Here is a 57,098-nt window from a genome sequence, read left to right as displayed (position 1 = left end):
GCGCGGGCTGCAGCACGTTCAGGCCCTCGACGATCAGGATGTCGGGGCGGCGCACGGTCAGCCGCTCGCCCGGCACGATGTCGTAGATCAGGTGCGAGTAGACGGGAGCCGTCACCTCGTCCTTGCCGGCCTTGATGTCGGCGACGAACCGGGTCAGCGCCCGCCGGTCGTAGGACTCGGGGAACCCCTTCCGCGACATCAGCCCTCGTGCTTCGAGCTCCTTCATCGGCAGCAGGAACCCGTCGGTCGTCACCAGCTCCACCCGGGGATGCTCCGGCCAGCGCGCCAGCAGGGCCTGGAGGATGCGGGCGGTGGTGGACTTGCCGACGGCGACACTGCCGGCGACCCCTATGACGAAGGGGGTGCCACGCTGCTCGCCGTGCCCGTTGCCCGCGTCGCCCAGGAAGGTGTTCAGGGCGCCGCGCAGGCCGGAGGTCTTCTGGACGTAGAGGTTGAGCAGCCGTGAGAGCGGCAGATAGACGTCCCGGACCTCGTCGAGGTCGATGACGTCGCCGAGCCCTCTCAGCTTCTCGACCTCCTCGGCGGTGAGCGGCAGCGGCGTCTTGTCACGCAGGGCGCTCCACTCCGCCCGGGTCAGGTCGACGTAGGGCGTCGGCGCGTGCTCGGTGCGGCGGGGGCTCCGTGCGGACGAGGTGATCACGTACTCATTGTTGCGGGAGTTCGAACGGAGTGGGGGGTGGGGTCGGTCACGTGGGGGACGCGGTGCGGGACGGAGCGGCCCCGCGGCGGGGTGGTGGACCCACGACGGCGGCACTTTCCGGGGCAGTGGATCTTTGTAAGAGGCATGTAACAGGGATCAGCCATTCATTGATCATGAATAGCCGCTGTGATGTCCTGCAGTGGAGCCGAGGAAATACATCGGACACGGACGCGTGGCCGATGAATGCAGTGCCCCGGCCGGTACCCGGTAAGGGAACAGTGCTGGGCGGCGAGCGACAGGGCCCGCCGTTTCCGGTCCCCCACTTCCGGAGCCGTGGACATACGAAGCCGCACGCTCCCCAAAGCGGGCGGTGGACCGTACAGAGGAGAAGTGCATGCGTAGGAAGCTCGCGAAGGCAGCTGTCGTGATGGCCGGAATCGCGGCCGTCGCCGGGGGGACCGTCGGGACCGCCCAGGCGGCCGACGGCGCACCGGTCAAGGTCGCCAGCTTCGAGCAGTGCGTCCTGTGGGGCAAGGCCATGGAGGACGCGGGCAAGATCAAGGGCTATCACTGCGACAACATGAACGACGCCCAGCAGTGGTATCTCACGCCCGTCCACTAAAGCCCCAGGGCCCCGCCGAAGGGCCGGATCGCACCACTGGGGCATGAAGGGCCGGACCCTCGCCGGGTCCGGCCCTTCGCCGTGCATTCCGCTTGCGGCCGGGATGACCCGTGCTCATTGCGCGGAACGATAAATCCGTGCAATTCCGCGATCCTGGCGGGGGTATTGCTCATGACGGAATTCGGGTCCGCTGAACGACCACCGCCTGATTTCCCGCCATGAGTGCGCGTGCGCCCACGGATCGGCAGACCCGGACCACGGGCGGTGCCGCTGTGGTGAAGATCGCGCGCGCGTGGCGGGGCGGCGGGGCCGGCCATGGACCCGCCCCGCGCGGCGCGGCCCTACGGGCCGTCGAGCTCCGCCCGGAGCGCACGGGCGATGCCGTCCGCCCGCCCTGCTGTCACCTGCTGCCCCTCCGGCGCCCGCAGCAGCCCGAAGACGCCCGGCCCGCGGTACTCCGGTGCCAGATCGCCGTCGCGCGGCACGATGTGGAAGTGCACGTGGGAGAAGCCCTCGGCCTCGGCGAACTGGACGACGTAGGTCTTGTCGCAGCCCGTGACCGCGCGCAGCGCCCTGGAGATCCGGACCTGCCAGGTCCCCAGTACGGCCGCCTCGGCGTCGGTGAGGTCGTGCACGGCCGTGACGTGGCGTCGGGGCAGCAGCACCAGCCAGCCGGGCAGTGAGGTCCCGGTCGCGTGGGCCACCCGCCAGTGCCGGTCGAACGCGATGCGCTCGCGTGGCGGCAGCGAGTCGAACTCCGCTTCCATGCCGCAGGTGTAGCAATCGGAAGTCGTCATGGACCGAGAGCGTAGAAGCGCCCGGCCGGGAGCGCACCGGTCTCCGCCGACACGGCTCGGAGAACCGCCTCGTCCGCCTCGGGGAGTGTCCCCTGCCGTGGCCTTGCCGTACGGGGTCCGGGAGTCGGGGCCGTACCGGACCTCGGCCCGGTCGGTCGGTGTGGCACCCGTTGTCATCCGCAGCCGCCGGAAGAGTCCACCGTCGGCCGGTGGTCGCCGGCCGGTGTCCGTACGCGGACACGGAGAGGGACTCGTATGGCTCAGCGGCAGGCGCTCCGGCGCCGCCCCGGCCGGTGACAGCGGCCTTATGGTGGCGATATGTGCGGAATCGTGGGTTACGTCGGGGCGCAGTCGGCGCAGGATGTCGTTGTCGCGGGGCTCAAGCGGCTGGAGTACCGGGGGTACGACTCCGCCGGGGTCGCCGTCCTCGCGGACGGAGGGCTGGCCGCGGCGAAGAAGGCGGGCAAGCTCCTCAATCTGGAGAAGGAGCTCAAGGACCGGCCGCTGCCGGCCGGGAACGCCGGGATCGGGCACACCCGTTGGGCCACCCATGGCGGGCCCACCGACAGCAACGCCCATCCGCATCTCGACAACGCCGGCCGGGTCGCCGTCGTGCACAACGGGATCATCGAGAACTTCGCCTCGCTCCGCGAGGAGTTGGCCGGGCGGGGGCACGACCTCACCTCCGAGACCGACACCGAGGTGGTGGCCCATCTGCTCGCCGAGGCGTACTCGTCGGGCGGCGACCTGGCCGACGGCATGCGTCAGGTGTGCCGGAGGCTGGAGGGCGCGTTCACCCTGGTCGCCGTGCACGCGGACGAGCCCGACACCGTGGTCGGGGCCCGGCGGAACTCGCCGCTCGTCGTGGGCGTGGGCGAGGGGGAGATGTTCCTGGCCTCCGACGTGTCCGCCTTCATCGCGCACACCCGGTCGGCGGTCGAGCTGGGCCAGGACCAGGTCGTCGAGCTGCGCCGGGAGGGGGTGACGGTCACCGGTTTCGACGGCCGGCCCGCCGATGTGCGCGAATACCACGTGGACTGGGACGCGTCGGCCGCGGAGAAGGGCGGCTACGCCTCCTTCATGCTCAAGGAGATCGCCGACCAGCCCAAGGCGGTCGCCGACACGCTGCTCGGACGGATCGACGGCTCGGGCACGCTCCACCTCGACGAGGTGCGCATCGCGCAGACCGCGCTCCGCGAGGTCGACAAGGTCGTCGTCATCGCCTGCGGGACCGCCTTCCACGCCGGGATGATCGCCAAGTACGCCATCGAGCACTGGACCAGGCTGCCCTGCGAGACCGAGCTCGCCAGCGAGTTCCGCTACCGCGACCCGATCCTGGACCAGCGCACCCTCGTCGTCGCCATCTCGCAGTCGGGCGAGACGATGGACACCCTGATGGCCGTCCGGCACGCGCGTGAGCAGGGGGCCAAGGTCCTCGCCATCTGCAACACCAACGGCTCGACGATCCCCAGGGAGTCGGACGCCGTCCTCTACACGCACGCCGGGCCCGAGGTCGCCGTGGCCTCCACCAAGGCGTTCCTGACACAGCTCGTCGCCTGCTACCTCGTCGCGCTCTACCTGGGGCAGGTGCGCGGCACCAAGTGGGGCGACGAGATCCGCACCGTCGTGCGCCAGCTCTCCGAGATGTCCGGCGCGGTCGAACGCGTCCTCGGGACAATGGAGCCGGTACGCGAGCTGGCCCGCTCGCTGGCCACCCACGACACCGTGCTCTTCGTGGGCCGGCACGTGGGCTACCCGGTGGCCATGGAGGGGGCGTTGAAGCTCAAGGAGCTCGCCTACATGCACGCCGAGGGGTTCGCCGCCGGGGAGCTCAAGCACGGACCCATCGCGCTGATCGAGGAGGGCCTGCCGGTCGTCGTGATCGTGCCGTCGCCGCGGGGCCGCTCCGTGCTGCACGACAAGATCGTGTCGAACATCCAGGAGATCAGGGCCCGGGGCGCCCGTACCGTGGTCATCGCGGAGGAGGGCGACGAGGAGGTCGTCCCGTACGCCGACCACCTCATCAGGATCCCGGCTACGCCTACGCTGCTTCAGCCGCTGGTCGCCACGGTGCCGTTGCAGGTCTTCGCCTGCGAGCTGGCGACCGCGCGGGGCAACGAGGTGGACCAGCCGCGCAACCTGGCGAAGTCCGTGACAGTCGAGTGAGTGAGTGAGCGCGTGATCATTGGGGTCGGGATCGATGTGGCGGAGATCGAACGCTTCGGCGCCGCGCTGGAGCGCACGCCCCAGCTGGCCGATCGGCTCTTCCTGGAGCGCGAGTTGCTGCTGCCGGGCGGGGAGCGACGGGGAACCGCGTCGCTGGCGGCCAGGTTCGCAGCCAAGGAGGCACTGGCCAAGGCGCTCGGCGCGCCGGGCGGACTGCTCTGGACCGACGCCGAGGTCTGCGTCGAGGAGAGCGGCCGGCCCCGGCTGGAGGTGCGCGGCACCGTCGCGGCACGGGCGGCCGAGCTCGGCGTGCGCAGCTGGCACGTCTCGCTCAGCCACGACGCGGGGGTGGCGTCGGCCGTGGTGATCGCGGAGGGTTGAACACATGCGACATGCCTACAGCGTCGAGACCGTACGGGCCGCCGAGAAGGCGCTCATGGAACGGCTGCCCGAGGGGGCGCTGATGCAGCGCGCCGCCGCCGGCCTCGCGGTGGCCTGCGGTGACCTGCTCCGGCGCAACGGGCGGGTCTACGGCTCCCGGGTGCTGCTCCTGGTGGGCAGCGGTGACAACGGCGGGGACACCCTGTACGCGGGAGCCCGGCTGGCCCGGCGCGGGGCCGGAGTCCGCGCCCTGCTCACCTCGCCGGACAAGGTCCACCGGCCGGCGCTGGCCGCTCTCCTGGCCGCGGGCGGACAGGTACTCGGCGGCCCGGCGCTCGGCGCCTTCGGCCCCGTCGACCTCGTCGTCGACGGCATCACCGGGATCGGGGGCCGCGGCGGACTGCGGCCCGAGGCGGCGGAGCTGGTGCGCGCGGTCACCGCAGGCCACGCGCCCGTGCTCGCCGTGGACCTGCCGAGCGGCGTGGAGGCGGACACCGGCCAGGTGCTCGGCGAGGCCGTACGGGCCGACGCGACGGTCACCTTCGGCACGTACAAGCCGGGGCTGCTCGTCGACCCGGCCGCCGGACACGCGGGCGCGCTCCGGCTCGTCGACATCGGCCTCGCGGGGGAGCTCCCCGCCCGGCCGGACCTGGAGGCCCTCCAGTACGCCGATGTGGCCGCCCTGCTGCCCGTGCCCGACGCCGAGAGCGACAAGTACCGGCGCGGGGTCGTCGGGGTGGCCGCCGGCTCCGAGCGCTACCCCGGAGCGGCCGTGCTCGCGGTCGCGGGCGCGCTCCGCGGCGGCGCGGGCGCCGTGCGCTACGCGGGCCCCGGGGCCGACGCGGTGATCGCCCGCTTCCCGGAGACGCTGGTGCACCCCGGCCGGCCGTCGAAGGCCGGACGGGTCCAGGCCTGGGTCGCCGGCCCGGGACTCGGCGACTCCTCGGCGTCGGCGGAGGCCGTGGCGGACGTGCTGGCCGCGGACGTCCCGGTGCTGGTCGACGCGGACGGGCTGCGGCTGATGGACGCCGGGGCCGTGCGCGGGAGGACCGCCGCCACCGTCCTCACCCCGCACGCCGGTGAGGCCGCCGCGCTGCTCGGCGTGGGGCGCGAGGAGGTCGAGGCGGGACGGCTCGCCGCCGTACGGGAGCTGGCCGCCCGCTACCGGGCCACGGTGCTCCTGAAGGGTTCGACGACGCTCGTGGCGGGCCCCGGGGACGCACCCGTGCGGGTCAACCCGACGGGGACGTCCTGGCTGGCCACCGCGGGCAGCGGCGATGTGCTGTCCGGGCTGACGGGCTCGCTGCTCGCCGCGGGCCTCGCACCGCGCGACGCCGCCTCCGTGGGCGCCTACCTGCACGGACTCGCGGCACGCCGGGCGGCGGACGGGGCGCCGGTCGCCGCGCAGGATGTGGCCGACGCCGTACCCGCGGCGTGGCGGGACGTCCTCGCCTGATCCACGCTGGAGAGCGGAGGCCGGAGCGAGGCCGGAGCGACGGGAACGGGCGGTGATCGGTCATGGGCAGCGGCAGCGGCATTCGCGTACGCAGGGTGTACGACCCGCCGGAGGAGGACGACGGCACCCGTGTGCTGGTGGACAGGCTCTGGCCGCGCGGGATCTCCAAGGAGCACGCGGCGGTCGACATGTGGGCCAAGGACGTGACGCCGTCGAAGGAACTCCGCACCTGGTACCACGAGGACCGCTCGGGCGGAAGGTACGACGACTTCGTGGACCGCTACCGCACCGAGCTCGGCGACCCCGCCCACACCGAGGCCGTCCAGGCCCTGCTCGCACTCCTGCGCCGGGGCGGCCCCGTCACCCTCGTCACGTCCGTGAAGGACGTCCCGGCCAGCCACGTACCGGTCCTCGTCGACCATCTGGAACATGCCCTCGACCACCGGTGACCGCCTCACCGGGCACAGGAGGTCGAGGGCACAGGCGTACGGCTCTGAGACACTGGGCGCGATGAACGAGACAGCGACCCTGAGAGCCCGTGCCGAGATCGACCTCGCCGCGCTGCGCGCCAATGTGCGCGCCCTGCGCGCGCGGGCGTCCGGGGCACAGCTCATGGCCGTGGTGAAGTCCGACGCCTACGGGCACGGAGCGGTGCCCTGCGCCAGGGCGGCGCAGGAGGCCGGTGCGGCCTGGCTGGGCACGGCCACCCCGCAGGAGGCGCTGGCGCTGCGTGCGGCAGGCATCCGGGGCCGGGTGATGTGCTGGCTGTGGACGCCGGGCGGCCCCTGGCGCGAGGCGGTCGAGGCCGACATCGATGTCTCGGTGAGCGGGATGTGGGCGCTCGACGAGGTTGTCGCCGCCGCCACGGAGGCAGGGATTCCGGCGCGGGTCCAGCTCAAGGCGGACACGGGTCTGGGGCGCAACGGCTGCCAGCCCGCCGACTGGCCCGCGCTCGTGTCGGCCGCCCGTGCCGCCGAGGAGGCGGGCGTCCTGCGCGTCACCGGCCTCTGGTCGCACTTCGCCTGCGCGGACGAGCCCGGTCACCCGTCGATCGCCGCCCAGCTGAACGTCTTCCGCGACATGGTGGCGTACGCGGAGAAGGAGGGCGTCCGGCCCGAGGTGCGGCACATCGCCAACTCCCCGGCGACGCTCACGGTGCCCGAGTCGCACTTCGACCTCGTGCGCACCGGCATCGCGATGTACGGCATCTCGCCCAGCCCCGAGCTGGGAACGTCCGCGGACTTCGGGCTGCGGCCGGTCATGACGCTGGCCGCCTCCGTCGCCCTGGTCAAGCAGGTTCCCCCGGGCCACGGCATCAGCTACGGGCACCACTACACGACCGCTGCCGAGACGACGCTGGCCCTGGTGCCGGTCGGCTACGCGGACGGCATCCCGCGCCATGCCTCGGGCCGGGGCCCGGTCCTGGTCGGAGGCGCCGTCCGCAGGATCGCGGGCCGGGTCGCGATGGACCAGTTCGTGGTGGACCTCGGGGGAGAAGCCCTGGAGGCGGGCGCGGAAGCGGTGCTGTTCGGGCCGGGGGACCGGGGCGAGCCGAGCGCGGAGGACTGGGCGCAGGCGGCGGACACCATCGCGTACGAGATCGTCACACGCATCGGTGCGCGCGTCCCGCGCGTCCATCTCCACGAGGACTCCGGCAGGGACTGAACACCCCGGCCGGAGCGGATCACGGTCCGGCGACGACAACCACGACGAAGGAGCACGGCACGGTGAGCGAGACCAGCGCGGAGGACGTGGTGGCGACGGCGGCCGTCGCGGCGGCCGGCTGGCGCCGGGCGGGCATCGCCGGGGCGGCGATAGGCGTCATCGCCGCGGGCGCGGCCGCGGGTGTGGCCGTGGAACGGCTCACCGTGGGCCGGGGCATGCGCAAGAAGGCCCGGCTCGCGCTGGACGCCTCCGGCCCGTACGGCTCCCTGCGGGGACGGCCCGGCCGGGCGGTCGCGGACGACGGCACCGAGCTCTACTACGAGGTCGACGAGATCGAACCGGACAGCGGTACGAGCCGTGCGGGCGGACGCCCCGGGGCGGGGGCCCCCGCGGGCACCGGTCCGCGGCGGCGCAGGCTCTTCGGCAGCAAGGACCCCGCGCCGCTGACCGTCGTCTTCAGCCACGGCTACTGCCTCGGCCAGGACTCCTGGCACTTCCAGCGCGCCGCGCTGCGCGGCCTGGTCCGCACGGTCCACTGGGACCAGCGCAGCCACGGGCGTTCCGAGCGGGGCAGGGCGCAGGCCGAGGGCGTGCCGGTGGGCATCGACCAGCTCGGCCGCGACCTCAGGGCGGTCATCGACGCGGCGGCCCCCGAGGGACCCCTGGTGCTGGTGGGGCACTCCATGGGCGGCATGACGATGATGGCGCTCGCCGACCGGTACCCGGAGCTGATCCGTGACCGGGTCGCCGCTGTCGCGTTCGTCGGGACGTCGAGCGGCAAGCTCGGCGAGGTGAACTTCGGTCTGCCGGTGGCCGGCGTGAACGCGGTGCGCCGGGTGCTGCCCGGGGTGCTCAAGGCGCTCGGCTCGCAGACGGAGCTGGTGGAGCGCGGACGGCGGGCGACCGCCGACCTGTTCGCGGGGCTGATCAAGCGGTACTCGTTCGGATCGCGGGACGTGGACCCGGCGGTCGCACGGTTCGCGGAGCGGCTCATCGAGTCCACCCCGATCGACGTCGTCGCGGAGTTCTACCCGGCCTTCACCGAGCACGACAAGAGCGGCGCCCTGCCCGCCTTCCGTGAGATCCCGGTGCTGATCCTGGCCGGTGACAAGGATCTCGTGACGCCCAGTTCGCACAGCGAGGCCATCGCGGACGAGCTTCCGGACGCGGAGCTGGTCATCGTGCCGGACGCGGGGCACCTGGTGATGCTGGAGCACCCGGAGACGGTGACCGACCGGCTCGCGGACCTGCTGGTGCGGATCGGAGCCGTTCCGGCCGAGGCGCGCTGATCCTCTACCGTTGGTCGGCATGGAAGCAGCGCACAACGGCCCGGTGGCCGACACCGTCGCACCGGGCACCGTCACCCTGGACGTCGCCGTCGAGTCCCCCGAAGAGATGAAGGAGCTGGGCCGCCGGATCGCCGGTGTGCTGGCGCCCGGAGACCTGGTGATGCTCACCGGCGAGCTCGGCGCGGGCAAGACCACGCTGACCCGGGGGCTCGGCGAGGGCCTCGGCGTACGCGGCGCCGTCACCTCGCCGACCTTCGTGATCGCCCGGGTCCATCCGCCGCTGGGCGAGGGCCCCGCCCTGGTCCACGTCGACGCGTACCGCCTGGGCGGCGGGCTCGACGAGATGGAGGACCTGGACCTCGACGTGTCGCTGCCGGAGTCGGTGATCGTCGTGGAGTGGGGCGACGGCAAGGTCGAGGAGCTGTCCGAGGACCGGCTGCGCGTGGTGATCGACCGGGCGGTCGGCGACACCGACGACGAGCGCCGCACGGTGACGCTGGTGGGGATCGGCGCGCGCTGGGCGGGACTGGGCGCCGAGCTCACGGTCCTCCGGTAGCCGGCCCGGTGCGGTGACGTCCGTACCCCGTGTTCCCGACGCGTCGCTTTCCGACAGGACGTCGGTAAAATGTTGCGCCGGGGAGCCCCGTCGTGGTCACATGGGGTAGAGGGACTGGTTAGGTCTACCTAACCACGCCTCTCACCGAAGCCCGAGGAGGCATCCATGCCGGCACCCGAGCGTGAAGTGCAGCCGCAGTCGTCCCAGGTGGAGCCGCCGGCGGTGTCGGCTGTGTCCATGAAGGACCTGCTGGCCTCCTGCGCCGCCGCGACAGCGGTGTCGACGCCGCCCCGCGACGAACACACGGACGTGGACGACACCGACGAAGCACCGCCCGCCGCGGGGCGCGACGCGGCCTGACCCGGTCCGGGGCCCGGCCGCGGACGCGAGGTGTCTCAGGGGACGACGACGACCCGCACGCCGACCGTGGCGAAGGTCCACAGCACGTCGCCGTCGGCCCGCTTCATCCGGACGCCACCGGTCTTCATCGTGGGGTCGGGGCTCTTCATCGAGCCGTCCTGGGCCGCACTGAAGCCCACGGACACGTCGTCGACGTTCGCGAAGCGCACCACGTGTTCGATCAGCACACCGTCGGAACCCTTGATGGTGCCGGAGCGCGAGGACACGGTGTAGACACCGGGCAGCGGGCTCACGGAGCTCGGCATGACGGTGAACGTCCGGAGGGTCTCCTCCTTGTCGTCCACGATCCAGACCCGGCGGTCCTTCAACGCGTACACGACGCGGGCCCCGGTGTCGGAGTCCTCGGGGACCGCCAGCGGTTCCTTCGTCGGCTCCGGCTTCGCGGACGGTTCCACCGGCGAGCTGGAGGGCCCTGCCGAGGGGACGGCGACGGAGTCGGGCGCGTTCGCCGACGCCTGGTAGGCGAGGAAACAGACCGCGGCCACCGCCGCGGCAGTGAGCCCGGCCACGATTCCCGAGCTGCCCCTTGCCACCGTGAGTTCCCCTTTCACATGCATTCGTCGCATGTCGTACAAGCATTTACGTCGTACACGCGTATACCCGGCGACGGTACCAGCAGCGGAAGGGGAGACCGGGACGCCGTACGGGCTGCCGTGACCGAGTCGGCGGAGCCGTAGGCTGTTTGTGTGCTGCTGCTCGCCATGGATACCGCCACCCCCGCCGTCACCGTCGCCCTTCACGACGGGACCTCCGTCGTCGCCGAGACCGGCCAGGTCGACGCCCGGAGGCACGGGGAGCTGCTCCTGCCCGCCGTCGACCGGGTCCTCGCGGAGGCCGGGGTGAAGCTCGACGCCGTGACCGACGTGGCCGTCGGCGTCGGCCCCGGCCCGTACACCGGGCTGCGCGTCGGCCTGGTCACCGCCGCGACCTTCGGGTCCGCGCTCTCCGTGCCGGTGCACGGAGTGTGCACGCTCGACGCCCTCGCGTACGCCGCCGGCCTGGACGGCCTCGAAGGCCCCTTCGTCGTCGCGACCGACGCGCGCCGCAAGGAGGTCTACTGGGCGCGGTACGAGGACTTCCGCACCCGGGACGGCGAACCCTCCGTCGACCGGCCCGCCGACATCGCGGAGCGGCTCGCCGGGCTGCCCGTCGCCGGTGCCGGCGCGCTGCTCTACCCCGGGGCATTCCCGGACGCCCGCGGCCCGGAACACGTCTCCGCCGCCGCGCTCGCCGCCCTCGCCGCCGAGCAGCTGGCCGCCGGCGCCGCACTGCTGCCGCCCCAGCCGCTCTACCTCCGCAGGCCCGACGCCCAGGTCCCGAAGAACTACAAGGTGGTCACCCCCAAGTGACCACCGCGACCGCTGTGCTCCGCGAGATGCGCTGGTGGGACATCGAGCCGGTGCTGGAGCTGGAACACGAACTGTTCCCCGACGACGCCTGGTCGGCCGGCATGTTCTGGTCCGAGCTGGCGCGCACCCGCGGACCCGGGGCCACCCACCGCTACGTCGTCGCCGAGGACCCCGCCGACGGCCGGATCGTCGGGTACGCGGGACTGGCCTCGGCCGGCGACCTCGCCGACGTCCAGACGATCGCGGTCGGCCGGCACCGGTGGGGCGGCGGCCTCGGCTCCGAACTGCTGACCGACCTGCTCCGGCACGCCACCGCACTCGAATGCGCCGCGGTGCTCCTGGAGGTCCGCGTCGACAACACCCGCGCCCAGAAGCTGTACGAACGCTTCGGCTTCGAACCCATCGGCTTCCGGCGGGGCTACTACCAGCCGGGCAACATCGACGCACTCGTCATGCGCCTGACCGTACAAGGAACAGAGACAGACTGATGGCTGACGAACCGCTCGTACTGGGCATCGAGACCTCCTGCGACGAGACCGGTGTCGGCATCGTGCGCGGGACGACGCTCCTCGCCGACGCCGTCGCTTCCAGCGTCGACACCCACGCCCGCTTCGGCGGTGTCGTACCCGAGATCGCCTCCCGCGCCCACCTGGAGTCGATGGTCCCCACCATCGAGCGCGCCCTCAAGGACGCCGGGATCAGCGCGCGTGACCTCGACGGCATCGCGGTCACGGCCGGACCCGGGCTCGCCGGGGCCCTGCTCGTCGGCGTCTCGGCCGCCAAGGCGTACGCGTACGCCCTGAACAAGCCGCTGTACGGGGTGAACCACCTCGCCTCGCACATCTGCGTCGACCAGCTGGAGCACGGCCCGCTGCCCGAGCCGACGATGGCGCTGCTGGTGAGCGGCGGGCACTCCTCGCTGCTGCTGGCCCCTGACATCACGAACGACGTACGGCCGCTCGGCGCGACCATCGACGACGCGGCGGGCGAGGCCTTCGACAAGATCGCCCGGGTGCTGGACCTCGGCTTCCCCGGCGGCCCGGTCATCGACCGGCTGGCCAGGGAGGGCGACCCGAAGGCGATCGCCTTCCCGCGCGGACTGAGCGGCTCGCGCGATCCCGCCTACGACTTCTCCTTCTCCGGGCTCAAGACGTCCGTGGCGCGCTGGATCGAGGCGAAGCGCGCGGCGGGCGAGGACGTCCCCGTGCGGGACTTGGCGGCGTCCTTCCAGGAGGCCGTCGTGGACGTCCTCACCCGCAAGGCCGTCCGGGCCTGCAAGGACGAGGGCGTGGACCACCTGATGATCGGCGGCGGCGTCGCGGCCAACTCGCGGCTCCGGGCACTCGCCCAGGAGCGGTGCGAGAAGGCCGGGATCAGGCTGCGGGTCCCCCGGCCGGGACTCTGCACGGACAACGGGGCGATGGTCGCCGCCCTCGGCGCGGAGATGGTGGCGCGCAACCGCCCCGTGTCCGACCTCGGCCTCTCGGCGGACTCCTCCCTGCCGGTCACGGAGACCCATGTGCCCGGTGCGCACAGCCACGACCACGGCCACGACCACGTGCACGAGATCAGCAAGGACAACCTCTACTCATGACCGTCGCCCTGATGTGGGAGGCCCGCGCCGCGCAGGGCAGGGGCGCGGAGCTGCTGGAGTGGGCCGGGGCGAGGGCGGCCGAGCTGTCGCGGAAGCCGCTGCGCGGCGAACTGCTGCGCGCCCCCGAGGACCGGGTGCTCGTGCTGACCTGGTGGGACGCGGCGTACGACGACGAGCTGCCGGAGCTGCCGGAGCCGGACGCCGGGCTCGTCACCCGCGCCGTCCACCGGTGGCGCTTCGAGTCCCTCGGCCCGGCGGGCGGCTGATCCGGGGGCGGGAGCGCGGGACCGGGTGCCTGCCGGAGAAGAATCCTGAAAAAATCTTCCCGCACGTGTCGATCCGGGCCCCTCCCGTTCGACGCATGGGTGAGAGGCGGGGAACAGCCCCGCTTCCCGAGTCCGAGGAGACACCATGCCGCGCTACCTGACGATGGTCCGCATCGACGAGAAGAACGCCCCCGCGGAGGGCCCCAGCGAGGCGCTGATGGAGCGTATGGGGGCGCTCATCGAGGAGATGACGAAGGCCGGCGTCCTCCTGGACACCGCGGGACTCACCCCGACCTCCGAAGGCACCAGGGTCACCTGGTCGAACGGCGAGTTCACCGTCACCGACGGGCCGTTCACCGAGACCAAGGAGGTCATCGGCGGCTACGCCCTCATCCAGGCCAAGGACAAGGCGGAGATCCTGGAGTGGACCAAGCGTTTCCTCGCCGTCCACGAGCCGTACTGGACGATCACCTCCGAGATCCGCGAGATCGCCGAAGGCTGACGGGCACGGCCGGCAGAACGGGGCGGGCGGACGATCCTTGCCGCGCCCGCCCCCGGCTGCTCTGATATGTGCTCGTGACAGCAACGAGCAGCGCCGTCGAGGCCGTGTACCGCATCGAGTCGGCCAGGATCATCGCCGGCACGGCGCGCATCGTGCGGGACGTGGGCATCGCCGAGGAGATCGCGCAGGACGCACTCGTCGCCGCGCTGGAGCAGTGGCCCGAGGACGGCGTCCCGGACCGCCCCGGGGCCTGGCTCATGGCCACCGCCAAGCACCGGGCGATCGATCTCGTACGCCGCAGGGAGACCTACGCCCGCAAGCTCGCCGAGGCCGGCAGGGCGCTGGAGGACGTGCCGCCGCCCGAACCGGCCGACCCGGACGGCATCGACGACGACCTGCTCCGGCTGATCTTCACCTCGTGCCATCCGGTGCTCTCCACCGAGGCGCGCGTCGCACTCACCCTCCGGCTGCTCGGCGGCCTGAGCACGGACGAGATCGCCCGCGCGTTCCTGGTCCGGGAGTCCGCCGTCGCCCAGCGCATCGTCCGCGCCAAACGGACCCTCGGACGTGCGGGCGTGGCCTTCGAGGTGCCGTCGGGCCCGGAGCGCTCCGCCCGGCTGGGCTCGGTGCTCGACGTGATCTACCTGATCTTCAACGAGGGGTACGCGGCCACCGTCGGCGACGACCTGCTGCGCCCCGCGCTCTGCGAGGACGCGCTGCGGCTCGCGCGTCAGCTGGCGGGGCTGATGGACCGGGAACCGGAGGTCCACGGGCTGGTCGCCCTCCTGGAACTGCAGGCGTCCCGGATCCGCGCCAGGACGGGCGCCGACGGCACACCGCTCCTGCTGGCGGAGCAGAACCGCGCCCGGTGGGACCAGCTGCTGATCCGGCGGGGCTTCGTGGCCCTTGAACGGGCGCACGCGCTGGGAAGCGCCCCGGGGCCGTACTCCCTCCAGGCCGCGATCGCCGCCTGTCACGCCCGCGCCGTGCGCTGGTCCGACACCGACTGGCCGGTGATCGCCGCCCTCTACGGCCGGCTGGAGGTGGTCGCCCCGTCGCCGGTGGTGGAGCTGAACCGGGCGGTGGCAGTCTCGATGGCCGAAGGACCGGAGGCCGGCCTCGCCCTGACCGACGCGCTCCTGGACGACCCGGCCCTCTCCGGGTACCACCTGCTGCCGAGTGTGCGGGGCGACCTGCTGGAACGGCTGGGGCGAGGCGAGGAGGCGCGAGCCGCGTTCGTACGCGCGTCCGAGCTGACGCGCAACGCGCGGGAACGGGAGCTGCTGCTCGCCCGCGCCGAGGGTGTGCCCCGATGAGTTCCGCGTCCCGTGACGGTCCACCCTGCACAGCGTTCCGCGGAGCGGAGCGGCGAGTGGAGGAGAGAGACCATGCAGAAGATCAGGCCCTGTCTGTGGTTCGACGGCCAGGCGGAGGAAGCGGCCACGTTCTACGTCTCGGTGTTCGGCGGTGACTCCCGTATCGAGAAGGTCACCGGCCGGCCCGAGGGGACGGAGTCGGCCGGATCGGTGCTGACCGTCGAATTCGTGCTCGCGGGCCAGGAGTACCTCGGCCTCGACGGCGGCCCCCAGTTCCACTTCGGCGAGGCCGTCTCGCTGAGCGTGGACTGCGTGGACCAGGAGGAGGTCGACAGGCTGTGGGCGAAGCTCACCGAGGGCGGTGAGGAGAGCATGTGCGGCTGGCTGAAGGACAGGTACGGCCTGTCCTGGCAGATCGTCCCGCGTGCGCTGCCCGAGCTGCTCGGAGGTCCCGACCGGGCCAGGGCGGGGCGGGCGATGAAGGTGATGACGGGCATGCGGAAGCTGGATGTCCAGGCCCTTCTGGACGCCTGAGGCACAGGCCGCACGCAGTGCGGGGGCGGGACGACGGGCGCACCCTGGAAACAGGAGACCCCGGGAGGTGACGGTCATGATGGAGACCGCCGTCGGATGGCATGTCGAGCTGGAATTCGAGGAGGACACCCACCGGACCCGCGCGGCCGCGATGGTGCGGCTGAGCGACGGGACCGAGGTACGGGCCCACGGTTACGCCAGCCGTCATCCGTCCGACTCGCAACAGCCACGGGTGGGCGAGGAGATCGCCGGCGCCCGCGCGCTCAACGAACTGGCGATGAAACTGCTCACCAAGGCGCACGACGAGATCGACGAGGCGTCGGGCCGGGCGTCGTACCCGCTGACCTGACCTGACCGGCCGAGGCGTTCCAGCGGTGCAGGGCGGCGCGCGGACTCGGTAACCTCTGGGCCATGCCCAGTCGTTCACCTCTTCCGCCCTCGCCCCCGCCCGTGGAGATGCGCGCATGGCCCGACCGGGAAGCCCTGTTGAGGGACCGGGCTGCCGTCCTCGGTGAGCTGGTGAAGATGTTCATCGGGCCCGCGCGGCTCGGGATCCTCTGGATGTGGGCGGGTGTCGCCGCCCTGGGCTGGGCGCTCGTGGGGGCGGCACTCCTCATGTTCGAGGACGCCTACGACGCCCTCGGCGTGGTCCCGGGCGTCGTCTGCCTCGCGGGCGGTGCGGCCGTGACGGTCCCCGGGCTGGTCCTCCTCGTCGTCGGTGTGTCCAGGGACCTGCGGGTCCACCGGCTCCTCGTGGAGTGGGGCGGCCTGGACCGGGATCCAACGGAGGACGCGCGGTTGCGCATGCCGCGGGTGAGCCTCTTGTGGCTGCTGATGTCGTTCGCGCTCTGCGCCGTCGGCCTGTTCGCCTGCGTCGTCGTCCCGGCGACCGCCAGGGCCGGCGAGGAGACGTACGGTCTGGTCACCCTGCTCATGGGGCTCGGGTTCCTCGCGTGGCTGACCGGACTGACCGGGCTCGTCAAGGCTTTCGCCCATCGGCGCTGGGTACTCCGGGTGCTCGTCGGGGTGCCTGCGGACCCGCTCATCACGGTGGAGGGCTGACCGGAGCCGCGAGGGGACGTCCGGTCGAGAGGCTGCTCGGGGCGGGGCCCGCCGACCGGCCGCCCGGTCGAGAGGCTCGTCGGGTCGGCACCGGCAGGCAGGCCGGGAGGCTCGTCAGGGCCGCTTCACCGGCTGTCCGATCAGCATCGTCGGCGCCCCGGCAACCCGGGTCAGGAAGACCGTCGCCGCGTGCGGCCCCTGGAGTTTCATCTTCCGTCGCAGCTCCTCCGGTTCGACCGCCGAGCCACGCTTCTTGACGGTCAGGACACCGACCTGGCGTTCCCTCAGCAGCGCCTTCAGCTTCTTCATGTTGAAGGGCAGCTGATCGGTGATCTCGTACGCGGCGGTGGCGTCGGACTCGTACGGCACGTCGCTCGTGACATAGGCGATCGTCTCGTCGATCAGCCGGCCCTCGCACGCCTCCACGATCCGGGCCACCAGATGGGCTCGGATGACGGCGCCGTCCGGCTCGTACAGGTACCGGCCGACGGGGCCGACGGGCGGTGCGGGCAGCGGGCCGTGGGAGACGAGGGTCGTGCGGGACGGGAGCAGCGTGGCCCGGAACGCCCCGGGGGTGAAGCCCTCGCCGAACCAGAGCACGGCCTCCTTCACATCGCCGCCGTCCGAGATCCACTCGGCCTCGGCCTGCGGTCCGATCGCCTCGTGGGGGACGCCGGGGGCGATCTTCAGCGCGGCACGGGGCGCCTTCAGCGCGGCTCCGGTCGCCCAGGAGAGCGGCGGCGAATAGGCCTCGGGGTCGAAGATTCTGCCCCGCCCGCCGCGCCGCGCCGGGTCGACGAAGACGGCGTCGTAGGGGGCGGTGTCGATCTCGGTGACGTCGGCGCACCGCACCTCGACGAGGTCCTGGAGTCCCAGCGCCTCGGCGTTGGCACGGGCCACCTGGGCGGTGAGCGGATCCCGGTCCACGGCCAGGACCGAGATGCCCGCCCGGGCCAGGGCGATCGCGTCGCCGCCGATCCCGCAGCACAGGTCGGCCACGCTCCGTACGCCGAGCCCCGCGAACCGCTCGGCGCGGTGGCCGGCGACCGAGGTGCGGGTCGCCTGCTCCACGCCGTTCGGGGTGAAGAACATGCGGTACGCGTCCCGCGCCCCGAACTTCGCCACCGCGCGCTGCCGCAGCCGCGCCTGGCCGAGTGCCGCCGACACCAGGGCGGCGGGGTGCGAACGGCGCAGCCGGGTCGCGGTCGCCAGCTCCCGGGCGGGGTCGTGGTCGCGCAGCTCGTCCAGGAGCGCGGCGCCCTCGGGGGTGCGCAGGGCGGCGAATGCGACGAGCGGATCGGCCGGGTCGGTGGGGGGAATGGCGTTCACGGACCCATTGTGAGCCAGCCGGGGGACGTGCCGGGTCCGCCGGAGGTGTCGCGGCGGGAGGCCGATGCCCCGGTGGCAGGATGCGGCGCCATGCAGCTAGTAAGACAAAAAGAAAAATTCCCCGTAAAGCGCCGGAGAACGGTCTGTGCGGTCCTGGCCGCCCTGATGGTCGGCGCGGTCGCCTCCGGGTGCGCCGACGGTGCGGACGAAGGGGCGGGCGGCCCTCGGGAGCCCGTCGCCGGTCAGCCGGGAGCCGCCGCCCAGAAGGGCGCCGCCGCCGAGGCCAAGGCCCAGCGGCTGAAGCGGGAACAGGCCGCCCGGGTCGCCGCCGCGAGGAAGTGGGGGCTGGCGAAGATGCCGCTCGCCGCTCCCGCGCCACCCGCCGTGAAGCCGCGCATCACGACCCGTGAGGGCTTCGAGGTGGAGGGCGGGGAGACGCTGCCGCCGGTCTTCACCACCGTGCCCACCAAGGAGCGGATCGTCTTCCTGACGATGGACGACGGGGCGGAGAAGGACCCCGAACTGCTGCGGATGATGACCGAGCTGAAGATCCCGTACAGCGCCTTCCTCAGCGACTACGTGGTGAGCGACGACTACGGCTACTTCAAGGACATGCAGGCCCGCGGTGTCACCCTCAACAACCACACGCTCAACCACCGTTACCTGCCGGGGCTTTCGAAGGAGGACCAGCGGCGGGAGATCTGCGGCGAGCAGGACAAGCTCGAGAAGTACTTCGGGAAGCGGCCCACGCTCTTCCGGCCGCCCTACGGCAACTACAACGGCGACACCCTGCGCGTCGCGCAGTCCTGCGGCATCAAGGCCGTGCCCCTGTGGGCGGCCGAGGCGTTCCCCGACCACATGGAGTGGCGCGAGTGGGACCAGGACCTGCACCCCGGCGACATCATCCTCACCCACTTCAGGGGCGAGGAGGACTGGAAGGGGTCCATGGCCGACATGATCCGCCGCGTCATGAGGACGGTCACGGACAAGGGGTACGCCGTGGCCAGGCTGGAGGACTACGTCTGACGGATCCGCGGCCGGCGCGGGTACGGACCTCATGACGGGGCGTCCGTCCTCCCGCGCCATCCGTCCTCCCCGTGATCTCCGCCGTGCGCACCCCGGAACACCGCGGCCCCTTCCCGCGTTGTCCGGGCGTACGGCGGTCCCCGCGACGCCACGCGAGGGTGGTGAATTGGCACTCCGCTTGACCGAGTGCTAATCGCGGTCATAGTCTCAGTGCTGGCACTCCCCGATGGAGAGTGCCAGCACAACTGCGCGACAGGGCAGGTCCGGCACCCGCGACGACGGATCGACCTGGTCGCCACCCACAGACTGTTAAACCCCGTGAGATCTCCGAAGGGGGAGACCGGATCGTGTCGACCACCAGCTCCAAGGTTGCGATCAAGCCGCTCGAGGACCGCATTGTGGTCCAGCCGCTCGACGCCGAGCAGACCACGGCTTCCGGCCTGGTCATTCCGGACACCGCCAAGGAGAAGCCCCAGGAGGGCGTCGTCCTGGCCGTGGGCCCGGGCCGCTTCGAGAACGGCGAGCGCCTTCCGCTCGACGTCAAGACCGGCGATGTCGTGCTGTACAGCAAGTACGGCGGCACCGAGGTGAAGTACAACGGCGAGGAGTACCTCGTCCTCTCGGCGCGCGACGTTCTCGCGATCGTCGAGAAGTAGTTCACCCACGTTTGCTTCTGTTCTGCGCCCCTGGCCCCCTGCGAAATAACTAGCCGGGCGGCGAGGGGCGCAGTTCGTTTGAGAGGACAGCTCAGCCCATGGCGAAGATTCTGAAGTTCGACGAGGACGCCCGTCGCGCCCTTGAGCGCGGCGTCAACAAGCTTGCCGACACGGTGAAGGTGACGATCGGTCCGAAGGGCCGCAACGTCGTCATCGACAAGAAGTTCGGCGCCCCCACCATCACCAACGACGGTGTCACCATCGCGCGCGAGGTCGAGCTCGACGACCCGTACGAGAACCTCGGTGCCCAGCTGGTGAAGGAGGTGGCGACCAAGACCAACGACGTAGCGGGTGACGGCACCACCACCGCCACCGTGCTCGCCCAGGCCCTCGTCCGCGAAGGCCTGCGCAACGTCGCCGCGGGCGCGTCCCCGGCAGCCCTGAAGAAGGGCATCGACGCCGCCGTGAAGGCCGTGTCCGAGGACCTCCTCGCGACCGCCCGCCCGATCGACGACAAGGCCGACATCGCCGCCGTGGCCGCGCTCTCCGCGCAGGACCCGCAGGTCGGCGAGCTCATCGCGGACGCGATGGACAAGGTCGGCAAGGACGGTGTCATCACCGTCGAGGAGTCCAACACCTTCGGTCTGGACCTCGAGTTCACCGAGGGCATGGCCTTCGACAAGGGTTACCTGTCCCCGTACATGGTGACCGACCAGGAGCGTATGGAGGCCGTCCTCGACGACCCGTACATCCTGATCCACCAGGGCAAGATCGGCTCCATCCAGGAGCTGCTCCCGCTCCTGGAGAAGGTCATCCAGGCCGGCGCCTCGAAGCCGCTGCTGATCATCGCCGAGGACGTCGAGGGCGAGGCGCTCTCCACCCTCGTCGTCAACAAGATCCGTGGCACCTTCAACGCCGTCGCGGTGAAGGCCCCCGGTTTCGGTGACCGCCGCAAGGCCATGCTCGGCGACATCGCCACCCTCACCGGTGCGACCGTCATCGCCGAGGAGGTCGGCCTCAAGCTCGACCAGGCCGGTCTGGACGTGCTGGGCACCGCCCGCCGCGTCACCGTCTCCAAGGACGACACGACCATCGTCGACGGCGGCGGCGACTCCGCCGACGTCAAGGGCCGCGTCAACCAGATCAAGGCCGAGATCGAGTCCACGGACTCCGACTGGGACCGCGAGAAGCTCCAGGAGCGCCTCGCGAAGCTGGCCGGTGGCGTGTGCGTGATCCGCGTCGGTGCCGCCACCGAGGTGGAGCTCAAGGAGAAGAAGCACCGTCTGGAGGACGCCATCTCCGCGACCCGCGCCGCGGTCGAGGAGGGCATCGTCTCCGGTGGTGGCTCCGCTCTGGTCCACGCCGTCAAGGTCCTCGAGGGCAACCTCGGCAAGACCGGCGACGAGGCCACGGGTGTCGCGGTCGTGCACCGTGCCGCCGTCGAGCCGCTCCGCTGGATCGCCGAGAACGCGGGCCTCGAGGGCTACGTCATCACCTCGAAGGTCGCCGAGCTCGACAAGGGTCAGGGCTTCAACGCCGCGACCGGTGAGTACGGCGACCTGGTGAAGGCCGGCGTCATCGACCCGGTCAAGGTCACCCGCTCCGCCCTGGAGAACGCCGCGTCCATCGCGTCGCTGCTCCTCACGACCGAGACCCTGGTCGTCGAGAAGCCGGCCGAGGAAGAGGCCGACGCCGGTCACGGCGGCCACGGCCACTCCCACTAGTACGGCTCCGTACGACACCGAGGCCCGGTACCCCCGTCGCGGGGGCACCGGGCCTCGGTGTCGGTGCGGGGCTACTCGGGGCCGTACGTCCGGCCCGCGCGGGAGGTGACTCCGCCCAGGAGGCTGCGGGGCGTCAGCTTCACCAGGCCCATCAGCGCCTTGTAGCGCGGGTCCGGGATCGACACGGACCTGCCCCGGGCCAGGTCCTCCAGGGCCGCGGCCACCAGCTTGTCCGCGTCGAGCCACATCCAGTCCGGGATGTTGCCCGTCCCCATTCCGGCCCGCTCGTGGAACTCGGTCCGTACGAATCCGGGGCACAGCGCCATCAGCCGCACCCCAGTACCCGCCAGGTCCTTCGCCGCACCCTGGGTGAACTGCACGACCCACGCCTTCGACGCCCCGTACGTCCCCCGCGGCAGGAAGGCCGCGACCGAGGCCACGTTGACCACGCCGCCGCGACCGCGTTCCCGCATCGAGCCCGCCGCTGCCGAGGTCAGCCGCAGCACGGCCTCGCAGTGGACCTTCAGCATCGTCAGCTCGTCGGCGACGGACACGTCCAGATAGCGGCCCTTGTTGCCGAAGCCGGCGTTGTTGACCAGCAGGTCGACCGGGCTCACACGGTCCGTCAGCCGCGCGGCGACCGCTTCGATGCCGGCATCCGTGGACAGGTCCGCCGTCAGCACCTCGGCCTCGATGCCGTGCCGGTCGTGCAGCTCCGTGGCCTGGACCCGCAGCCGCTCCGTGTCACGGGCCACCAGCACCAGATTGTGCCCGTCACCCGCGAGCCGCCGTGCGAAGGCGGCCCCGATCCCCGCCGTCGCGCCCGTAATCAGTGCAGTCGTCATAAGCGGCACGTTAGCCTCCGCCTGACAGGGGTCCCGACCCGCCTTCTCCTCCAGGCCGGAGCCACCGGGGACCGGGGGCCCGCCGCGGCCCGTCGGACCGTGTGCGCCGGACTCCGCGTCGGCGACCGCCCGCGGCGCGACCGCTCCGGGCGGAACCTCCTAGGAGGCGGGGCTCTGCTTCGCGATGTACGCCCGCGCCGCCCGGAGCGTCTCCGTGTGCAGCGCGTCCCCGGCGTCGAGCAGACGGGGCAGGAGCTCCCGCTCCGTGGTCGTGGCCCTGAACTCCAGCGCGGCGGTGATGTCGTGGTCGGGCACGTGCACCACCTCGACAGGGTCTCCGGAACGGATCGTGCCCGGCTCGACCACGCGGAGGTAAGCACCCGTGGCCCCCTCACGCGTGAACCGCTTCACCCAGCCCCGCTCGCCCAGATGGCCCGCGAACGTGCGGCACGGGATGCGGCCCGAGGTCACCTCGAGGACCAGCTCGTCGCCGATCCTCCAGCGCTCACCGATCCGCGCGTGGCTCACCGAGAGGCCGAGGGTCGTGAGGTTCTCGCCGAACGCGCCGTTGGGCAGGGGGCGGCCGAGCTGCTTCTCCCAGGCGTCGAGCTCCTCACGGGCGTACGCGTACACCGCCTGGTCGGTCCCGCCGTGGTGCCGGAGGTCGCACACCGCGTCACCGGCCAGGCCGCTGCCCCCGCTGCCCTTGGGGCCGGGGTCGGTCACCCTCACCGGGACGTCGGACGGCTGCTTGCCGATCCCGGTGAGGCCGTCGGTCGCGTCGGAGTGCGCGGAGGGAGTGGGACGGCCGAGATTCACGGTGAGCACCTTCATAACCCGACAGGTTAGCCGTGAGGCCCTCAAAGTCGCTGACGATAAATCGACTGATTCTGCAAGAGTCCCTTATGGTTGAAGGGTGATCGAAGCCCGTCATCTCCGTGTCCTGCGCGCCGTCGCCACCACCGGCTCGTTCTCCGCCGCCGCGCGGGAGCTGGGCTGCACCCAGCCTGCCGTCAGCCAGCAGATGAAGGCCCTGGAGACCTCCGCGGGCACGCCGCTGCTGATCCGCACGGGGCGCGAGATGCGTCTCACCCAGGCCGGTGAGGCGCTGGTGCGCCATGCCTCCGGCATCCTCGCCGGGCTGACCGCCGCCGAGGAGGAGGTCGCCGCGATCGCCGGACTGCGGGCCGGCCGGGTCCGGCTCGTGTCGTTCCCCAGCGGAAGCTCCACCCTGGTCCCCGGCGCCCTCGCCGCCCTGCGCGCCGCGCATCCCGGCACCCAGGTCTCGCTCGTCGAGGCGGAGCCGCCCCGCTCGGTGGAGATGCTGCGCGACGGTGACTGCGACATCGCGCTCGCGTTCCGCTACGGCACGGCCACCGGTGAATGGGACGACCTGGTCGTGCGTCCGCTGCTCAAGGACCGGCTGATCGGCCTGGTGCCGGAAGGGCACCGGCTCGCGGGGGCGGACGCGGTGGGCATCGGCGAGCTCGCCGACGAGCCGTGGATCGCCGGATGCCCGCGTTGCAGGCGCCAGCTGGTGGAGGTCTGCGAGACCTCCGGCTTCACCCCCAGGATCGACTTCGCCACCGACGACTACCCGGCGGTGATCGGCCTCGTCGGGGCGGGTCTCGGAGTCGCCGTCCTGCCCGGGCTCGCCCTGGAGTCGGTACGGCCCAAGGGGGCACGGAGCGTGACGGTGGAGCCTGCCGTGGAGCGGGAGATCGTCGCCCTCACCCTGCCCGACCTCGCCCGTGTGCCGGCGGTGGCGGCGACCCTGGACCAGCTGTCCCTGGCGGCGGCACGCTGACCGGCCCGGTCCGCCGCACCCGGTCCAGCGGGTCCGACGGCGGGCGCGCCCGGTCGGGCGGCGGGCGCCCAGCCGGAGGAAACGTTTCTGCGTTCGATGGTCCGTGCGGTGTGTCAGGTGCGGCCGGGCTCCGGCGGCGGACCTGAGTGGGCGGAGATCAGCCTGTTGCGGGCGCGGCCCATGAGCTCCTCGCGCTCGTCCTCGGTCAGACCGCCCCAGACGCCGTAGGGCTCGCGCACCGCGAGTGCGTGCGCAGCGCACTCGGCGCGCACCGGGCAGCGCATGCAGACCTCCTTCGCCGAGGTCTCACGGGCGCTCCTGGCCGCTCCACGTTCTCCTTCGGGGTGGAAGAACAGCGAACTGTCGACCCCGCGGCAGGCGGCCAGCAGCTGCCAGTCCCACAAGTCCGCGTTGGGTCCTGGAAGGCGGGAGAAATCTGCCATTGCGTGTCCCCTCGAAACCTTGCTGGTTCGGAAACGGCGTCCTCGACCGTTGTCGCTCGTCTCTTGCTCGACGGTGACCGGAGTCCCGACGGTACATCTACGGTCTTAGTAGATGTAAATATGACTGATTGCGAATCTAGCCATAGACGCCAGCAAAAGGGAAGAAAACCCGCTAAATGGGGCAGGTCGCCGGGTGGAAGATCGATTGACGGGTGAATGACTCCGTGTCGCTCTCCTCCGTGTGCGACCCCTCACTTAGAGTGCCGAACCGGATGCTTTGGCCCGTAACTCTTTCGAGTGACCGTCGTTGATGAGGGGGAGGCGGTTGACGGAGAACGAGCTCGGGCACATGTCCGAGGGGGTCAACCGCACAGGTGACGACTTGTACCAGCCTGGAGGCTCAAGGTGACGCGCATCAGCTGCGGAGGACGGTCATGACATCCGTCCTCGTCTGCGACGACTCCCCGCTTGCCCGAGAAGCGCTCCGCCGCGCGGTTGCGACCGTGCCCGGCGTCGAGCGTGTGACCACAGCGGCGAACGGGGAGGAAGTCCTCCGCCGCTGGGGAGCCGATCGTTCGGATCTGATTCTGATGGACGTACGCATGCCCGGTCTCGGGGGTGTGGAGACGGTCCGGCGGCTGCTCTCGGCGGACCCCGGGGCCAGGATCATCATGCTGACCGTCGCCGAGGATCTCGACGGTGTCGCACTCGCGGTCGCCGCCGGAGCCCGCGGCTACCTGCACAAGGACGCCTCGCGTGCCGAACTGCGCGCGACCGTGACCCAGGCGCTCGCCGATCCGACCTGGCGGCTCGCCCCGCGCCGGCTGCGGTCCGCGGAGATGGGCGCGGCGCCGACGCTCACGGCCCGGGAGATCCAGGTGCTCGAAGGCATGAGCCACGGCCGGTCCAACGCGGAGATCGGACGCGAGCTGTTCCTCTCCGAGGACACGGTGAAGACGCACGCGCGGCGGCTGTTCAAGAAGCTCGGTGCCTCGGACCGCGCGCACGCCGTCGCGCTCGGATTCCGCTGGGGCCTGGTCCGCTGATGCCGCGGCGTGGCCGGTGACCGTGTGATCCCGTCCGCGCGTCGGCGGACGGGGCGACGGTGGTGGCGGACCTGCGGCCGGGCCGTTCCCACCAGCGCTGTGTGACGCTTTCCGGCCGATGCCGCATCCTTGGGGTTGTGGAGTTCCTAGGGGAACATTCGGTCGAGCGGAAGGGGAGGGCGCAGGACATGACATCCGGCGCACCCGCTCAGAACGCTGGAGCACTCACTCACCACGCCGAGGACGAACCGGTCGACGCGTCCACCGACCGTGCCGGCACGTCCGCCGGCGGTGGGGACGCAGCCGCTGATAACGCTTCGGTGCACAACTCGGGACGCGATGCCTCGGATCGGACGCCGTCAAGGCACCATGGTCCGATGCGTGAGGACGGGACGACGGTGATCGGTGCTCTGGTGCACCGTGCCGTCGACGGCGACGCGCAGGCCACCCATGATCTGCTGGCGCACGTCCACCCCCTCGCCCTGCGTTACTGCAGGTCCCGGCTCAACCGGCTTCCCGGTGATGCCCGTCACTTCGTCGAGGACCTCGCGCAGGAGGTCTGCGTGGCCGTACTCATGGCGCTGCCGAGGTACAAGGACACCGGCAGGCCCTTCGAAGCCTTCGTCTTCGCCATCGCGGGCCACAAGGTCGCCGACCTCCAGCGTGCCGCGATGCGGCACCCCGGTTCGACGGCCGTGCCCTCGGACGAGATGCCGGAGCGGCCCGACGACTCGCTCGGCCCCGAGGAGCGGGCCCTGCTCAGCAGCGACGCCGCCTGGGCGAAGAAGCTCCTCGCCAACCTGCCGGAGAACCAGCGCGAACTGCTCGTCCTGCGGGTCGCGGTCGGTCTGACCGCCGAGGAGACCGGGCAGATGCTCGGAATGTCCCCAGGTGCCGTCCGGGTCGCCCAGCACCGGGCGCTGAGCAGACTGCGCGCCCTCGCGGGCCAGTAGAGGCCGGTTCCGGGAACTCCGGCGGGTGTGGAGGATGCCACAGAACCGGTAGGTGATCTTGATCGTGGAATGAGACACCTCGCGAGGCCGTTAGCATGGACATCCGCACCGATCAAGGCCATTTGGGGAAGGTGTCATGACTGCAAACGTCGACGGAGTGCCTGAGAAGTTCGCAACGCTCGGGCTGACATACGACGACGTGCTGCTGCTGCCGGGCGCGTCCGAGGTCCTGCCCAACGCGGTCGACACCTCGTCCCTCATCTCGCGCAACGTACGGGTGAACATCCCCCTGCTGTCCGCCGCCATGGACAAGGTGACCGAAGCCCGGATGGCCATCGCCATGGCCCGCCAGGGCGGCGTCGGCGTGCTGCACCGCAACCTCTCGATCGAGGACCAGGTGAACCAGGTCGACCTGGTCAAGCGGTCCGAGTCGGGCATGGTCACCGACCCGATCACCGTCCACCCGGACGCCACGCTCGGCGAGGCGGACGCGCTCTGCGCGAAGTTCCGCATCAGCGGAGTGCCGGTCACCGACCCCGCGGGCAAGCTCCTGGGCATCGTGACCAACCGTGACATGGCCTTCGAGTCGGACCGGTCGCGCCAGGTGCGCGAGGTCATGACGCCGATGCCGCTCGTCACCGGGCGGGTCGGCATCTCCGGCGTGGAGGCGATGGAGCTGCTGCGCCGCCACAAGATCGAGAAGCTGCCGCTGGTCGACGACTCGGGCGTCCTCAAGGGCCTGATCACCGTCAAGGACTTCAAGAAGGCCGAGCAGTACCCGAACGCCGCCAAGGACGCCGAAGGCCGACTGCTGGTCGGCGCGGCCGTCGGAGCCAGCCCCGAGGCGCTGGACCGTGCGCAGGCGCTCGCCTCCGCGGGGGTCGACTTCCTGATCGTCGACACCTCCCACGGGCACAACAGCAACGCCCTCGACTGGATGGCGAAGATCAAGTCGAGCGTCGGCATCGACGTCATCGGCGGAAACGTCGCCACCCGCGACGGCGCCCAGGCGCTGATCGACGCCGGTGTCGACGGCGTGAAGGTCGGCGTCGGACCCGGCTCGATCTGTACCACCCGCGTGGTCGCCGGTATCGGGGTTCCCCAGGTCACCGCGATCTACGAGGCGGCCCTCGCCGCCCGTGCCGCGGGCGTCCCCGTGATCGGCGACGGCGGCCTCCAGTACTCCGGCGACATCGGCAAGGCGCTGTCCGCCGGCGCGGACAGCGTGATGCTGGGCAGCCTCCTCGCGGGCTGCGAGGAGTCCCCGGGCGAGCTGATGTTCATCAACGGCAAGCAGTTCAAGTCGTACCGCGGCATGGGCTCGCTGGGCGCCATGCAGTCCCGCGGCCAGGGACGGTCCTACTCCAAGGATCGTTACTTCCAGGCCGAGGTCTCCTCGGACGACAAGCTCGTGCCCGAGGGCATCGAGGGCCAGGTGCCCTACCGTGGCCCGCTGGCCAACGTCCTCCACCAGCTCGTCGGCGGCCTCCGCCAGACCATGGGCTACGTCGGCGCCGCGACCGTCGACGAGATGGAGAGCAAGGGCCGCTTCGTCCGGATCACCTCGGCGGGCCTCAAGGAGAGCCACCCGCACGACATCCAGATGACGGTCGAGGCACCGAACTACAGCAGGAAGTAAGACATCAGCGCAGGTGAGGGGCGGACCGGTGTTCCCGGGACCGCCCCTCACGTGTGCGTCGGGGATACTGGTCAGCGCAGACGTAGAGGAAAGGCCACACCATCGTGACTGAGATCGAGATCGGGCGCGGCAAGCGCGGCCGCAGGGCATACGCGTTCGACGACATCGCTGTCGTGCCGAGCCGGCGCACCCGTGACCCGAAGGAGGTCTCGATCGCCTGGCAGATCGACGCCTACCGTTTCGAGCTGCCGTTCCTGGCCGCGCCCATGGACTCGGTGGTCTCCCCGCAGACCGCCATCCGCATCGGTGAGCTGGGCGGCCTCGGTGTCCTCAACCTCGAGGGGCTGTGGACCCGGCACGCCGACCCGCAGGCGCTCCTCGACGAGATCGCCGAGATGCCGGTCGAGACCGCCACCCCGCGGCTCCAGGAGATCTACTCCGCCCCCATCCAGGAGGAGCTGATCGGGCAGCGCATCAAGGAGGTGCGCGACTCCGGTGTCGTCACCGCCGCGGCGCTCTCCCCGCAGCGCACCGCGCAGTTCTCCAAGGCCGTCGTCGACGCGGGCGTGGACATCTTCGTCATCCGCGGTACGACGGTCTCGGCCGAGCACGTCTCCGGCGCCGCCGAACCGCTCAACCTGAAGCAGTTCATCTACGAGCTGGACGTCCCGGTCATCGTCGGCGGCTGTGCCACGTACACCGCCGCCCTGCACCTGATGCGCACCGGCGCGGCCGGTGTCCTCGTCGGCTTCGGCGGTGGCGCCGCGCACACCACGCGCAACGTCTTCGGCATCCAGGTCCCGATGGCGACCGCGGTCGCCGATGTGGCCGGGGCCCGCCGCGACTACATGGACGAGTCCGGCGGCCGGTACGTGCACGTCATCGCGGACGGCGGCGTCGGCTGGTCCGGCGACCTCCCCAAGGCGATCGCCTGCGGTGCGGACGCCGTGATGATGGGTTCCCCGCTGGCCCGTGCCACGGACGCGCCCGGCCGCGGCCGGCACTGGGGCATGGAGGCAGTCCACGAGGACGTGCCGCGCGGCAAGCTGGTCGACCTCGGCTCCGTCGGCACGACCGAGGAGGTCCTGACCGGCCCGTCGCACACGCCCGACGGCTCGATGAACATCTTCGGCGCGCTGCGTCGGGCGATGGCCACCACGGGCTACAGCGACCTGAAGGAGTTCCAGCGCGTCGAGGTGACGGTGGCGGACTCGCAGCACCGCCGCTGATCTCCCGCACGACACGCGCGACGGCCCGGACCTTCGAGGTCCGGGCCGTCGCGCGTGCCGCTCAGCTGGTCAGGCTGCCTTCCTGGCGCCACCGAAGGCGGCGACCGGACCCAGGAGGAGGAAGAGGTACGTCATGAAGTCGGACTCCTGCTTCCAGACGTCCACGACGTCGCCGAAGTGCTCGAAGAAGACCTCGGAGAACCCGACGCCCAGGCCGTCCGCGAGGATCATCGACATGGCGACGAGCTGACCGAGGAAGACGGCGCCCAGGGAGAAGACGGCACTGGCCGCGCCGATGGCCGGGAGGGGACCGCCGACCTTGCTCGCCGCGAAACCGACCAGGAAGCCGACACCGATGGCCGCGTAACCGACCTCGCGCTCGATGGAGCCGGCTATGACGCCGTACAGGATCGCCGCGACGATCGCCGTACCGAGCGCGGTCAGCACGCCCAGGCCCACGTTGCCGCGCGGGGCCGGAGGGAAGCCGCCGCCGAACTGGCCGGGCTGCTGGCCGGCGAACGGGTTGCCCGTAGGCGCACCGGGCTGCTGTCCCGCGAACGGGTTGCCCGTCGGCGCACCGGGCTGCTGCTGGCCGGCGTAGGGGTTGCCGGGCGCGGGCTGCTGTCCCGCGTACGGGTTGCCGTCGGCCGGCTGGCCGCCGTGGGGCTGCTGCGGCGGGTTCGGTGGCTGTACGGGCTGGCTCATACGGGTGTTCCCCCTGGGACGGTGCGCACGGCTGTGCGAGAAGTGACGCCGCAGGCTAGCAGCCCGCACCGACACGGCCCACCGGGAATTCCGGCGGGCCCGTCCCCAGGACGCTCACAGCCGGTGGGCGGCCCCCGCCGGGGTGGCTCCCCGGGTGTCCAGGAGGAGCTGGGCCTTCACCGCCAACCCCTGGAGGTCGTACGTGCGGTGGTGTTGCAGAAGCACCGTCAGGTCGGCCCTCGCTGCGGCCTCGTAGAGCGAGTCGGCGCGCGGCACGGGCAGGTCACGCACCCGCCAGTCCAGGACGTGGGGATCGTGGTAGCCGATCTGGGCGCCCATGTCCATCAGCCGGGTCGCGATCTCGCGGGCCGGTGAGGACTCCTGGTCGGCGAGGTCCGGCTTGTACGTGACGCCGAGCAGCAGGACCCGGGCGCCCCGGACGGACTTGCCGTGCTCGTTCAGCAGGGTCGCGCAGCGCTGGATCACATAGCTCGGCATCCGGTCGTTGATCTCCTTGGCGAGCGAGACCATGCGCAGGGGGTGCCCGGGGGTACGGCTGTTGTACGGGAAGTGTCCGGGGTCGACCGCCACGCCGTGGCCCCCGACCCCGGGGCCGGGGCGGAAGGGCTCGAAGCCGAACGGCTTGGTCTCCGCGCACCTGATGACGTCCCAGAGGTCGACACCGAGGTCGTGGCAGAGCTCCGCCATCTCGTTGACCAGCGCGATGTTGACGTGCCGGAAGTTGGTTTCGAGGACCTTCGTCATCTCCGCCTCGCGCGGCCCGCGGGCCCTGACCACCTTGTCGGTGAGCCGTCCGTAGAAGGCGGCGGCGGACTCGGTGCACGCGGGGGTGAGGCCGCCGATGACCTTCGGGGTGTTGCCGTAGACGTGGACGCGGTTGCCGGGGTCGAGGCGGCCGGGGGAGTGGGCGAGGTGGAAGTCCCGTCCGGCGCGCAGCCCGGACCCTTCCTCCAGCAGGGGGCGTACGACGTTCTCGGTGGTCCCCGGCGGCACCGCCGACTCCACCAGGACGGTGGTGTGCGGCCGCAGCCGCGCGGCGAGCGCGCGGGCCGCGTCGGTCACCGCGCCGAGGTCGAGGGTGCGGTCCGGCCCGAGGGGCGTGGGTGCGCAGATCGCGGCGGTGCGTACGCGGCCCAGTTCGGCCGGATCGGCGGTGGGCCGGAAACCGCCCGAGAGCATCCGGCGGATGTCGGACGCGCTGAGAGATCCCTCGACCGGAGTACGGCCCGCCGAGAGTTCGGCGTAAGGACGTGGGTCGGTGTCGTAGCCGACGGTGTCGATTCCCACGCCGACGGCTGCTTGGGCGAGAGGCAGGCCGAGGTGACCGAGTCCGATGACGGCGAGGTCTGCGGGCATGTGGGCCGTCCTTCCCTAAGGCCAAGAGACAGAAAGTGCAACTGCTGTGGACAGCGCTATGTCAGACTAGGCGTAAATATGACCTATATGTCGCATTCTGTGACTCTTGTGGGGCGGGTGTTGTCCACAGGCGGTGGCTGAAGTCGTGGACCGCGGACAGAATCGAGAGGTGGGCACGGGCCGCCCGGCCCTCCGGCCGGTCCCCGAACCCGTGCCGTACCACCCCCGATGCACCGGGACTACCGGGAGGCAGCAGTGAGGACAGCGACACTGGGACCCGCGGAGCGCACCGAGGCGCTGACCGCGATGGCCGAGCGCGAACTGGACGTGCTGGTCGTGGGAGCGGGCGTGGTAGGCGCCGGGACCGTGCTGGACGCGGCCACCAGAGGACTCTCCACCGGACTGGTCGAGGCACGCGACTGGGCGTCCGGCACGTCCAGCAGGTCGAGCAAGCTGATCCACGGCGGCCTGCGGTATCTGGAGATGCTGGACTTCGCGCTCGTGCGGGAGGCGCTGAAGGAGCGCGGGCTGCTCCTGGAGCGGCTCGCGCCACACCTGGTCAAGCCCGTTCCCTTCCTCTATCCCTTGCAGCACAAGGGCTGGGAGCGTCTGTACGCCGGCTCGGGCGTCGCGTTGTACGACGCGATGTCGGTGTCCTCGGGCCACGGCCGCGGGCTGCCCGTGCACCGGCACCTCTCGCGCCGTCACGCGCTGCGGGTCGCTCCTGCCCTGCGTAAGGACGCCCTGGTCGGAGCCCTGCAGTACTACGACGCCCAGATGGACGACGCGCGGTTCGTCGCGACCCTCGTGCGCACCGCCGCGGGCTACGGCGCGCACGTGGCGAACGGCGCGCGGGTGACCGGCTTCCTGCGGGAGGGTGAGCGGGTCGTCGGCGCGCGGGTGCAGGACGTCGAGGGCGGCGCCGAGTACGAGATCCGGGCCAAGCAGGTCGTCAACGCGACCGGCGTGTGGACCGACGACACCCAGGCCCTCATCGGCGAGCGCGGGCAGTTCCACGTCCGGGCGTCGAAGGGCATCCACCTCGTCGTGCCCAAGGACCGCATCCACTCCACGACCGGACTCATCCTGCGGACCGAGAAGTCCGTGCTCTTCGTGATCCCGTGGGGGCGGCACTGGATCATCGGTACGACCGACACCGACTGGGACCTGGACAAGGCCCACCCGGCGGCCTCCAGCGCCGACATCGACTATCTGCTCGAACACGTGAACTCGGTCCTGAACACCCCGTTGGGCAGGGACGACGTCGAGGGCGTCTACGCCGGGCTCCGGCCCCTGCTGGCCGGCGAGTCGGACGCCACCAGCAAGCTCTCGCGTGAACACACGGTGGCCCATCCGGCGCCGGGCCTCGTCGTCGTGGCGGGCGGGAAGTACACGACGTACCGGGTGATGGCGAAGGACGCCGTCGACGAGGCGGTGCACGCGCTCGACCAGCGGGTGGCGGACTGCGTCACCGAGGACATCCCGCTGCTGGGGGCCGAGGGCTACCGCGCCCTGTGGAACGCCCGCGCCAGGATCGCCGCCCGCACCGGGCTGCATGTCGTCCGGGTGGAGCACCTGCTCAACCGCTACGGCTCGATGACGGAGGAACTCCTGGAACTCGTGAAGGGCGACTCCACGCTGGGAGAGCCGCTCGCGGGCGCCGAGGACTACCTGCGAGCCGAAGTCGTGTACGCCGCCTCGCACGAGGGCGCCCGCCACCTCGACGACGTCCTGACCCGGCGCACCCGGATCTCCATCGAGACCTTCGACCGGGGCACCCGCTGTGCCCGCGAGTGCGCGGACCTGATGGCGCCGGTGCTCGGCTGGGACACCGACCGGATCGAACGGGAGGTGGAGCACTACCGCAAGCGGGTGGAAGCGGAACGCGAGTCCCAGCGGCAGCCCGACGACCTGACGGCCGACGCGGCACGGCTGGGGGCGCCGGACATCGTGCCGCGCTGAGGCGGGCGCGGCCGGGCCGGACTCCGTGCCGTGCCGCAGCGGGTTCCGCAGCGCCGGACATCGTGCCGCGCCGAGGCACGGGCCCCCGTCGGCCCCTGGGTGGGCCCGCGGGGGAACTCCGCCTCCAGCGGGCCCGCTTCGGGGCACCGGCGGGCCGCCCTCCGGCCCGCCGTCCGGGCCGGGGCGGAGGACGACCACCGCGACCGACGTCCTGGTGACGCCCGCCGCCCGGAAGCGGTTGCGCGCCCCGATGCCGCGGCCCGCGGAGGCGCCCGACTCCCCGCCAGGGAGGGCGCCGTCATGCACCGGAACGGTCGCGGCGAGGGCTCGGCCCTCGACGGCGGGCCGGGGGAGGTAGGACGATGCACCCGAGTGTGGTTCGCTGGGCGGGCTCGCGGATCCCACCTCGAGCGGATCCGGTACCGGCGGGGCGGCGGGCAGGCCCCCGGACATCGGCATGGCAGGGGGTTCGTTCCTCCGGCCGCATCACGGCCGACCCCGGACCCGGCACCATTGCCGGTCCCGGGGTGAGGGACAATGAACGCTCTGCCAGGGCGGGTTGATCGCAGAGGGGACGCATGTCGGAGGCGCAGCAGTCGCGGGAGCCCCAAGGGGACAAGGACGGACGCCTTCTCGCGGGGCGTTACCGCCTCGGGGAGGTGCTCGGCCGGGGCGGCATGGGCACGGTCTGGCGTGCTGTCGACGAGACGTTGGGGCGTACGGTCGCCGTCAAGGAACTGCGGTTCCCTTCGGCCATCGACGACGACGAGAAGCGGCGTCTGATCACGCGAACCCTTCGCGAGGCGAAGGCGATCGCGAGGATCCGCAACACCAGCGCGGTGACGGTCTACGACGTGGTCGACGAGGACGACCGGCCGTGGATCGTCATGGAGCTCATCGAGGGCAAGTCCCTCGCCGAGGTGATCCGCGAGGACGGGACCCTGACGCCGAGGCGCGCGGCGGAGGTCGGCCTCGCCATCCTCGACGTGCTGCGCTCCGCGCACCGTGAGGGCATCCTGCACCGGGACGTGAAGCCGTCCAACGTGCTGATCTCCGAGGACGGCCGTGTCGTCCTGACCGACTTCGGTATCGCGCAGGTCGAGGGCGACCCCTCCGTCACCTCCACGGGCATGCTCGTCGGCGCCCCCTCCTACATCTCGCCCGAGCGGGCCCGTGGTCACAAGCCGGGGCCGCCCGCCGACCTGTGGTCGCTCGGCGGGCTGCTGTACGCGAGCGTCGAGGGCCGCCCGCCGTACGACAAGGGCTCTGCCATCGCCACGCTGACGGCGGTGATGACGGAGCCCGTCGAGCCGCCGGCCAACGCAGGTGGCCTGGAGGAGGTCATCTACGGCCTGCTCGCCAAGGAACCCGACGAGCGGCTGGACGACGCGGGCGCGCGCGTCCTGCTCAACGCGGTGATCAACGCCCCGGAAGAGCCCGTCGTACCGCCGGCCGAACGCACCCAGGTCATGGCGCTGCCCTCGGTCGGTGACTCCGGGAGCGGCAAGGGCGGCAGGAGCGGCACGGGCGAGACCAAGGGCGGTGGCAGGAAGGCCGCCGCGGCCGGCTCCGCCGGAGCCGCTGCCGCCGCAGGCTCCGGGAGACCGGCTGTCGGCAGCCCGGCCCCCGAGGGCCAGGGCTCCGGCGCCGCCGCCACGTCCGTGACCCCGTCCGCGGGTGTCGCCGAGAGCACCAGGGACCGGCTGCGCGGTGCCCTGAAGTCCGCACGGAACGCGAAGTCGCCGGCGGCCTCGCACACCCCGGCCGCCACGGCGTCGGTGTCCGGACCCGCCGCATCGGCGAGCCGTCCGGCCGTGCCGCGCGCGTCGATCACCGACGTCGTGCCGCGCCGCACCCTGGCGGTCATCGCCGGTGTAGTCGTGCTCGCCGTCCTCGGCACGGTCCTGGCACTCACGCTCGGCGGCGACGAGACGGGCGACCAGGGCGGGGCCAAGGGAGGCGACTCCGCGGCTTCGTCCGGTGCGACGACAGGTGACGACACCGAGGCCTCCACCTCAGGCGGCTCGGGCAAGGGCGAGGACGACGGCGCGCAGGACGGCGGCAAGGAGGGCCAGGGGCAGGGCGAGGGCGAGGCCTCCAGCGACCCCTCGCCCTCGAAGGAGACCAGCGAGCCGAGCCCCGACCCGGACGCGCTGCCCGCCGGGTACAAGAGGGTCACCGACGAGCGGTTCCACTTCACGATGGCGATGCCCGAGAGCTTCGAGCGCAACGCCATAGCGGGAAGCAACTCCGGCGGCATCTACAACGAGAGCGGAGGCTTCCCCCGCGTCCAGGTCGACTACAACAGCTCGCCCGGGGCGGACGCCGCCGCCGCATGGCGCGGCCTGATGGGGGCGGTGGCCGGAAGCAGCAACGGCTACAAGCACATCGGGATAAAGAAGGTCGAGTACAACGGCTACCCGACCGTCGCCGACTGGGAGTTCACCCGTAACCAGCAGGGCAAGCGGATCCGGGTCCTCAACCGGGGCTTCAAGGCCGACGCCACCCACGGTTACTCGATCATGATCAGCTGCGAGGCCGACGCATGGGACGGGGAGGAGTGCCGGACGCTGCGCGAGACGGCGTTCGCCACGTTCGAACAGAAGGACTGACCCGCCCCGCAGCAGACCGGGCGGCCGGGTTGCCCTGACCCGGCCGCGCGGCCGCGACTTGCCACGTATGGTGAGAGACCGAGGACCGTACGCAGCCGGGACGATGGGTCAATTGCACAGCAAGTGACCGCAGCTGAGGGTCGGTGCGGTCTCGGTGACCGGGGTACAGCGCGCTCTGGGGAGGCGTCGTGGACGACTACGCGGGTCGGGTGCTTGCCGACCGCTACCGCCTTCCGCTGCCTCCGTCCGATGCGTACGAACTGGCGGAGACCCGGGCATTCGACACGTACAGCGGGCAGGAAGTCCTGGTCCGGCAGGTGCCGTTGCCCGAGGTGGTCGACGCGGAGGTGCTCGACGGCGACGGCCTCTCCTCGGCCAGACGCGCCACCGGGCGTACGGTGCGGCGGCCCACGGACCCCGCGGTCCGGCGGGCGATCGAGGCCGCGCAGGCGGCTGCCCAGGTGCCCGACCATCCGCGCCTCGACCAGGTCTTCGACGTCTTCGCCGAGGCGGGGTCGCTCTGGATAGTGAGCGAACTCGTTCCGGCGAGGCCACTCGCCGCGCTCCTCGCGGAGCGCCCCCTCAACCCCTACCGTGCGGCCGAGATCGGCTCCGACGTGCTCACGGCACTGCGGGTGCTGCACGCGCACGGCTGGACGCACCGCAACATCACGGTCCGCACGGTGCTGGTCTGTGACGACGGGCGGGTCGTGCTGACCGGGCTCGCGGCCGGTGCGGCTGAGGAAGCGCTGTGCGGATACGTTCCCGCGCCGCAGCCGGACACGGAGAACGCCTACGGGCCCCCGGCGGTCGAGTCAGGACCCACCGGCCCGTACGAGCCGGCGGCCGTGGATGCGGGCACGTACGAGCTTCCTGCCGTGGAGCCCGGACCGTACGAGCCGTCGGCCGTCGAATCGGGGCCCACCGGCGCCTACGAGCACCCCGCCGTGGAGCCCGGCCCGTACGCGCCCCCGGCGGTCGAGCCCGCTCCGGAGGCGCTGCCCGCGCCCCGGGCGTCCACCGACGGGGTGCCGGCTCCAGGGCCCCGTGCCGAGATGGAGGTGGCGCCCCCCGCCCCGCCCGCGCCGGGGAGTGCCGCGCAGCTGCGTGCCGCCCGTGCCGGGGCCATCGCGGCCTACCGCGCGGGGGCCCGTGCCGCGGCCCGCGCGGGAGAGGACCAGAAGCGCGCGGACCAGGACCACGAAGGCGCCCCCGCGACGGACGAGCGGGAGGAGTCCGCCGCCCCTCCCGCTCTCGGGCGCCCGCAGCTGCCCAGCACGTGGGGCAGGCCGGCCGAAGCCCCGTATCCGTACGACGACGAGGACGGCGAGGGGGACGGCGAGGGGGACGACGAGGACGACGACCAGGGCCCCGGTGGCCCCGTGCCTCCCGGCCGGCGGGTCCATCTCGCCGGCACCTGGGGCGACGGCCCCGGCTCCGGGCGCCCCGTGCCCGCGGGTGGCTCCGGAGGACGGGGCGGCTCCGGTGAGGACGCGCTGCGCGCCGACGCGCGGCGGCTCGGCGGCGGACCCGAGGGCCGACAGGACAGGCTGCCGGAGCCGGTGGCCGCCCGCGTGCCCGCCGGAGGATGGGACGAGGTGGTCGCCGGGAGCGGCGCCACTCCCGCCTACCGCGGCCCGGCCACCCCGCTCGCCGCCGAACGCGCCCGGCAGGCCCGTATAGCCGTCGTCGGCGCCGTCACCGAGCGCTGGGCTCCCGAACAGGCGGGGCCCGTCCACGACAACTGGCAGCTGGCCCCGCCCATCGGCCCCTCCACCGACCTCTGGGCGCTCGGCGCCCTGCTCTACCGCGCCGTGCAGGGCCACGCACCGTATCCGGAGGAGAACGCCGCCGAACTCGTCCAGATGGTCTGCGGCGAACCGCCCGCCTTCGCCGAGGAGTGCGGACCGCTGCGGCCCGTCGTCGAATCGCTGCTACGCCAGGACCCCACGGAGCGGCCCGACTTCGAGGAGCTGCGCGGCTGGCTGCGCTCCCTCGTGCGCTCGGCCCCCGAGCCCGAGGCCGGCACCGACATCGTCACGATGCCGCCCGCGGACGCCACCCGGCTGCCGGTCGTACGCCGCCGGGGCGAGCTGGTGCGCCGCCGCAGAGGACGCGGCGGCGCGGCCCACGGGCGGCACCGTCAGGGGAAGGCGCGGCGCGGCGAGAGCCGTCAGACGTACGAGCAGCCGCATGACCACGAGAAGCCGGCACGCCCGCCCCGGGAACCCAAGGGGCCCAAGGTGCTGCGCGAGCCGCAGCGCGGTGGCAGGGCGCCGCGGCGGCTCGGACGGCTGCTGCTGGTCCTGATACTGCTGGTGATGGCCGCCGCCATCGCCTACGCCATGCTGTTCATGCCCAAGGAGGGTGAGGGCACCGGGGCGGCGCCCTCGGGCTCCGTGGCTCCGGCGGACCCCGGGAGCAGTCCGTCCACCGGCGCTTCCTCGTCCTCGGGGTCCTCGGAACCGTCGGATTCCCCGGGTTCGGAGATGCCGCAGACCAGCGGCTCGGCCGTAGCCCTGGCGTCCGGTTACGAACTGCGCAAGGACGCCGAAGGGTTCGAGATCGGCGTGCCGAAGGACTGGCAGCGCAGCTCGGCCGACGCGGACCGTCAGGTCCGCTACGGCAGCGACGGTTTCAGTGTCCTGGTCGTGCCCGGCAGGGACACCGTCAAGGCCAACGGGAGCGACCCGCTGGACTACCAGCGGACCGCGGAACCCGAGCTCAAGCCCTTCCGTGACTCCAGTTGGGCCACGTCCACCGGTCTGCGCCGCGTCGACATCGGGCGACAGGCCATGGCTGAGGGGCAGTTCACCTGGCAGGAGAGCAGCGGACGTCAGGTGTACGTCCGCAACCAGGTCCGGATCGTGGACGGCAGGTACCACATCGTGCAGGTCATCGGCCCGGAGAACGAGCGCGACAAGGTCTCCGACATCTACACGCAGGCCATCTCCTCGTACCGCGCGACGTCCTGACAGGACAACAGCGGAAAGCGACAAGCATCACAGTGCGGTCTCGTGGGCCGTGCGAGGTTCCGTGGCACCGCCTCCCGTCCGTAACCTGTCGTCCCAAGGAACGGGGCGGGGACAGACGTGGAACACGCACAGGGCACGGGCGCGGGGATCGTACTGGCCGGGCGGTACCGGTTGGGTGACGTCCTCGGCCGGGGCGGCATGGGCAAGGTGTGGCGTGCCCATGACGAAGTGCTCCACCGGACCGTGGCGGTCAAGGAGTTGACCGCCGGACTGTACGCCGCCGAGGCGGACCGGGTCGTGCTGCACGCCCGGACGCAGAAGGAGGCGCGCGCGGCGGCCAGGATCACGCATCCGGGCGTCGTCACCGTCCATGACGTCATCGAGTACGACAACCGGCCCTGGATCGTCATGCAGTACGTCGACGGGCCCTCGCTCGCGGACGCGGCGAAGGAGTCCGGCGAGGTCGAGCCGCGCGAGGCGGCCAGGATCGGGCTCCATGTGCTGGGCGCCCTGCGGGCCGCCCACGCGGCGGGAGTCCTGCACCGGGACGTGAAGCCGGCCAACGTCCTGCTCGCCCGGGACGGCCAGGTCCTGCTGACCGACTTCGGGATCGCCGCGATCGAGGGCGACTCCACCATCACCCGGACGGGCGAGCTGGTCGGCTCCATCGACTACCTGGCGCCCGAGCGGGTGCGCGGTGGCGACCCCGGCCCCGCGTCCGACCTCTGGTCCCTGGGTGCCACGCTGTACACGGCCGTCGAGGGGAACTCGCCGTTCCGTCGTACGTCGCCCATCTCCACCATGCAGGCCGTCGTCGCCGAGGAGCCGCCCCCGCCGGCGCGCGGCGGCGCGCTGGCGCCCGTGATCACCGCACTGCTGCGCAAGGACCCCTCGGACCGTCCGACGGCCGAGGAAGCGGAGCGGATGCTGCTGGACGCGATGGAGGGGCGGAAGCCGCGCGCCGCGCAGGCGCATGTGCCGACCCAGCGGCTGTCCGAGGACGACCTGCGCACCTTCTCCACGCCGGACGGTTCCACCGCCCAGCTCCCACAGCCACAGCCACAGCCTCAGGCCCCCACGCCCCCGTACAGCGCGAACCCCCCGTACACCTCGGCGCCGGCGACCCGGAGCGGCCGGGGCCGGTGGCGCACCGTCCTGGTGGTCGTCGCCGCGGCCGCGGTGATCGGCGGGGCGGCAGGCCTCGTTGCGATGAAGGCACAGGACGGGAGCGGAGGCACGACCGGGGGCGGTGGTGGGGTGGAGCAGAGCGCCACAGTGCCGGCCCCCTCCGCCTCCGCCTCAGACGAACAGGCCGGGGATGGGGACGACTCCCCGGCGAAGGACATCCCCGACGGCTGGAGCCGCGTCACCGACCCCGAGGGCTTCAGCCTCGCCGTGCCCGACGGCTGGGAGCGGCGGACCGACGAGGGCCAGATCGACTACACCCCGGACGACGGCGCGCACCGGGTGCGCATCAACCTCGACCCGGATCCGGACTTCGGCAACTCGTACGCGCACATGCAGAGCATCGAGAGGGACCTGTCCAGGCGTCTGCCGGAGTACGAACGTCTGACGCTGGAGGAGAACGTCTTCCGCGACCGCCCGGGCTCCCGCTGGGAGTTCACCTGGACCGAGTCCAAGGACCACCCGGGACCGCGCCACGGTATCGACCAGATGTACTTCGCGGAGACGGGCGGGCCGGAGTACGCGCTCTACATGACCGGTCCCGAGGAGGACCGGGCCGAGACGCAGAAGATCTTCGAGACGATGCTCCGCAGCTGGGAACCGCCGGAGCGGACCGACTGACGACCTGGAGCGGACCGACGCGCGGCCGGATTCACGATTTCCGACTTCCGATCCCGGATACGACGGTGGATCGCCCCTGATCAGCGGTTATGCCGCCAGTGATCACTGGCTGAATGGCCGAGCGTCGCAGAAGTCTCTGGCGGGGTCTGTGAAAACCTGTTACCCACGGGTACCCAAAGTGCGCGGGTGGACATACTCTCGCCCTCATGACGGACTCGCAGGCATCCACGACCACCGCCGCCTCCGGCAGCCGCGTCGGCACCAACCCCGTGGCCGCCGCCCCGGCGAACGCGCGCACCGCCGCCGACGTGGTCACACCCGAGGTGATCGCCCAGCTCACCCGTGACGTCGTGGGCTCCGGCCGCACGGCGAACCACAGCCCCTTCACCGGGGAGAAGCTGGCCGATCTGCCCGAGTCCACACCCGAGGACGTCGGGACGGCCTTCGACCGCGCCCGTGCGGCCCAGCCCGCGTGGGCCGCCACGCCGGTCCGGGCCAGGGCCGCCGTGCTGCTCCGCTTCCACGACCTGGTCCTGCAGCGCCAGTCGGAGGTCCTCGACCTCATCCAGCTGGAGACCGGCAAGGCCCGGCTGCACGCCCACGAGGAGGTGCAGGCCGTCGCCGTCGCCGCCCGGCACTACGGGCGCAGGGCCGTCTCGTACCTCAGGCCCAAGCGGCACACCGGGGTCGTCCCGACCCTCACCAAGGTCACCGAACTGCGGCAGCCGCGCGGGGTCGTCGGCCAGATCGCCCCCTGGAACTACCCGCTCGAACTGTCCGTCGGTGACGCGCTGCCGGCCTTCGTCTCCGGCAACGCCGTCGTGATGAAGCCGGACACGGAGACCGCGCTGACCGCCCTGTGGGCACGTGACCTGCTGATCGAGGCCGGTCTGCCCGCCGGGGTGTTCCAGGTCGTCATCGGCGAGGGCCCCGTCGTGGGCCCCGAGGTCGTCAGCCGCGCCGACTACGTCTCCTTCACCGGCTCCACCCGCACCGGCCGTGAGGTCGCCCAGGGCGCCGCCGCCCGGCTCGTCGGCGTGTCCCTCGAACTCGGCGGCAAGAACGCCATGCTCGTCCTGGAGGACGCCGACGTGGAGAAGGCAGCCGCGGGCGCCGTCCGCGCCTGCTTCTCCTCGGCGGGGCAGCTCTGCATCTCCATCGAGCGGCTGTACGTCCACGAGTCGGTCGCCGACGCCTTCGTGGAGCGCTTCGCCGCCCGCACCAAGGCCATGCGGCTCGGCAGCTCCCTCGCGTACGGTGCCGACATGGGCTCACTCGTCGGCGAGCGCCAGCTGGAGACCGTCAGCCGTCATGTGGCCGAAGCCGTCGAGAAGGGCGCCACGCTCGTCGCGGGCGGCGTCGCCCGTCCCGACATCGGCCCGCTCTTCTACGAGCCGACGATCCTGGACGGAGTCGAGGCGCCCATGGCGGTGTGCGGCGAGGAGACCTTCGGGCCCGTCGTCTCGATCTACCGCTTCGGTGACGACGACGAGGCGGTCGGCCTCGCCAACGCCACCCCTTACGGCCTCAACTCCAGTGTCTGGACGAAGAACGCCGGGCGAGGGCACCGCGTCGCCGCGCGGCTGCGGACCGGCACCGTCAACATCAACGAGGGGTACGCACCCGCGTACGGCAGCGTCCAGTCGCCCATGGGCGGCATGAAGGACTCCGGTCTCGGCCGGCGGCACGGCTCCGAGGGCATCCTGAAGTACACCGAGGCCCAGACGGTGGCGCAACAGCGACTGATGCCCCTCGCACCGGCCTTCGGGATGGACGACGAGAAGTACGCGGCCTTCATGAGCCGCAGCCTCAAGGTGATGAAGGCCTTCCGGCTGCGCTGACCCCAGCGGCACCCCCATACGTCCCTCCAGCCTTTCCCGCCCTTTTCGTACCGAGGAGAGCCATGTCCCAGGACAGCCATGCCCAGAACCAGGCCGGCCGGGCCGCTCCGGCTGCGGACGACGACGCGTACGACTACGACGTCCTCGTCGTCGGCTCGGGCTTCGGCGGCGCGGTCTCGGCCCTGCGGCTGAGCGAGAAGGGATACCGGGTCGGCGTCCTGGAGGCGGGCCGCCGCTTCACCCCCGCGACCCTGCCCAAGAACTCCTGGGACATCAAGAACTACCTGTGGGCCCCGGCGCTCGGGCTGTTCGGCATCCAGCGGGTGCATCTGCTCGGCAAGGTGATGGTGCTGGCCGGCGCCGGCGTGGGCGGGGGCTCCCTCAACTACGCCAACACCCTGTACGTGCCACCGGCGCCCTTCTTCGAGGACCGCCAGTGGGCAGGCATCACCGACTGGAAGGCCGAACTGGCGCCGTACTACGACCAGGCGAAGCGGATGCTCGGGGTGCGGCTCAACCCGACCGTGACCCCGGCGGACGTCCACCTCAAGGCCGTCGCCGAGACGATGGGCGTCGGAGACACCTTCCACCTGGCCCCGGTCGGCGTCTTCTTCGGTGACGGCAAGGACGCCGACGGGACCGCCCGGGCGAAGCCCGGAGGGGAGGTGGCCGACCCCTACTTCGGCGGCGCCGGCCCCGCCCGCAAGGCCTGTTCGCAGTGCGGTGAATGCATGACGGGCTGCCGCCACGGCGCGAAGAACACCCTCAACGAGAACTACCTCCACCTCGCGGAGAAGGCCGGCGCCGTCATCCACCCGATGACGTCCGTCGTCGCGGTCACGGACGGCCCGGACGGCGGCTACCGCGTGTCGACCGTGCCCACGAACCGGCGGCGCAAGGCCGCGCCGACCGTGCTGCGGGCCCGGAACGTGGTCGTCGCCGCGGGCACGTACGGCACCCAGACCCTGCTGCACACGATGAAGGACGAAGGGCTGCTGCCCCGGCTGTCGTCCCGGCTCGGCGAGCTGACCCGGACCAACTCAGAGGGTCTGGTGGGGGCGCAGACCAGCGACCGCCGCTACCGCAGGAAGCACGGGACCGCCAAGGCCGACTTCACCCAGGGGGTCGCCATCACCTCGTCGATCCACCCGGACGAGAACACCCACATCGAACCGGTGCGCTACGGCAAGGGCTCCAACGCGATGGGCGCGCTGACCATCCTTCAGGTGCCCTACAGCACCCACCGGGTGCTGAGCTGGTTCGGTAGCGTGGCCAAGCACCCGGTGCTCACGGTGCGCTCGCTGTCCAACTGGCGCTGGTCGGAACGGACCATCATCGGTCTCGTCATGCAGTCGCTGGACAACTCGCTGACCGCGTACCGCAAGCCCGGGGGCGTCGGCAAGGGCCTGCTCACCGCCCGGCAGGGCCACGGCTCGCCCAACCCGACACAGATAGCCGAGGCCACCCAGGGCGCGACGCTGCTCGCCCAGGAGATCAACGGCTTCGCCGGATCGAACGTCGGGGAGCTCATGGGCACCCCGCTCACCGCCCACTTCCTCGGCGGCTGCCCCATCGGAGCGAGCCCGGAGGAAGGCGTCATCGATCCGTACCACCGGCTGTACGGGCACCCCGGCATCTCGGTGGTCGACGGTTCCGCGGTCTCCGCCAACCTCGGGGTCAACCCGTCGCTGACCATCACCGCGCAGGCGGAGCGCGCCATGTCCTTCTGGCCCAACAAGGGAGAGGCCGACCCGCGCCCGGCGCAGGACGCTGCGTACGAACGGCTCTCCGCGGTCGAACCGCAGGCGCCCGCAGTGCCCGATGACGCCTTCGGCGCGCTGAAGCTGCCGTTCCTCGGCATCCCGGTGGTGCCGCCGAAGAAGGCGGCTTCGGACGCCTGACCCCGGCTTTCCCGGCGTCGCGCGAACTTCGGTGGTGTACTCACTTCGTGATCTTGTCCGGCGCAACTCCCGGTGCCGCGGCGCGGTCGTACCTGTAGTGAGTCACAGCAGTCGCACAGCTCCGCCGATGCCCAGAGGTTCGCGATGACACGCCTTTCCCCGAGAACAGTGCTGTGCCGTACGGCAGGAGGCCTCGCCGTCGTGGGGCTGCTCGCGGCCGGCTCACCCGCCGTCGGTGCGCCGGCTCCGGCGGACGACCCGGCCTTCACACTGGGCGGCCCCGCCCCGACGGCCCTGCATCCCTATCCGGAGACCGGGAACCCCGAACGGACCGCGCTCGGGTTCACCGTCCACGACCCGGACGAGGAGGGCACGGGCTACGAGGGGGAGGTGACCTACACGTTCGACCTCAGCGGCATCGAGGGCGTCGCCGAGCTCCTCCCGGCCGAGGACACGGGCGCGGACTGCGTGATCACCGGGACCACCGCCGTCTGCCACGACCACGGAGTGCGGGCGGGCCTCAGCTCCGTCGCCGAATTCGGCATCGTCGCGGCCAGGGGCAGCGAGGACGGCGCCTCCGGCACCATCGAGGTGACGGGCTCGGCCGACGGGGCCACCTTCACCCCCTTCTCGGCCGAGGTCACCGTCGGCGGCCCCGACCTGGTCATGAAGCAGCTCCCCTTCGAGCAGCAGCTCCGGCCCGGTGACGTGCAGCCCGCTCCGATCACGTTCACCAATCAGGGAACCAGGGCCGCCGACGGCGTCCTGCTGACCCTGAGGTATTCGCGGGGGCTGGAGATCCCCGAGCGGTACGCCAACTGCGAGTACGACGGCGAGGCCGGGGACGAGCCGTTCGAGGACTTCGTCTGGGCGACGGCCCTCTGCTCGGTGCCGGGCTCCTTCGAGCCGGGCGCCACCTACACGCTGGGGGCGCCGCTGTCCGTCGAGGCCACCGAGCGCGCGTACCAGGACACCTTCGTCTACCGCATCGAGGAGGACAGCGGCGCTCTGCGCCCCGCGAGGCGCACGGGCGCGCCCCTCACCCGGGGCACGGGACCCGAGCTGACCATGGAGAAGGTCACCACCTCCGCCCGGACCGCGGACCTCGACCCCTGGGACAACCAGCAGGAGGCCGACTTCCGTACGGAGAACACCGCGAACTTCGTGGCGGTGGGCGGCAAGGCCGACGGTGCCGTGGGTGACACCGTCACCGCGGACGTCGGCTTCCGCAACGACGGGCCCGCGTGGATCGGCCACATCCGGTCCGGCGAGCCGGTCGCCACCCTCGACTTCACCGTCCCCGAGGGCACCGAGGTCACCGGCAAGCCGGACTCCTGCCAGGGCGTGACGGCAGAGGGCACGTACCGCGAGGACCGGACCCCCGCGCCGCGCTACGTCTGCGACACATCGATGACCGTGCGGGACGGGGCGGAGGCATCGTTCCCGTTCGAACTCAAGATCACCGATGTGGTCCCCGGCGCCGAGGGTGCCGTCCGGATCCGCAACACCTGGCTGGACGGACCCGCCCTTCCCTTCGACCCGGAGCCGGCCGACAACACCGCGCGCCTGGTGCTCAACGGCGCAGACCCCGGCTCCGAGGACACCGGCGGCACCTCGACCTCGGGCGGCACCACCGGAACCGGCGGTTCCACCGAGGGTGTCGCCGGCGGTGACACCACGGGCGGGGAAGGGCAGACGCCCGGCACCGCGGGTACGTCCTCCGGCCCGGGTTCCACCGGGACCACGGGCACGACCGGTTCCGCGTCGCAGAACACGGGCGGTGGTCTCGCCTCCACGGGCTCGGTCGCGATCGTGGCAGGCGCCGCCGCCACGATCGCGCTGGTCGCTGGGGGAGTGCTCCACGCGACGACCCGGCGCCGCAGCCGGCTGATCTGAGGCCCGTCCGGGGCCCGTCGTCCACGGCGGACCGAAGGCGGCCGGTCCCGGGCGTCACCGGGGCCGACCGCATGGGTGACCGGACCGCTGTCCCCTGCCGCCCGGTCACACACGCCGGACCGTGGTCCCACGACGCACCTGGGGTACGTCACACGTCCCGGCGGAGCCACGCGTGGATTCTGTCGTCGCCGCCCCTGGCTGGCACGGACACCCGGACCAACGAAGCGGTCCGGGGGCCGGTCACGCGCCGTACGGGTGAGACGGGGCCCGAACGCGGGTGCGGCCGTACAGCCTTCCCGTGGGTCACACCCGGCCGCTCCCCGGACGTCGCGCCCGGCCGCTTCCCAAACGTCACACCCGGCCGCGGCACAGCTCCAGCAGCGTCATGGCGAGGGCCGTGCCCGGCTTGCCCAGGGCGTCGCTGTAGTGGCTGAGGACATCCATCTCCCTGGAGAGGTTCACCCGGCGGCCGCCGGACGTGATCCTCGCCTCCTGGATCACCGCCGAGACGGCCATCCGTTCCTGTACGAGACCGATGATCCGGTCGTCCAGCGCGTCGATGCGCGTCCGGGCGCCCCCGATCAGGGACGCCGCCTCGTCGGTGTGCGCGCCGGTCCGCTCGGCGGCCGTCTTCGTGGGGGCGGTGCTGGTCATCTGTGACTCCCGGTGGGGCTGGGGCCCCCGGAGCGACAGGCCCGGAACGCCAGAACGCCCCGGGCCTGTCGGCCCGGGGCGCCTTGGAGAAGTTGCTTGTCAGTTGCTCAAGCAGCACGACCATGGCAGCCGGCGGGCCGGGTGCCATAGGTAAAGACGAAGATCGTGTGCTGACGCATGCGGCAAGTATGGACCCCGCCCGGGCGCCGGGTCCACGCAGGGCCCGGATGGTGAGACGGGAGCCCGGCGGGGCGATGTCCCACGGCCGGTAGAATTGGGAGGACCGACCCCCTCTCCACCGCCGGAAGGCCGCCCCGTGCCAGCAGCACCCCCCGCCGCCCCCGACACCACGACCGACGTCGTCCTGGTTGTCGACTTCGGCGCCCAGTACGCCCAGCTCATCGCCCGCCGTGTCCGTGAGGCGCGGGTCTACAGCGAGATCGTCCCGTCCACCATGCCGGTGGCCGAGATGCTGGCCAAGAATCCGCGGGCGATCATCCTCTCCGGCGGCCCGTCCTCGGTGTACGCGGAGGGCGCGCCCAGTCTCGACCGCGCGCTCTTCGAGGCCGGTGTCCCGGTCTTCGGCATGTGCTACGGCTTCCAGCTGATGGCCACCACCCTCGGCGGCACGGTCGACGACAACGGCGCGCGCGAGTACGGCCGCACCTCCCTCGCCGTCTCCAAGGCGGGCTCCACCCTCTTCGAGGGCACGCCCACCGAGCAGCCGGTCTGGATGTCGCACGGCGACGCCTGCTCCGCCGCCCCCGAGGGCTTCACCGTGACCGCGTCCACGGACGTCGTCCCGGTCGCCGCCTTCGAGAACGACGAGAAGAAGCTCTACGGCGTCCAGTACCACCCGGAGGTCATGCACTCGACCTACGGCCAGCAGGTCCTGGAGCACTTCCTCTACCGCGGTGCGGGCATCGAGCCCACCTGGACGACCACCAACGTCGTCGAGGAGCAGGTCGCTCTGATCCGCGAGCAGGTCGGCGACAGGCGCGCGATCTGCGGCCTCTCCGGCGGCGTGGACTCCGCGGTCGCCGCGGCCCTCGTGCAGAAGGCCATCGGTTCCCAGCTCACCTGCGTCTACGTCGACCACGGCCTGATGCGCAAGGGCGAGACCGAGCAGGTCGAGAAGGACTTCGTCGCCGCGACCGGCGCGAAGCTGGTGGTCGTCGACGCGGAGAAGCGCTTCCTCGACGCCCTGGCCGGTGTGTCCGACCCGGAGCAGAAGCGGAAGATCATCGGCCGCGAGTTCATCCGCGTCTTCGAGCAGGCCCAGCTGGAGATCCTCCAGGAGGAAGGCCCCGAGGTCGCGTTCCTCGTCCAGGGCACCCTCTACCCGGACGTCGTCGAGTCCGGCGGCGGTACCGGCACCGCCAACATCAAGTCCCACCACAACGTGGGCGGGCTCCCCGACGACATCGAGTTCCAGCTCGTCGAGCCGCTGCGCCAGCTGTTCAAGGACGAGGTCCGGATGGTCGGCCAGGAGCTCGGCCTGCCTGAGGAGATCGTCCAGCGGCAGCCGTTCCCCGGCCCCGGCCTCGGCATCCGTATCGTCGGCGACGTCACCAAGGAGCGGCTCGACCTGCTGCGCGAGGCCGACGCCATCGCCCGCGAGGAGCTGACCGCCGCCGGTCTGGACCGCGACATCTGGCAGTGCCCCGTGGTCCTGCTCGCGGACGTCCGGAGCGTCGGCGTCCAGGGTGACGGCCGCACCTACGGCCACCCGATCGTGCTGCGCCCGGTCTCGTCCGAGGACGCCATGACCGCCGACTGGTCGCGCCTGCCGTACGAGACGCTGGCGAAGATCTCCACCCGCATCACCAACGAGGTGGCCGACGTCAACCGCGTGGTGCTCGACGTGACGAGCAAGCCGCCGGGGACGATCGAGTGGGAGTGACCCCCGCTCCCTGAGGTCGGTGCCGATGCCGTCGCCCATTCGTCCGGGCGGCGGCATCGGCGTATCCGCGGCACACGGAGCTGATCGACGGGCGCCTCGTCCCGTCGAGGCGGTCCTCACGGGGATCTACCACTGGTCCACCACCGGGGCAGGTGACCGGGGGCGGTAAAACGCCTGGTCCGTCGCGGAGCTGACGTGCCAGGCTGACGCGCATGTCCGCCGAAGAGATCCGCGCCCTCATGTCCGCCCCCGGGAACGACCGCCTCACGTGGAACACACCGCTCTCCGAGGAACACGCCGCCCAGCTGATCGCCGGCTGCGCACCCGCTGCCGGCGCCCGGATCGCCGACTTCGGCAGCGGCTGGGGCGAGCTGTTGATGCGCCTGGTCGAAGCGGCACCCGGATCCACCGGGGACGGCATCGAGACCGACCCGGAAGCCGTGGCGCGGGGTGTGCGGCTCGCGGAGGGGCGGGGGATCGGTGACCGGGTGAGGTTCCACGAGGTCCCGGCCGCCGAACATACGGAGGGTGGCTACGACCTGGCCGTCTCCATCGGTTCCTCGCACGCGTGGCCCGGCGGCACCCCGGACGCGCTCGGTGCCCTGCGCGCGGCCGTACGCCCCGGCGGGAGGGTGCTGTTCGGCGACGGCTTCTGGGAGCGCGAGCCCTCGCCCGCCGCGTTGGAGGGCCTCGGCGCGGAACCGGACGACTTCGGCTCGCTCCTGGAGCTGATCCGGCAGGCGGAGGCCGCGGGGCTCAGGCCGCTCCAGGTGACCGTCGCCGACCGGCGCGAGTGGGACCTCTTCGAGTCCGCCGCCAACATCGGGCGCGGGGAGCGCTGGGCGTCGGCCAACCCGGGGCACCGGCTGCACGCCGCGGTGACCGAGGCCGTCGACGCGCGCCGCACCGGTTACTACGGCGGATACCGGGGGACGCTGGGCCTCGCCTACCTCGTGCTCAGCGCCTGAGAATCGCACATTTCCTCGACATGCGCCCCCGGTCCGCCCCGATGCGGTGCGGGCCTGCTCCGTACGGCACAATTCGCAGAAATAGGCGGCGAGTTGATTCGATCAGGGTGGGAAAGGGCGGCGTTCTCCGTGGCGTTGGACGAGGCGAGGGCGAAAAGCGCGCACGGCGGTGGCTGTACGTGCGGCGACTGCCCGCACGGAGCACGCGAAGGCCATCGGCGGGCCGTGGCGGCCTTCCTCACCAAGCGGGACGAACTCGCCGCCGGGCAGGGCCTGCCCGGTGCGGTCGCCCAGTCCGTCTCCGCGTCCCGGCAGTGGGTGTCGGACGAGCTGACCGAGTCGGCCCGCGCCGTCGCCGAACGCAGCCGCGAGGCCGGTGACGCCTGGCTCCACACCCTCTGGCTGCGCACCCTGACCGTGGTCTGGGGCGGTGTCACCCTGCTGCTCGTCGGCGAGGCCGTCACCGCCATCGGGGCCGGCTGGTCCACGGCCCGCACCGCGGGACTGATCGCCGCGTGCGTGACCGCGGGCCTGCTGACCGGCGCCGCCCGCGTACACCGGGCCCGCGGCGGCCTCCTCGCCCCGCTGATCGGCGAGGACAACCGGCTCTCCACCTCGCGCACCGTCGCCGCCTCCTGGGTGCTGCTCGCCGTCTTCGCCGTGCTCGTCCTCGCGCTGCAACTGGCCGGGGCGTCCGACCACGCGGACCGTGACGCCCTGATCGAGGGCCTGGACCTGGTCCGCTCGGCCGGCATCCTGACGGTGCTCGCGCTGGTGAGCGCCGTCGCCGTCGTCGTGCGCCGCGTGGTGACCGTGCGCGTGCTGTCCCAGCGGCTGCAGAAGCTCCGCGCCGACCGGCCGCGCGCCGCCGACCTGCTGACCGACGACTCCGGGCGCGGAAGCTTCACCGATGTGCAGTACGTGCTGGTCAGCACCGTCGCCGTACTCTTCGCCGCGGTCCGCCTGGCCCGCCGCCCGGAGCAACTTCCCGACCTGCCGTGGGGCCTGGCCGTCCTGGTGGCCGTCTCGGCTGCGACGTACTTCGCCGGCAAGTACGCGGAGGGTGGCCGGCCGGTCATCCTGTCCGTGGTCCGGGCCAGGGAGGCGGGGGACCTCGACGCCCCGATCCGTACCGGCGACGACATCGAGATCCGTGGCGCGGGCTTCGTACCGCCCGGCGCGGGCAGCCCCGACCGGCTGGCGCGGGTCGTCGTCAGGATCGGGCGGGTGCACGTGCACGTACCCCTCATCCCGGTCACCGGAGGCTTCGCCAACCCGGCGGACACCGTGCTCACCGTCCCCGTACCGGTCGAGGTGGAACCGGGTGCCGTCGAGGTACAGGTGGTCACGGCCGCGGGCGTGGAGACGAACGCCTGCGTCGTCGATGTCATGGACTGAGCCGTACACCCGGTGAGCGGCCCCGAACCGGCGTACGTATGGTCTGTCCGAAGGCCAACGGAAGGCGGAGCGGTGATGCACGGGTACAGGGGCGGTTCCTACGGGCTGGACGAGCCGAGAAGTCTCAGGGACCGGGCGGGGGAGTACGCACTCCTGCCCCTGCGGATCTTCCTCGGCGTCACATTCGTCTACGCCGGGCTCGACAAGCTGACCGACAGCGCGTTCCTGTCGGCGAGCGGGGCGGGTTCCATCGGCGAGACGATGCACGCCGTACGCGACGCCGCGGCGATCCCGGGCCTCGTGGACCTCGCCCTCAAGAGTCCCGAGGGCTTCGGTTACGCCATCGCGATCGGTGAGCTCCTCGTCGGCCTCGGCACCCTGGCCGGGCTGTGGGCCCGGCTCGCGGCACTCGGCGGGGCGCTGATCTCGCTGAGCCTGTGGCTGACCGTGAGCTGGCAGACCGAGCCGTACTACTACGGCAACGACCTGGTCTACCTCATGGCCTGGCTGCCGCTGCTGCTCGCCGGCGCGTCCTACTGGTCGGTGGACGCGCTGAGGGGGCAGCGACGCCGCGTGCGGATCTGAGGGCGCCGCACAGGGACGGGGCCGGTCCTGCCGCGTGGTCGTCGACACCTTCGGGGCGGGCACCGGCCGAACTCCCGGCAGGCCTCCGGTGATCGGCTGATCCGGCCCGCCCGGCGGTGGTCAGTGCACCCGGGTCGAACCGGGCGCCGACGAGTTCTCCGCCGACGCCCGCCTCGCCTGCCGCCGCCGCGCCCGATAGCTCACCCAGGTCGCCGTGGCCGCCAGCCACAGGCCGCCGAGGAACACGGGGGCGAAGAACGCCCACGGGGCGTTCCAGGCACCAGCCGCGTCCGCCGCGTAGCCGCCCGCCAGGGTCAGCATGACGAGGCCCGCCACCGCGCGGCCGGGCCGGAACTCATGACGCGGCACGGGTGACCTCCAACTGTCCGACGCCGATTCCCATGCCCAGCTCGAGGGTCCCGGCGGGCTCGCTGTTCTCCGCGGGCCCGAGGGTGCGCCGGGTGTGCCGGTCGGCGGCGATGTCCACACCCTTGCGCAGGTCCGTGGGGAACCTGATGTCGCCGAGGCCCGCTTCGGCGTCCACCTCCACCGTCACCCCCGCGGGCACGACGACGAGCGCGCGGCCCGCCGCGACCTGGACGCGGGTGCGCAGCGTCTCGCCCTCAGGCACGGTGATGCGGGAGAGGTCGAGCTTCGCGATGCCGGTGTCGAGTCTGTACTCCGGACGGACCGTGGCCACCGAGGCCGGGCGCCACTCCTCGCGGACCCAGTCGGTGCCGATGTCCCGCGGGATGGCGGAGGCGCCCGCCAGCAGACCGGCCGTGATCATGGCCAGCACGATCGTTCCGAAGCCGGTCCTGCCGAGGACCGACGCGACCAGCAGGCCGAGGCCGAACACCCCCAGAGCGGCGGCGAGCCCGATCTGCAGACTCGTCCCCAGCGGATGGGCCTCCCAGCTCAGCCCCGTCCCCAGGCCGCCCGCGACCAGGGCGAGCAGGAACACGGCTCCGGCGATCGACCGCGGGCCCCGGGTGCCCTTCGCGCGGTGGGGAGGACGGAACGGGTCGTCCGCGGTCGCCTTGCGCCTGCCCGGCTCCGCCGCCTCGGAGAGCGCGTCCGCGGGACCCCACAGATAGCCGCTCCCCGTCGGGCCGGTCGTGCCGTCCTTGACGATCGGATCCCGCCACCAGGACGGGCTGCCCGGGGAGGGCGGCGCCTTCACCTCGGGCGGCGCCCCGTGCCCGGCGGCGTGCGCCGCGCTCTTCGGGGCGTACGCCGCCGTGCCCGGTACGTCCTCGGGCGGGACCGTTCTGCGGTGCTGCGTCCAGACGGAGAAGCCGACCACGGTCAGCGACAGCATCGCGGCGAAGGCCAGCATCCCGCCGTTGTGCAGCATCGACAGCAGCAGCCCGCAGCCCACCAGGGCCAGCAGCAGCGCGACGAGGGAAGCGCCTTCGACCCGGCCCGAGAGCAGCCGGCGCGCCTCGTTCTCGTCCTCGCCCTCCACCGGGAGGAGCAGCCACGCGAAGCCGTAGAAGATCAGGCCGATGCCGCCCGTCGCCGCGAGGACGCCGAGCACGATCCGGAAGATCACCGGGTCCACGTCGCAGTACCGGCCGAGGCCGCCACACACCCCGGCCACCACTTTCTGCCGGGGGCTGCGTCGCAGCCGCGGTCCCGGCCCGGGGGGCGGAGCGACGCCGGGGGAGGCGTCCTGGGGAACGGTCATGGGTCCATGGTGACGGTCCGTACGCCCTCATGGGGCCCGCGACGACCCTGGCCGATCCCTGATTTTGCGTCCCCGAGGCCTCTGGGGGCCGGGTCCGCCCGGCAGCCCGGTCCTCAGGGTCGAGTCCGGGCAGACCCTGATGCCGCGACCCGCCGGGACGTGTGACGATCGGGGCATGCCAGCAGCCACGACCCGAGCCCCGAGCTCCCACGCCCCGGACCCGGAGGAGCAGGCGCCGCGCAAGCTGTACCGCAGCGCCGACGGACGGATGCTCGGCGGCGTCGCGCGCGGGCTCGCCGGACACCTCGGACTGCCCGTCGTCTGGGTCCGGTTCGTCTTCCTCGGACTGTTCTTCGCGGACGGCCTGGGCGCCCTGCTCTACGCCGTGTTCTGGATCGTCGTGCCGCTCGGGGTCGGCGGGGTGGGCGGGGCCGGTGGGGCCGGCGGGGTGGAGCGGTCCATCTTCGAGACCGCCCCCGACGGCCGGCGCAGACTCCGCAAGCCCGACAGGGGCCAGGTCTTCGCCCTGGTCGCACTGCTCGTCGGCGCCATGATCTTCGTCGGCAACGTCGACATGGGGAGCAAGGCGGACCGTTACGTCTGGCCGGCACTCCTGATCGGCGCGGGTTCCGTCCTGGTGTGGCGGCAGGCCGACAACGCGCGACGGGCCCGCTGGATGGAGGTCGGCCGCCGTCGCCGGGTGCTGCACCTGGCACGTGGACTCGCGGGCGTCGCGCTGGTCGGTCTCGGTCTCGCCGCCTTCATCGTGGTGCGCGGCTCGGCGGCCCAGCTCGGCACCGCGCTGACCGCCGCCATCGCCGTGCTCACCGGTATCGCGCTGCTCGCGGGCCCCTATCTCGTACGGATGACGCAGGACCTCTCCGAGGAACGCCTGATGCGCATCCGCGCCCAGGAGCGTGCCGAGGTCGCCGCCCACGTCCACGACTCGGTCCTGCACACGCTCACCCTGATCCAGCGCAACGCGGACGACGGCGGCGAGGTCCGCAGGCTCGCCCGCGCCCAGGAACGCGAGCTGCGCAACTGGCTGTACGACCCCTCGGGCACGGGCAAGGACGAGGCCGAGGAGCCGTCGAACCTCGCCGAGGCGGTCAAACGCGCCGCCGCCGAGGTCGAGGACAAGCACGGCGTCCCGCTGGAGGTCGTGGTCGTCGGCGACTGCCCGCTCGACGAGAGGCTGGTGGCGCAGATGCAGGCCGCACGCGAGGCGATGGTCAACGCGGCCAAGTACGGTGGCGAGGGCGGCGCCGTCCAGGTCTTCGCGGAGGTCGAGGGCCGCACGGTGTTCGTCTCCGTGCGGGACCGGGGGCCGGGATTCGACCTGGACGCCGTACCGGTCGACAGGATGGGCGTACGAGAATCGATCATCGGCCGGATGCAGCGCAACGGCGGTACGGCGCGCCTGCGTTCGGTGCCCGGCGGGGGCACGGAGGTCGAACTGGAGATGGAAAGGGCGAGCGAATGACGGAGAACACCGAAGCGACCGGGGGCCCGGAGCGCCGGGTACGGGTCGTGCTCGTCGACGACCACCGGATGTTCCGCACCGGGGTGCAGGCCGAGATCGGCCGCACCGAGGAGACCGGGGTCGAGGTCGTCGGGGAGGCCGCCGACGTCGACCAGGCGGTCACCGTGATCACCGCGACCCGTCCCGAGGTCGTCCTCCTCGACGTCCACCTCCCGGGAGGCGGCGGGGTCGAGGTGCTGCGGCGCTGCGCCCCGATGATGGGCGCGGTCGAGAACCCGGTGCGTTTCCTGGCGCTGTCCGTCTCGGACGCCGCCGAGGACGTCATCGGAGTCATCCGTGGCGGTGCCCGCGGCTACGTCACCAAGACGATCACCGGAAGCGACCTGGTCGACTCCGTCTTCCGGGTCCAGGAGGGCGACGCGGTGTTCTCACCGCGGCTGGCCGGATTCGTCCTGGACGCGTTCGCCTCGACGGACGCCCCGCCGGTCGACGAGGACCTGGACCGGCTGACACAGCGCGAGCGCGAGGTGCTGAGGCTGATCGCCCGGGGATACGCGTACAAGGAGATCGCCAAGCAGCTGTTCATCTCGGTGAAGACGGTGGAGTCCCACGTCTCGGCGGTGCTGCGCAAGCTCCAGCTCTCCAACCGGCACGAGCTGACCCGCTGGGCCACGGCGCGCCGGCTGGTCTGAGCCTCGGGCATGTTCAGGCGGGGTCGAGCGAGATGTTGAGCTTCTCGCCGGTCCTGCGGTAGCCGATGCCCGCGTAGATCCGCTCGACGTCGGGGCCGCCCGGCTCCAGCCAGACGGTGGTGAAGCCGCGGTCGAAGGCGGTGCGGGTCAGCCAGGCGGAGAGCGCCGCGCCGACGCCCCGGCGGCGGAAGCCGTCGGCGACGGCCAGGCCGGCCAGTTCACCGATGCCGCCGACCGGGACCGAGCAGCCGCCCGCGCCTGCCGGACGGCCGTCGACGGTGGCGAGGGCGGAGACCCCGCCGCCCGCCGTCGCCCCGCGCAGCCACGCGATCTCTCCGTCGTCCGGCCCGCCCTCGCCCCCGAATCCCGTGTGCTGCACGGCGGCGGCGGAGGCGAACTCCGCGTCGGTGACGGGCTCGGCGACACGGAGGCCGTCCACGGGCTTCGGCGGGAGGAGGCCGTCGGGGGCGCAGGCCATGACCGGTGCGCGGTTCTCCTCGGTGAAACCGGCGGCCAGCAGGGCCGGTTCGACGGCCGGAGCCCAGGAGGGCAGGAACTCCAGCCGGGGCAGACGGTCGTGTTCACGGAAGGCCGCGACCAGATCGGCGACCTCCCGCGCGGTGGGTTCGGCGCCCTGGTCGGGGATGGCGTAGTTCGCGAACTTCAGCTCCCAGCCCGGGTTGTGGCGCACGGTGAACGGGCCCACCCGGTAGTGGTCCGGGGACCGCAGGGCCAGTGTGCGCGCGTAATCCTGAATGGCGGTGTCCATGGGCCCGAGAGCCTAGGCGACGCGGGTCGCTCCGGCGAAAGGCATTTCGGAGACCGACGCGATGCGTACGGGCGCACCCGGGCGCGGGGCGTGGATCATCTGCCCGCCGCCGATGTACAGCCCGACATGGGTGACCCCGGGATAGAAGAACACCAGGTCACCGGGCGCCAGTTCGGAACGCGAGACGTGCCGGCCCGCGTTGATCTGCGTGTACGTCGTGCGGGGGAGCGAGATGCCCGCCGCGCGCCAGGCCGCCTGGGTGAGTCCGGAGCAGTCGAAGGAGGCGGGCCCGGTGGCCCCCCAGACGTACGGCTTGCCGAGAGCCCCGTACGCGAAGTCGACGGCCTGGGCGGCGCGGGCGTTGGGGGCGGACACGGAGCCGCGCGGGGTGCTCCGGTCGGCCCGGACGGCGCCACCGCCGTGCGCGGCGTCGGCCGAGCGCTCGTAGGCGGCGCGCTGGTCGGCGGTGAGGGTGGCCAGGAGCTTGCGCGCACCGGCGAGCTTGGTGCGGACGGCGTCCTTCTGCTTCTTCAGCTCGGCCCGGCGGG

General features: G+C 72.1%; 53 protein-coding genes (2 of these 53 running past the window's edge). 39 read left to right on the top strand and 14 right to left on the bottom strand.

Translation table 11 applies throughout. From position 1 onward, the window contains the following. A protein-coding gene (gene coaA / locus P8A20_RS14195; RefSeq protein WP_014154568.1) for a type I pantothenate kinase crosses the window boundary here: on the bottom strand, positions 1-661 show its 5' portion. The gene continues 332 nt to the left of window position 1, outside the view; 661 of the gene's 993 nt are visible here — the first part of the coding sequence; the start codon lies at positions 659-661; the stop codon falls past the left edge of the window. Positions 662-1,055: 394 nt separating this feature from the next. Between coaA and P8A20_RS14190 the strand changes: the two genes are divergently transcribed. Beyond that, positions 1,056-1,283, top strand: a complete 228-nt coding sequence (locus tag P8A20_RS14190; protein ID WP_147959083.1) for a ricin-type beta-trefoil lectin domain protein — start codon at positions 1,056-1,058, stop codon at positions 1,281-1,283. 341 nt (positions 1,284-1,624) lie between these two features. On the opposite strand, the gene P8A20_RS14185 is transcribed toward P8A20_RS14190, so the two are convergent. Further along, positions 1,625-2,080, bottom strand: coding sequence for an HIT family protein (locus P8A20_RS14185; RefSeq protein WP_147959084.1), 456 nt, complete (start codon positions 2,078-2,080; stop codon positions 1,625-1,627). 318 nt (positions 2,081-2,398) lie between these two features. On the opposite strand from P8A20_RS14185, the gene glmS reads away from it, so the two are divergent. The 8 genes from glmS (at position 2,399) to P8A20_RS14145 (ending at position 9,953) form a co-directional block, all read left to right on the top strand. Then, the gene (glmS, locus tag P8A20_RS14180; protein ID WP_306103616.1) at positions 2,399-4,246 is read left to right on the top strand and encodes a glutamine--fructose-6-phosphate transaminase (isomerizing); all 1,848 of its coding nucleotides are present in this window, start codon (positions 2,399-2,401) and stop codon (positions 4,244-4,246) included. Positions 4,247-4,258: 12 nt separating this feature from the next. After that, a complete protein-coding gene (locus tag P8A20_RS14175) occupies positions 4,259-4,627 on the top strand; it encodes a holo-ACP synthase (RefSeq protein ID WP_014154565.1) in 369 nt (122 codons plus the stop codon). Between the two features lie 4 nt (positions 4,628-4,631). Further along, on the top strand, positions 4,632-6,083 hold the full coding sequence (locus P8A20_RS14170; RefSeq protein WP_306103615.1) for an NAD(P)H-hydrate dehydratase: 1,452 nt from the start codon (positions 4,632-4,634) through the stop codon (positions 6,081-6,083). A 62-nt stretch (positions 6,084-6,145) separates the two neighbouring features. Next, on the top strand, positions 6,146-6,532 hold the full coding sequence (locus tag P8A20_RS14165) for a DUF488 domain-containing protein (RefSeq protein WP_147959087.1): 387 nt from the start codon (positions 6,146-6,148) through the stop codon (positions 6,530-6,532). Between the two features lie 61 nt (positions 6,533-6,593). Then, the gene (alr, locus tag P8A20_RS14160; protein ID WP_147959088.1) at positions 6,594-7,748 is read left to right on the top strand and encodes an alanine racemase; all 1,155 of its coding nucleotides are present in this window, start codon (positions 6,594-6,596) and stop codon (positions 7,746-7,748) included. Positions 7,749-7,810: 62 nt separating this feature from the next. Beyond that, the gene (locus tag P8A20_RS14155) at positions 7,811-9,037 is read left to right on the top strand and encodes an alpha/beta fold hydrolase (RefSeq protein WP_306103614.1); all 1,227 of its coding nucleotides are present in this window, start codon (positions 7,811-7,813) and stop codon (positions 9,035-9,037) included. A 19-nt stretch (positions 9,038-9,056) separates the two neighbouring features. Next, entirely contained in the window at positions 9,057-9,593 is a 537-nt protein-coding gene (gene tsaE / locus P8A20_RS14150; RefSeq protein ID WP_147959090.1) for a tRNA (adenosine(37)-N6)-threonylcarbamoyltransferase complex ATPase subunit type 1 TsaE, read from the top strand. 165 nt (positions 9,594-9,758) lie between these two features. Further along, positions 9,759-9,953 (top strand): hypothetical protein, encoded by a 195-nt coding sequence (locus P8A20_RS14145; RefSeq protein WP_147959091.1) that lies wholly within the window; start codon positions 9,759-9,761, stop codon positions 9,951-9,953. A gap of 35 nt (positions 9,954-9,988) precedes the next feature. Here the strand turns inward: P8A20_RS14145 and P8A20_RS14140 are convergent, their stop codons facing one another. Further along, positions 9,989-10,570, bottom strand: a complete 582-nt coding sequence (locus P8A20_RS14140; protein WP_306105148.1) for a hypothetical protein — start codon at positions 10,568-10,570, stop codon at positions 9,989-9,991. Between the two features lie 144 nt (positions 10,571-10,714). Here P8A20_RS14140 and tsaB point away from each other — a divergent pair, with 144 nt between their 5' ends. From tsaB to P8A20_RS14095, 9 genes are all read left to right on the top strand, one after another. Beyond that, positions 10,715-11,362: a tRNA (adenosine(37)-N6)-threonylcarbamoyltransferase complex dimerization subunit type 1 TsaB gene (gene tsaB, locus P8A20_RS14135; RefSeq protein WP_147960399.1), complete on the top strand. Its 648-nt coding sequence runs from the start codon at positions 10,715-10,717 to the stop codon at positions 11,360-11,362. Next, complete coding sequence (rimI, locus tag P8A20_RS14130) at positions 11,359-11,850, top strand: ribosomal protein S18-alanine N-acetyltransferase (protein ID WP_147959093.1); 492 nt, start codon at positions 11,359-11,361, stop codon at positions 11,848-11,850. The genes tsaB and rimI overlap by 4 nt, the downstream gene beginning before the upstream one ends. Then, on the top strand, positions 11,850-12,956 hold the full coding sequence (gene tsaD, locus P8A20_RS14125) for a tRNA (adenosine(37)-N6)-threonylcarbamoyltransferase complex transferase subunit TsaD (protein WP_306103613.1): 1,107 nt from the start codon (positions 11,850-11,852) through the stop codon (positions 12,954-12,956). The genes rimI and tsaD overlap by 1 nt, the downstream gene beginning before the upstream one ends. Then, positions 12,953-13,222 (top strand): hypothetical protein, encoded by a 270-nt coding sequence (locus P8A20_RS14120; RefSeq protein WP_147959095.1) that lies wholly within the window; start codon positions 12,953-12,955, stop codon positions 13,220-13,222. Before tsaD ends, P8A20_RS14120 begins: the two co-directional genes overlap by 4 nt. A gap of 145 nt (positions 13,223-13,367) precedes the next feature. Next, positions 13,368-13,724 (top strand): YciI family protein, encoded by a 357-nt coding sequence (locus tag P8A20_RS14115; RefSeq protein WP_014154553.1) that lies wholly within the window; start codon positions 13,368-13,370, stop codon positions 13,722-13,724. Positions 13,725-13,798: 74 nt separating this feature from the next. Continuing rightward, complete coding sequence (locus P8A20_RS14110) at positions 13,799-15,040, top strand: RNA polymerase sigma factor (RefSeq protein ID WP_371606199.1); 1,242 nt, start codon at positions 13,799-13,801, stop codon at positions 15,038-15,040. A 72-nt stretch (positions 15,041-15,112) separates the two neighbouring features. After that, the gene (locus P8A20_RS14105) at positions 15,113-15,574 is read left to right on the top strand and encodes a VOC family protein (RefSeq protein WP_306103611.1); all 462 of its coding nucleotides are present in this window, start codon (positions 15,113-15,115) and stop codon (positions 15,572-15,574) included. A gap of 76 nt (positions 15,575-15,650) precedes the next feature. After that, positions 15,651-15,923, top strand: coding sequence for a DUF1876 domain-containing protein (locus tag P8A20_RS14100; RefSeq protein WP_147959098.1), 273 nt, complete (start codon positions 15,651-15,653; stop codon positions 15,921-15,923). A 62-nt stretch (positions 15,924-15,985) separates the two neighbouring features. Further along, positions 15,986-16,636 carry a hypothetical protein gene (locus P8A20_RS14095; RefSeq protein ID WP_147959099.1) on the top strand — a complete coding sequence of 217 codons (651 nt, stop codon included), beginning with the start codon at positions 15,986-15,988 and terminating at the stop codon, positions 16,634-16,636. Positions 16,637-16,750: 114 nt separating this feature from the next. On the opposite strand, the gene P8A20_RS14090 is transcribed toward P8A20_RS14095, so the two are convergent. Continuing rightward, positions 16,751-17,965 (bottom strand): THUMP-like domain-containing protein, encoded by a 1,215-nt coding sequence (locus P8A20_RS14090; RefSeq protein WP_147959100.1) that lies wholly within the window; start codon positions 17,963-17,965, stop codon positions 16,751-16,753. Between the two features lie 90 nt (positions 17,966-18,055). Between P8A20_RS14090 and P8A20_RS14085 the strand changes: the two genes are divergently transcribed. From P8A20_RS14085 to groL, 3 genes are all read left to right on the top strand, one after another. Then, the gene (locus P8A20_RS14085; protein ID WP_147959101.1) at positions 18,056-18,991 is read left to right on the top strand and encodes a polysaccharide deacetylase family protein; all 936 of its coding nucleotides are present in this window, start codon (positions 18,056-18,058) and stop codon (positions 18,989-18,991) included. 347 nt (positions 18,992-19,338) lie between these two features. Beyond that, the gene (gene groES, locus P8A20_RS14080; protein WP_003966899.1) at positions 19,339-19,647 is read left to right on the top strand and encodes a co-chaperone GroES; all 309 of its coding nucleotides are present in this window, start codon (positions 19,339-19,341) and stop codon (positions 19,645-19,647) included. A 98-nt stretch (positions 19,648-19,745) separates the two neighbouring features. Further along, positions 19,746-21,371 carry a chaperonin GroEL gene (gene groL, locus P8A20_RS14075; RefSeq protein ID WP_306103610.1) on the top strand — a complete coding sequence of 542 codons (1,626 nt, stop codon included), beginning with the start codon at positions 19,746-19,748 and terminating at the stop codon, positions 21,369-21,371. Positions 21,372-21,442: 71 nt separating this feature from the next. Here the strand turns inward: groL and P8A20_RS14070 are convergent, their stop codons facing one another. Together P8A20_RS14070 and P8A20_RS14065 are read right to left on the bottom strand one after the other, a co-directional pair. After that, positions 21,443-22,216, bottom strand: coding sequence for an SDR family NAD(P)-dependent oxidoreductase (locus P8A20_RS14070; protein ID WP_147959102.1), 774 nt, complete (start codon positions 22,214-22,216; stop codon positions 21,443-21,445). A 159-nt stretch (positions 22,217-22,375) separates the two neighbouring features. Beyond that, a complete protein-coding gene (locus tag P8A20_RS14065; RefSeq protein ID WP_306103609.1) occupies positions 22,376-23,050 on the bottom strand; it encodes an MOSC domain-containing protein in 675 nt (224 codons plus the stop codon). A gap of 82 nt (positions 23,051-23,132) precedes the next feature. On the opposite strand from P8A20_RS14065, the gene P8A20_RS14060 reads away from it, so the two are divergent. Continuing rightward, positions 23,133-24,023: a LysR family transcriptional regulator gene (locus P8A20_RS14060; protein WP_147959104.1), complete on the top strand. Its 891-nt coding sequence runs from the start codon at positions 23,133-23,135 to the stop codon at positions 24,021-24,023. A 113-nt stretch (positions 24,024-24,136) separates the two neighbouring features. Here P8A20_RS14060 and P8A20_RS14055 read toward each other — a convergent pair whose 3' ends face one another. Next, the gene (locus P8A20_RS14055) at positions 24,137-24,466 is read right to left on the bottom strand and encodes a WhiB family transcriptional regulator (RefSeq protein WP_147959105.1); all 330 of its coding nucleotides are present in this window, start codon (positions 24,464-24,466) and stop codon (positions 24,137-24,139) included. Positions 24,467-24,900: 434 nt separating this feature from the next. Between P8A20_RS14055 and P8A20_RS14050 the strand changes: the two genes are divergently transcribed. The 4 genes from P8A20_RS14050 to P8A20_RS14035 all read left to right on the top strand — a co-directional run bounded on the left by P8A20_RS14050 (position 24,901) and on the right by P8A20_RS14035 (position 29,333). Next, positions 24,901-25,512 (top strand): response regulator transcription factor, encoded by a 612-nt coding sequence (locus P8A20_RS14050; protein ID WP_003948568.1) that lies wholly within the window; start codon positions 24,901-24,903, stop codon positions 25,510-25,512. A 377-nt stretch (positions 25,513-25,889) separates the two neighbouring features. Next, positions 25,890-26,465, top strand: a complete 576-nt coding sequence (locus P8A20_RS14045; RefSeq protein WP_030123887.1) for a sigma-70 family RNA polymerase sigma factor — start codon at positions 25,890-25,892, stop codon at positions 26,463-26,465. 136 nt (positions 26,466-26,601) lie between these two features. Continuing rightward, positions 26,602-28,104, top strand: coding sequence for an IMP dehydrogenase (gene guaB, locus P8A20_RS14040; protein ID WP_147959106.1), 1,503 nt, complete (start codon positions 26,602-26,604; stop codon positions 28,102-28,104). Positions 28,105-28,208: 104 nt separating this feature from the next. Then, positions 28,209-29,333, top strand: a complete 1,125-nt coding sequence (locus P8A20_RS14035; RefSeq protein ID WP_015578403.1) for a GuaB3 family IMP dehydrogenase-related protein — start codon at positions 28,209-28,211, stop codon at positions 29,331-29,333. A 69-nt stretch (positions 29,334-29,402) separates the two neighbouring features. On the opposite strand, the gene P8A20_RS14030 is transcribed toward P8A20_RS14035, so the two are convergent. Continuing rightward, positions 29,403-30,038, bottom strand: coding sequence for a hypothetical protein (locus P8A20_RS14030; RefSeq protein WP_306103608.1), 636 nt, complete (start codon positions 30,036-30,038; stop codon positions 29,403-29,405). Between the two features lie 114 nt (positions 30,039-30,152). Next, complete coding sequence (locus P8A20_RS14025) at positions 30,153-31,415, bottom strand: nucleotide sugar dehydrogenase (RefSeq protein ID WP_147959108.1); 1,263 nt, start codon at positions 31,413-31,415, stop codon at positions 30,153-30,155. Positions 31,416-31,670: 255 nt separating this feature from the next. Here P8A20_RS14025 and P8A20_RS14020 point away from each other — a divergent pair, with 255 nt between their 5' ends. The 7 genes from P8A20_RS14020 to P8A20_RS13990 all read left to right on the top strand — a co-directional run bounded on the left by P8A20_RS14020 (position 31,671) and on the right by P8A20_RS13990 (position 46,408). After that, the gene (locus tag P8A20_RS14020; protein ID WP_147959109.1) at positions 31,671-33,377 is read left to right on the top strand and encodes a glycerol-3-phosphate dehydrogenase/oxidase; all 1,707 of its coding nucleotides are present in this window, start codon (positions 31,671-31,673) and stop codon (positions 33,375-33,377) included. A gap of 578 nt (positions 33,378-33,955) precedes the next feature. Then, a complete protein-coding gene (locus tag P8A20_RS14015; protein ID WP_147959110.1) occupies positions 33,956-35,989 on the top strand; it encodes a serine/threonine-protein kinase in 2,034 nt (677 codons plus the stop codon). 188 nt (positions 35,990-36,177) lie between these two features. Then, complete coding sequence (locus P8A20_RS14010) at positions 36,178-38,964, top strand: serine/threonine kinase C-terminal domain-containing protein (RefSeq protein ID WP_306103607.1); 2,787 nt, start codon at positions 36,178-36,180, stop codon at positions 38,962-38,964. 117 nt (positions 38,965-39,081) lie between these two features. Next, a complete protein-coding gene (locus tag P8A20_RS14005; protein ID WP_306103606.1) occupies positions 39,082-40,770 on the top strand; it encodes a serine/threonine-protein kinase in 1,689 nt (562 codons plus the stop codon). A gap of 206 nt (positions 40,771-40,976) precedes the next feature. Further along, a complete protein-coding gene (locus P8A20_RS14000) occupies positions 40,977-42,611 on the top strand; it encodes a succinic semialdehyde dehydrogenase (protein WP_147959113.1) in 1,635 nt (544 codons plus the stop codon). 62 nt (positions 42,612-42,673) lie between these two features. After that, positions 42,674-44,512: a GMC oxidoreductase gene (locus P8A20_RS13995; RefSeq protein WP_147959114.1), complete on the top strand. Its 1,839-nt coding sequence runs from the start codon at positions 42,674-42,676 to the stop codon at positions 44,510-44,512. A gap of 144 nt (positions 44,513-44,656) precedes the next feature. Further along, entirely contained in the window at positions 44,657-46,408 is a 1,752-nt protein-coding gene (locus P8A20_RS13990) for a peptidase (protein WP_306103605.1), read from the top strand. 351 nt (positions 46,409-46,759) lie between these two features. Here P8A20_RS13990 and P8A20_RS13985 read toward each other — a convergent pair whose 3' ends face one another. After that, positions 46,760-47,062, bottom strand: a complete 303-nt coding sequence (locus P8A20_RS13985) for a chorismate mutase (protein ID WP_104788373.1) — start codon at positions 47,060-47,062, stop codon at positions 46,760-46,762. Between the two features lie 316 nt (positions 47,063-47,378). Between P8A20_RS13985 and guaA the strand changes: the two genes are divergently transcribed. From guaA to P8A20_RS13965, 4 genes are all read left to right on the top strand, one after another. Then, positions 47,379-48,965, top strand: coding sequence for a glutamine-hydrolyzing GMP synthase (gene guaA / locus P8A20_RS13980; RefSeq protein WP_306103604.1), 1,587 nt, complete (start codon positions 47,379-47,381; stop codon positions 48,963-48,965). 212 nt (positions 48,966-49,177) lie between these two features. Continuing rightward, positions 49,178-49,933, top strand: a complete 756-nt coding sequence (locus tag P8A20_RS13975; RefSeq protein ID WP_147959116.1) for an SAM-dependent methyltransferase — start codon at positions 49,178-49,180, stop codon at positions 49,931-49,933. A gap of 129 nt (positions 49,934-50,062) precedes the next feature. Beyond that, entirely contained in the window at positions 50,063-51,331 is a 1,269-nt protein-coding gene (locus P8A20_RS13970) for a hypothetical protein (protein ID WP_306103603.1), read from the top strand. A gap of 75 nt (positions 51,332-51,406) precedes the next feature. Then, a complete protein-coding gene (locus P8A20_RS13965) occupies positions 51,407-51,916 on the top strand; it encodes a DoxX family protein (RefSeq protein ID WP_147959118.1) in 510 nt (169 codons plus the stop codon). A gap of 120 nt (positions 51,917-52,036) precedes the next feature. Here the strand turns inward: P8A20_RS13965 and P8A20_RS13960 are convergent, their stop codons facing one another. Both P8A20_RS13960 and P8A20_RS13955 read right to left on the bottom strand, forming a co-directional pair. Continuing rightward, entirely contained in the window at positions 52,037-52,285 is a 249-nt protein-coding gene (locus P8A20_RS13960) for a hypothetical protein (protein WP_306103602.1), read from the bottom strand. Beyond that, a complete protein-coding gene (locus P8A20_RS13955) occupies positions 52,272-53,606 on the bottom strand; it encodes a PspC domain-containing protein (RefSeq protein ID WP_147959120.1) in 1,335 nt (444 codons plus the stop codon). The genes P8A20_RS13960 and P8A20_RS13955 overlap by 14 nt, the downstream gene beginning before the upstream one ends. A gap of 175 nt (positions 53,607-53,781) precedes the next feature. Between P8A20_RS13955 and P8A20_RS13950 the strand changes: the two genes are divergently transcribed. Next, entirely contained in the window at positions 53,782-55,089 is a 1,308-nt protein-coding gene (locus tag P8A20_RS13950) for an ATP-binding protein (protein ID WP_306103601.1), read from the top strand. Next, positions 55,086-55,781: a LuxR C-terminal-related transcriptional regulator gene (locus P8A20_RS13945; RefSeq protein WP_031096516.1), complete on the top strand. Its 696-nt coding sequence runs from the start codon at positions 55,086-55,088 to the stop codon at positions 55,779-55,781. The genes P8A20_RS13950 and P8A20_RS13945 overlap by 4 nt, the downstream gene beginning before the upstream one ends. A 13-nt stretch (positions 55,782-55,794) precedes the next feature. Here the strand turns inward: P8A20_RS13945 and P8A20_RS13940 are convergent, their stop codons facing one another. Both P8A20_RS13940 and P8A20_RS13935 read right to left on the bottom strand, forming a co-directional pair. Next, positions 55,795-56,550, bottom strand: coding sequence for a GNAT family N-acetyltransferase (locus tag P8A20_RS13940; protein WP_147959121.1), 756 nt, complete (start codon positions 56,548-56,550; stop codon positions 55,795-55,797). A gap of 12 nt (positions 56,551-56,562) precedes the next feature. Further along, positions 56,563-57,098, bottom strand: the 3' portion of a protein-coding gene (locus P8A20_RS13935; RefSeq protein WP_147959122.1) for a C40 family peptidase. It continues 535 nt past the right edge of the window; the window shows 536 of its 1,071 coding nt (coding positions 536-1,071); its start codon lies beyond the right edge, outside the window; the stop codon is at positions 56,563-56,565.

The organism is Streptomyces sp. Alt3 (genome assembly GCF_030719215.1).
Classification (GTDB): domain Bacteria; phylum Actinomycetota; class Actinomycetes; order Streptomycetales; family Streptomycetaceae; genus Streptomyces; species Streptomyces glycanivorans.
The sequence above is the reverse complement of the archived record's forward strand: the minus strand, read 5'-3'. Positions and strand labels throughout refer to the sequence as shown.

Coding starts and splice junctions, on each gene's coding strand:
- P8A20_RS14190 (WP_147959083.1), top strand. CDS start 1,056: ATGCGTAGGAAGCTCGCGAAGGCAGCTGTCGTGATGGCCGGAATCGCG.
- P8A20_RS14185 (WP_147959084.1), bottom strand. CDS start 2,080: ATGACGACTTCCGATTGCTACACCTGCGGCATGGAAGCGGAGTTCGAC.
- glmS (WP_306103616.1), top strand. CDS start 2,399: ATGTGCGGAATCGTGGGTTACGTCGGGGCGCAGTCGGCGCAGGATGTC.
- P8A20_RS14170 (WP_306103615.1), top strand. CDS start 4,632: ATGCGACATGCCTACAGCGTCGAGACCGTACGGGCCGCCGAGAAGGCG.
- P8A20_RS14165 (WP_147959087.1), top strand. CDS start 6,146: ATGGGCAGCGGCAGCGGCATTCGCGTACGCAGGGTGTACGACCCGCCG.
- alr (WP_147959088.1), top strand. CDS start 6,594: ATGAACGAGACAGCGACCCTGAGAGCCCGTGCCGAGATCGACCTCGCC.
- tsaE (WP_147959090.1), top strand. CDS start 9,057: ATGGAAGCAGCGCACAACGGCCCGGTGGCCGACACCGTCGCACCGGGC.
- P8A20_RS14145 (WP_147959091.1), top strand. CDS start 9,759: ATGCCGGCACCCGAGCGTGAAGTGCAGCCGCAGTCGTCCCAGGTGGAG.
- P8A20_RS14140 (WP_306105148.1), bottom strand. CDS start 10,570: ATGCATGTGAAAGGGGAACTCACGGTGGCAAGGGGCAGCTCGGGAATC.
- tsaB (WP_147960399.1), top strand. CDS start 10,715: ATGGATACCGCCACCCCCGCCGTCACCGTCGCCCTTCACGACGGGACC.
- tsaD (WP_306103613.1), top strand. CDS start 11,850: ATGGCTGACGAACCGCTCGTACTGGGCATCGAGACCTCCTGCGACGAG.
- P8A20_RS14120 (WP_147959095.1), top strand. CDS start 12,953: ATGACCGTCGCCCTGATGTGGGAGGCCCGCGCCGCGCAGGGCAGGGGC.
- P8A20_RS14115 (WP_014154553.1), top strand. CDS start 13,368: ATGCCGCGCTACCTGACGATGGTCCGCATCGACGAGAAGAACGCCCCC.
- P8A20_RS14105 (WP_306103611.1), top strand. CDS start 15,113: ATGCAGAAGATCAGGCCCTGTCTGTGGTTCGACGGCCAGGCGGAGGAA.
- P8A20_RS14100 (WP_147959098.1), top strand. CDS start 15,651: ATGATGGAGACCGCCGTCGGATGGCATGTCGAGCTGGAATTCGAGGAG.
- P8A20_RS14095 (WP_147959099.1), top strand. CDS start 15,986: ATGCCCAGTCGTTCACCTCTTCCGCCCTCGCCCCCGCCCGTGGAGATG.
- P8A20_RS14085 (WP_147959101.1), top strand. CDS start 18,056: ATGCAGCTAGTAAGACAAAAAGAAAAATTCCCCGTAAAGCGCCGGAGA.
- groL (WP_306103610.1), top strand. CDS start 19,746: ATGGCGAAGATTCTGAAGTTCGACGAGGACGCCCGTCGCGCCCTTGAG.
- P8A20_RS14070 (WP_147959102.1), bottom strand. CDS start 22,216: ATGACGACTGCACTGATTACGGGCGCGACGGCGGGGATCGGGGCCGCC.
- P8A20_RS14065 (WP_306103609.1), bottom strand. CDS start 23,050: ATGAAGGTGCTCACCGTGAATCTCGGCCGTCCCACTCCCTCCGCGCAC.
- P8A20_RS14055 (WP_147959105.1), bottom strand. CDS start 24,466: ATGGCAGATTTCTCCCGCCTTCCAGGACCCAACGCGGACTTGTGGGAC.
- P8A20_RS14050 (WP_003948568.1), top strand. CDS start 24,901: ATGACATCCGTCCTCGTCTGCGACGACTCCCCGCTTGCCCGAGAAGCG.
- P8A20_RS14045 (WP_030123887.1), top strand. CDS start 25,890: ATGCGTGAGGACGGGACGACGGTGATCGGTGCTCTGGTGCACCGTGCC.
- guaB (WP_147959106.1), top strand. CDS start 26,602: ATGACTGCAAACGTCGACGGAGTGCCTGAGAAGTTCGCAACGCTCGGG.
- P8A20_RS14030 (WP_306103608.1), bottom strand. CDS start 30,038: ATGAGCCAGCCCGTACAGCCACCGAACCCGCCGCAGCAGCCCCACGGC.
- P8A20_RS14025 (WP_147959108.1), bottom strand. CDS start 31,415: ATGCCCGCAGACCTCGCCGTCATCGGACTCGGTCACCTCGGCCTGCCT.
- P8A20_RS14015 (WP_147959110.1), top strand. CDS start 33,956: ATGTCGGAGGCGCAGCAGTCGCGGGAGCCCCAAGGGGACAAGGACGGA.
- P8A20_RS14000 (WP_147959113.1), top strand. CDS start 40,977: ATGACGGACTCGCAGGCATCCACGACCACCGCCGCCTCCGGCAGCCGC.
- P8A20_RS13995 (WP_147959114.1), top strand. CDS start 42,674: ATGTCCCAGGACAGCCATGCCCAGAACCAGGCCGGCCGGGCCGCTCCG.
- P8A20_RS13990 (WP_306103605.1), top strand. CDS start 44,657: ATGACACGCCTTTCCCCGAGAACAGTGCTGTGCCGTACGGCAGGAGGC.
- P8A20_RS13985 (WP_104788373.1), bottom strand. CDS start 47,062: ATGACCAGCACCGCCCCCACGAAGACGGCCGCCGAGCGGACCGGCGCG.
- P8A20_RS13975 (WP_147959116.1), top strand. CDS start 49,178: ATGTCCGCCGAAGAGATCCGCGCCCTCATGTCCGCCCCCGGGAACGAC.
- P8A20_RS13965 (WP_147959118.1), top strand. CDS start 51,407: ATGCACGGGTACAGGGGCGGTTCCTACGGGCTGGACGAGCCGAGAAGT.
- P8A20_RS13955 (WP_147959120.1), bottom strand. CDS start 53,606: ATGACCGTTCCCCAGGACGCCTCCCCCGGCGTCGCTCCGCCCCCCGGG.
- P8A20_RS13950 (WP_306103601.1), top strand. CDS start 53,782: ATGCCAGCAGCCACGACCCGAGCCCCGAGCTCCCACGCCCCGGACCCG.
- P8A20_RS13945 (WP_031096516.1), top strand. CDS start 55,086: ATGACGGAGAACACCGAAGCGACCGGGGGCCCGGAGCGCCGGGTACGG.
- P8A20_RS13940 (WP_147959121.1), bottom strand. CDS start 56,550: ATGGACACCGCCATTCAGGATTACGCGCGCACACTGGCCCTGCGGTCC.